A 55,541-nucleotide genomic window follows, 5' to 3' on the forward strand; every position below is an offset into this window, starting at 1 on the left:
AGCTTCTCGGTCTGGTAGACGAGCTGTTCGCCGCTGTTGCGGGTTTCGGCCTCCTCCTTGCGGCGGCGGTCTTCCTCGGCGTGTTGCTCGGCCTCGCGGACCATGCGGTCGATGTCCTGGCGAGGCAGGGAGGAGCCGCCGGTGACGGTCATCTTCTGCTCCTTGCCCGTGCCCAGGTCCTTGGCCGTCACGTGCATGATGCCGTTGGCGTCGATGTCGAAGGAGACCTCGATCTGCGGGACGCCACGCGGGGCCGGCGGCAGGCCGGTCAGCTCGAACATGCCGAGCTTCTTGTTGTACGCCGCGATCTCGCGCTCGCCCTGGTAGACCTGGATCTGCACGGACGGCTGGTTGTCCTGGGCCGTCGTGAAGATCTCGGACCGCTTCGTCGGGATCGTGGTGTTGCGCTCGATGAGCTTGGTCATGATGCCGCCCTTGGTCTCGATGCCGAGGGACAGCGGGGTCACGTCGAGGAGCAGGACGTCCTTGACCTCACCCTTGAGGACACCGGCCTGGAGGGTGGCGCCGATGGCGACGACCTCGTCCGGGTTGACGCCCTTGTGAGGATCCTTGCCGGTCAGCTCCCGGACCAGCTCTGTCACGGCCGGCATGCGGGTGGACCCGCCGACCAGGATGACGTGGTCGATGTCCGAGACCTTGATCTTCGCGTCCTTGACCGCGTTGTGGAACGGGGCCTTGCAGCGCTCTAGCAGGTCCGCGGTCAGCTGCTCGAAGTGCGAGCGCGTGAGCTTCTCGTCCAGGTGCAGCGGGCCCTCGGCGGATGCGGAGACGTACGGCAGGTTGATGTTGGTCTCGGTGGCGGCCGACAGCTCGATCTTCGCCTTCTCGGCGGCCTCGCGCAGACGCTGGAGCGCCATCTTGTCCTTGGACAGGTCGACGCCGTAGGCGTTCTGGAACTGCTTCACCAGGTGGTCGACGATCTTCTGGTCCCAGTCGTCGCCGCCGAGATGGGTGTCGCCGTTGGTGGACTTCACCTCCACCAGCCCCTCGCCGATCTCCAGGAGCGACACGTCGAAGGTGCCGCCGCCCAGGTCGAAGACGAGGATCGTCTGGTCGTTCTCCTTGTCGAGTCCGTACGCCAGCGCCGCGGACGTCGGCTCGTTGATGATCCGCAGCACCTTCAGGCCCGCGATCTCGCCGGCCTCCTTGGTCGCGGTGCGCTGGGAGTCGTTGAAGTACGCCGGAACGGTGATCACGGCGTCCGTGACGTCCTCGCCGAGATACGCCTCCGCGTCGCGCTTCAGCTTCTGCAGGACGCGTGCCGAGATCTCCTGGGCCGTGTACCGCTTGCCGTCGATGTCGGCCCCCTCCGGGAAGCGCCAGTCCGCCTCGCCCATGTGGCGCTTGACGGACCGCGCGGTGCTGCCGACGTTGGTCACGGCCTGCCGCTTGGCGATCTCTCCGACCAGGACCTCTCCGCCCTTGCCGAAGGCCACCACGGAAGGGGTGGTCCTGTTTCCCTCGGTGTTGGTGATGACCGTGGGCTCGCCGCCCTCCAGGACTGCGACGACGGAGTTGGTCGTGCCCAGGTCGATCCCGACTGCGCGTGTCATCGTCCGCTCCTCTCAGACGCCTAACCGTTGTTCCGACTGCCGACTTCACCGGGCGGCCCGAGCAGGGCCGCTGCCGTACCGGTCCGGCGCGACCTCCAGGTGTCCGTCGGTGCGCTGCCGGAGCTCGGTCGCCGGCGGCGGTGTTTCGGCCATGACCGCAACCTCGCATTCTTCCCGGCCGGCTTCGGCAACTGCCGACGCGAGGAGGGTGAGCGGGCCGGTGCAGGGCCGGCCCGCCCTCCGGTTCCCGCCTGCCGGGCGTCCGTCAGGCGTTGATCTCCTTGCGTGCGCCCTCCGCGGCCCTGATCTCGATCTTCCGGGGCTTCGCCTCCTCTGCGACCGGAATGCTCAGCCGCAGCACACCGGCCTCGTACGAGGCCTCGATACGGTCCGCGTCCAGAGTCTCGCCGAGGAACAGCTGGCGGCTGAAGCTGCCGGAGGGGCGCTCCGCGATCAGTACCTCGCCGTTGTCCCCGGAGGCGGTGGTCCGCCGCTCCGCCCGGACGTTCACGACGTCCCGCTCGACGTCCAGGTCGATGGACTCGGGGTCGACACCGGGCAGGTCCAGCTCGACGACGAAGGCATCACCCTCGCGGAAGGCGTCCATGGGCATGGCCATCGGCCGGGCCGTGGTCCCCAGAACCTGCTGGGTCAGCCGGTCCAGTTCACGGAAAGGATCGGTCCGCATGAGCATCTTGGGTCACTCCTCTCCCTCTCGACACAGATGCACATGGCAACACCACCTATATAGCGCGGAGCAAAAAAGTTGACAAGACCCGACGCAGATTAATGGCGTACGGAGCCGGACGTGCTCCTAGGGAACGGCCCGCCGCAGCTGGTCGAGGTAGGTGCGCACCTCCGGGAGCTTGGGGTGGGTGGGGCCGCCGACGCGCTCCAGAGCGGCGATGAGCCGTTCGGTCGCCGCGATGGCCTCGTCGCGGCGCCCGGCCTGGTCGTAGCCGGACATCAGCGAGACCAGCGCGTCCAGGGTGCGCACGTCGTCCGGGCCCAGGCTGTGCTCGCGCGCCGCGAGGGCCGCCTTCAGGTACGGCAGGGCCCGCTCCGGGCGGCCGGCCTCCAGGTGGGCGATCGCCAGGTTGTGGTACGGGTAGGCGATCTTCTCACTGTGGGCTCCGTGGATGTGTTCGAAGCCCTGGACGACCCGTTCGTAGCAGGCGACGGCCGCATCGAGCTCCCCGGCGTCGTGGAGCAGGTGCGCCAGGTTGTCCACCCAGATGTAGGTGCTGAGGTGGTCGGGGCCGTAGAACCGCTCCTTGTCCGCGATGATCTCCCGGCACAGCGCGGTGGCCTCGGGCAGCCTGCCCGCCTTGTGGTAGGCCTTGAACAGCTTCCGCTTGCGGGCTTCCAGCGTCTCCCCGCCCGGCGGCAGCAGGCGCCTGCTGCCGGCCACCGTCTCCTCCAGCTGCGTGATCGCCCGGTCGGCACTGCCGGCTGCGGCGTAGGCGTCCGACAGCTTCTCGCGCCAGGTGAGGGTCCGCTCCTCGTCGCGGTCGGGGCTGAGCTCGCTGCCCTCCAGAGCCCGTTCCAGGTAGGGGACGGCCTCGGCGGGACGCCCCGCCGAAAGGTGCGCGGATCCGACCGCCTCCAGGGTGGTGAGGGTGTCCCGGGCGTAGGGGCCCAGGCTCGCCGACTGGTGGCCCAGGTTCTCCAGCAGCAGCGGAATCGCCCGGTCCTGCATGTAGGTGTCCCCGGGCGGTGCCGCGGCCGACCAAGCACACAGGATGATGGCGTAGTTGTGGCGCAGCCGCAGGACCTCCTCGTGGGCAGGGCCCAGCCGACGCTCAGCCTCCCGCAGTCGGTCGCGCATCCCCATGGTGGTGTCCGCGCCGAGGCTCATCGGTGCGTCGCCGGGATCGGTCAGCCGCAGGTCGAGCGGATCCGGCGGTGTGTCGGGCTCCGGCGAGGTGTGGGGCTCCGGCGGGGCGTCGGGCTCCGGCGGCGGGCTCGGCGGATTTCCGTGGTTCGCCGGGGTGTCCTCGGCTCGCTTCCTGCGGAACATCGCGGTCATTCTCCTCGGTCGATGGCGGTCACCAGGGGGACGCGAGGTCCCGTACGAGCTCCAGCAGTTCCGCGATCGCGGCGGTCGGTGCCCGCCCGCCGTCGAGCCACGCGCTCAGGGCCGCCCGGTCGGCCGCGGTGAGCGAGGCGAGCGGACGCCCGGCGAAGGAGAGCGGGTCGCCCAGGTCGTGCACGGTGGAGCCGTGGACGACGTGACGGCCTCCGGGCGCAGCGGTCAGGAGCGGCGGGGCGCCGCGGCGCGGCCCGGCGAGCGGACGCGGCTCCGGCACGGGGTCGAGGGCCACCACGTCGTGGAAGTACGCCGTCCCCCCGCCCTGGGCGTGCCCGCCGACGACACGCCAGCCCGGGATCGCGAACAGGTGCTCCAGGCGGGGTCCGGGAGCGTTCCAGGCGGTCACCATGGTCTCCTCCGACTCCTGCTGGAACAGGTAGATCCCGCCGGTGGAGGCCGCGGTGACGAACTCGTCGGGTGAGAGGAAGGCCGCTGCCTCCACCGTGCCGTGCTGGTCGGGAAGGCTGCGCCAGCCCTCGGCGGACAGCGGCTCCAGACCGGCGTCGGTGAGGATCAGGCGGCCGCCGCCGGCCAGCAGGAGCCGCTGCCCGGACGGGTCGACGGCATGGACGGTGCAGCGCTCCAGACCCAGGTCGCGCAGGTCGATCCGTTCCAGCTGCCGGCCCACGGCTCCGACCAGGGCCACGGGTTCGCTCCCCAGCAGGGCGACGAACCCGCGGGCGGTGGCGAAGGTCCGGGCGCCCACGAGGTCCGGGCCGCCCGCCAGGTACTCCAGCCCGCCCGGCCGGTACAGGACGAGTTCGGGAGACAGCCACAGCTCCGTGCGCAGCGCGAGGACCGCGTCGGGCCCCAGGCAGGTGACCGTGTCGGTGCCCACCCGGAGGTGGTCGGCCGACCAGATCCGCGAACGGGAGGCGAGGTCGTACACGTCGATGCGGGTCGCGTGCTCGCCGCGGGGGCGTCGCTTGCCCGGCGGCCGGTACGTCTCCCAGGTCATGGCGGTTTCCCCGGGGGCGAAGGAGACGCGGTCCGGTGCCGGCGGGCTGTCCCGGTGGGGCAGGCGCCACGCCGCCCGCGCGGCGGCGGCCCGGGCGGTGCGTTCGGCGGCCTTCGGCCGGTGGCGGCGCGAGGTCAGCCGGGCGGCCAGGCGTCCGCCGGGACCGTCCTCGGGCGGGGCCCAGTGCTCGGGCGCGTGGAGGTGGGCGATCCGGATCGCGTCGGTGACGGGGACCCTGCGCATGAGGTCCCACAGCCCCTCCCGGTCGGCGGTCCGTACCAGTTGCTCGGCTGCCGCGTCGATCTCGGCCGGCGTGCCCCAGGGCAGCCGGTCGGCGCCGCGCCGCTCCCGCAGGTAGAGCAGCGCACGGCCGATGGCGCCGCGTTCGGCTTCGGCGCCTGTGGCGTCGTCCGGGTCGAGGGCGAGGCGCTCCCGGCGCAGGGCGAGGCTCTCCTCGACGATCGCGACGGCCTCGGTGTGCCGCTCCAGCGCGATGAGTTTCTCCGCCGCCTCGTCGAGCCGGGTCACGAGGACGTCCCGGTAGTGGGCAGCGGCCTCGGCGAGCTGGCGGTAGAGGTGGATCGCCTCCAGCAGCGCGCCGACGGACTCGGCGTGCCGCCCGGCGTTCCACAGGTGCTGGCTCTGGATGCTGAGGCTGCCGGCCAGGTCGTCCCCGAAGCGCGCGGGATCGAGGTCCGCCATCTGGCGCGCGGACGCCACCACCGCCCCGGCGCTCTCGGCCGCTTCCTCGTCGCGTCCGGACATCGCCAGCAGGTAGCCGTTCACCATCCCCAGGCGGTCCACGTCCGGGGACATGGACCACCAGAGAAAGGGGTCGCGGTCCAGTACCCGGGAGAAGAGCCGTTCCGCCTCCGCCACGGACGCGTGGGCCTGTTCTTCGGCCCCTGTCGTCCAGAGCGCGAAGGCCAGCCGGGTGTGCGCCTGGGCCAGGGCGCCCAGGACGGCCGGGTCCGCTCCGTCCCCCGGCATCAGCCCGATCGCCTCCCGGAGGAGGCCGACGCGTCGCTCGGCGGGGATCTCCTCCAGGAAGAGGCCGCCGAGGTTGAGGAGGGCGTCGGCGTACTCGGACCGGTGCGCCGGGTCCTGCTCGGCGGCCTCCCGGGTGAGGCGTACGGCCTCTTCCATGTGCTCGCACGCCTCGCCGCGGCGGCCCGCCCTGAGGTGGGCGCCGGCCAGCTCCGAGGGGAGCCGGGCGCGTTCCATGCCGTCCGCGGCGCGTTCGAGGCGGTGGGTGGTGAGCCGTACGGCGAGTTCCCCGGCCCCGCTCTCCACCCGTACGTCGCCCGGCGGCAGCAGGGGCTCGATCGCCTCCAGGACATCGGGGTCCACGGAGTCGAGCATGGCGATCGAGGTCAGTACGGAGCCCCCGCCGCGGACGGCGAGCCCGGGGTCGCGGCGCAGCAGCGGGAAGAGGACGGAGGGGCCGATGTGCGGCCAGCGTTCGGCCGCGGCGATGAGGAAGGTGAGGGCGCGGGGTGTCCAGGCGGGGGCGGCGCCTGCGTCGCGCTGCAGGACGCGGGTGGTCGCGGTGACGGACCACAGGTCGGTCGGGTAGGCGGTGACGGGGCTGCCGGGGAGGGTGAGGGCGAGGTAGTCCTCGGCGAGCCGGTCCGGGAGGAGCGGCTCCAGTACGTGGGCGGCCGCCGGGTCGGTGGGCGGGTAGTGGACGGCGTGGGCGGTCAGGGCCCGGTCGGCCGGGGTGCTCAGCAGGAGCCGGTCCAGGAGGGGGCGGGCGGTATCGCGGCGCATCGGCCCGGTGAGGACGGCGGTGAATACGGTCCGCGCGAGGTCGAGGGCCCGGCGGTCGCCGTCCTCGGTGCCCCCGCCGCCGGGACCGCCCGTGTCGTGCTCGACCGGCCGGCGCCAGTTGTCGTGTTCACGGTCGAGGAGGTACGCGGTCATCCCGGCGAGGCCGGCGGGCGGTTCCCGGCCGCCGGCCCGGGCGTCGACGGCGACGAGGGCGGCCATGTGGACGGCGAGGGTCAGGCCGAAGTCGGGGCGGGCGAGGTCCTCGTAAGGCGGGCGCAGTCCGTCGAGGGCGGCGGGGTCCGGGTAGTGGGCCGCGAAGCTGCGGCGGGCGGCCTCGAACATCCGGCTGCGTTCGCCCTGCCGGGCGGAGAGCGGGTCCAGCGGCTGGTCGGAGAGGTCGGTGGCGCGCCGCTGCCGGGTCAGCTGCGCGCGCAGGGCGGGCCAGGGCCGTACCGAGCGGGCGATGAGGAGGACCCGGGCGGGGAGTTCACCGAGGAGCAGCCCGTTGTGGAACAGCCACCTGAGGTGGGCGTCCGGCCAGCGGTCGGCGTAGTCGACGAGCAGCAGCACCCCGGTGCGGTGGCCGGTGCGCAGGTCCTGGCTGCCCTCGGCGGGCGGGTGGGTGTCGGTGCCGTGCACGGCGTCCACGACGAGCCAGCCGGCGTCGGCGCATTCGGCGGCGAAGCGGGCGGCGAGGCGGGACTTGCCCGCGCCGCCGGGTCCGTGCAGCCAGCGCACGGCCGACCGGGCGGGCTGATCGCGCCACTCCCGCAGCCGGGCCAGCTCCGCTTCGCGGCCGGTGAAGTCCACGATCTCGCTGCGGGCGTCGAGCATGCGGCTGGGCTGTGCGCGCAGCCAGGCGGAGTCCCGGCGCAGGGTGTCGGCGGCGCCGTGCGGGGCGCGCGCGTAGAGCAGGTAGACGGGGGTACCGTCGCCGAAGACGTGGATGTCGGCACCGACCGCGCCGTAGGCGAAGCCGGCGACGGCGCGGACTTCCTGATGGACCTCGTCGGGGAGGTCCACGGTCAGCCGGACCCCTCCGCGCCGTCCTCGGCGGGCGGTGGCACCTGCCCTTCGGCCGCCTGGTGGTAGTGGAGGTTGCCGCCCTGCACGGCGAAGAGGGTGCCGTGGTCCCGTGCGGTGTTCCACTGGGTCCACACCTGCCGCTCGGCCGGCAGGCCGCTGTGCACGCGGGCGACCAGTTCGCGCAATTCGCCCTCGCTCTCGGGGTGTTCCTCCAGGAGCAGGAGGAGTCGCCGGCGCCATACGGGGAGCAGTTCCGCCCGGATCTCGTCCGCTCCGGCCTGCCCGGCGCGCCCGACGAGCTGGGCGTCCTCGTCGAGCTGCGCCCCGATGAGCTCCCCGCGGGCTTCTCCGCCGCGCCCGAAGAGCCGCACGACCCCGCCGCGGGCGCCCTGCCAGACGTCGGTGGCCATGGCTCCGATCAGTGCGGTGGCGCCCGCGCCGGCGAGTGCCGTCAGTGACTCAGCCAACATCCGTCCTCCTGGGTCCGATGCGCCGCGCGGCGCTCGGTTGCCGAACTGCCCTTGCCTGCACCCAGGTTAGCCGGGGCGGGAAGCGCCGTCGGGTGCGCGTCCCAGGACGGGCGACTCGACCGGGCCGGTGGACGTGCCGTCAGTCACGTCAACAGGCCGAGGGCGTGGAGGGCCCGGGCCGGCGCGCGGGTGCTGTCCGGCCCGGGGCAGGGCTGTCGAGGTGCCCGAGCAGGTCGCCGAGAAGGCCTCGTACATGCGTGGCGGGATCCGCTCCCCGTTGCAGGGGCGGCGGGCGGCCGACCACGGCTCGGGAAGCGAAACCGGTGTCCAGATGAGGGAGCCGGGCATCCACCACGGCCACGCGCCGCCTGCGGACCTCTCGCGCCAGGACGCCCAGCCAGCAGGCCAACGCGGCTTTCGACGCGGCGTAGTCCGCGGTCCCGGTCAGCGGGGCGTTGACGATCGCCCCGGTCACGGCTGCGAGGAAGCCTCCGTCGCGGACGACGGGTACAGCGCCTCTGAGTACGGCCATGGGGCACAGGGCGTTGACGGTCATGAGGTGTTCGGCGGCGGCGTTCGGCACGGTGGCGGCGGGCCCGAAGCCCGCGACCCCGGTGGTGACGAGGACGCCGTCGAGACCGCCGAGCGCGGCGAGCGCCCACGGCCCCGAAGCGGTGCAGGTGTCAAGATCGTAGGCGTCGAGCACGCGGGCCGGGCAGCCTGTGGTGGAGGCCAGGTCGGCGAGGCCCCCGCGGTCCCGCCCGGCGAGGGCCAGGCGGACGCCGCGACCGAGGAACTCATGCACGGCGAGCCGGCCCAGTTCGCCCGTCGCCCCCACCACCAGCACCCGTGCCGCCTCGCCGGCCATGGCGGCCTCAGCTCTCCGGCAACTCAGCCGGCGGCCGGCCCCCGGCACCGGCCCGGGGGTAGGCGGCAGCCGGCTCGCGCGCGGCCTGCTCGGGGTGGCGCCGACGCCAGTAGGGGTTGTCGTGAGGCAGTCCGCCGCTGACACGGCCGTACATCCCGAACGTCATGACCAGGAGGCCCATCAGGAAACTGAACATGACGTTGGACAGACCGAAGTCCAGGATGTTGCCGGGCCGGCCGATGAGGAACAAGTGGACGAAGCCACTGGCCACGAAGATCACTCCGACGACGGTGTTGAGCGTCGAGGCGAGGTTTCCCCCGATTGCCGCGCCGGCCATGAGGAGGAGTCCGAAGACCACCGAGATCGTGCTCAGCAGTCCGTTGGTGGACAGGCCGGCGATGCGCTGTCCGTCCGTACTGAACGCGTCGAGGCCGCCGGCGAAGCCGAGGGTGCCGAAGACCAGGAGGATGAGCCCGCACAGGCCGGCGCCGAACCGGTAGACACGGCTGAGGGGGTGGTCCACGGGCAATTCGTCTGTCAGGCGCATGGGTGCTCCAGGAGGATCGCGTCGTCTCGTCCCGAGGAACCCAGCATGACCAGCGCCACCGGAGCGGAAAAGTCGCAATGTTCCTGCACCGATTCGCCCGAAATGCCCCTGGGACCGCTGGTGGCGCTGCCATGGCAAGGCCCCTGGCGGTACGGGGACGCATCCGTGCCCCGCCCGTACGCAGAACACATCGGTGTGGCATGTGCCCAGCACCAGTGGAGGCGGAGATGGACGGGAACGGGGGCCCCGGCGCCGGGGCCGGTGTGACGACCGGGGGGCTCGCGCGGGAGCTCGGCATCTCCCCCACCACGTTGCGTTCCTGGGACCGTCGCTACGGACTGGGACCTGCGACGAGGATCGAGGGACGTCACCGGCGGTGGACGGCCCCGGACGTCGCGATGGTCCAGGAGATGTGCCGTCTGACGGCGGAAGGCGTGCCCCCGGCCGAGGCGGCCCGCGCCGCGAAGGCCAACGCCGCCGAGGTCCGCGCGTCCGGACCGGCCCCGCTCACGACACCCCTCCATCGGGCACCGGTCGAGCCGTCGACCGGTCCGGACGATCCTCCCGGAGGGACCCCGCCGCCAGGGGACCCGCGGCGGCGCGGCCGGGGGCTCGCCCGGGCAGCGGTGCGCATGGACGCCGAGGCCGTGCACAAGCAGATCATGACCTCCATCGAAACGTACGGCCTGATCGCCGCGTGGGACGAGGTGCTGATGCCGACCCTGCGATACGTGGGGCGCAAATGGGAGTCGTCCGAGGACCGGTACGTGGAGGTGGAACACATGCTGTCCTGGCACATCTCGGCGGCCCTCAGATACGCCTACGCGGGCTCGATGACCCGCAGCAGACCGGCGGACTCCCGCCCGGTGCTGCTGGCATGCCTGCCGGGCGAGCAGCACACCCTTCCCCTGGAGGCGCTCACCGCCGCTCTGCGGGATCGCGGCCAACGCGTCCTGATGCTGGGCGGATCGGTACCGGCCGAAGCCCTGGAGGCCTCCGTGCGCCGAGTCGCTCCGGCGGCCGTCGGCCTGTGGTCGCAGTCCCGGAAGACCGCCGACCTTCCGATGGCGCGTCACCTCGCGGCACTGCGCTGGGGGATGCACGGCGCCCGGACGCGCAGCCGTGTTCTGTTGTGCGGTCCGGGGTGGGGGCCGCGTCCGGACCCGCAACTGCTGCGGCCGCACGGGCTGAGGGACGCCGTGAGGATCATGCTCTCCGCCAACCGTCCGGCCGGCGAACCGTTTGCCGAAGGAGAACGGTCGCCGCGGTCCGCGCGGACCGAACCCGCGAGCGCATCCGAACCCGGAACCGGGAGCGAAGAGGTCATTGCATGACATTCCCCGTGCGGCTTCGTGAGCGCGGGGGGATGCGTCTCCCTCTCAGAGGAGTGATCATGATCGTCAAGAAGCTGCACGAGGCCGGGGTCACCAGCGAGCACGCCTACCTGGCCGCCACCGCGTCGATCGGCCTGTCCCTCGCGTCCTGGCTCACCTCCAGCAGGAACGAGAGCCTCGAACGCGCCGACCGGTGGGGAATCTTCGTCGGGGAATGGGCCCCCACGTTCTTCGGCCTGGGTCTCGCTCTGGCGCACTACGAGGAGCGGGACCGGGTCCGCGGCGGCGGGTCGCCCTCTTCGTCAGGGGCGTGATCACTGCGTGAACCGAAGCGGCGGCCCGGCGGCCCGTCCGGACTGCCGGGCGGGCCGCCGGGCGGAGGGCTCAGCGACTCGCCCAGGCCGCCGCCTTCCGCAGTACGGCGGGACGGCCGCGCTCCGGCACCGTCCACAGGGTCTGCCCGCAGAGGCCCCAGCGTTCGAGCAGTGCGTTCGCGGCCTGGAAGCCGGTCGTGGCCGCCCGTTCCATCAGGGCGACAGGAAGGCCGGTGCGCACGGCGTCGCCCGCGACCACCAGACCGGGATCGGAGGTGCGGACGGTGGGGCGGTCGGCGTAGCCGCCCACCGGGAACAGCGGGCAGTCCTCGCGCCATTCGTGACGGACGTCGACCACCGTCGCGGCGCGGGTCTCGGGGTACACGCGGTGCAGCTGTGCGACGAGTTGCCGCTCCTCGGCGGTCCGCTGCGCGCCCGGGTCGACGGCGTAGGCGTGGAGTTCCACGACGGATCCCCCGGCGCGTGCCGCCCAGCGGGCGGCTTCGTCCTCCCACCGGTCCAGCACGCTGATGTTGTCGAGGCCGCCGAAGCCGCTGGTTCCGAGGAACCCGGGCCGGTCGGAGGCGACGGGCCGGTCGAGCCAGAGCCGGGTGACCAGGAAGGGCGGGGCACTGCGCAGCCGCGCCACGCGCTCCCGCCAGGCAGGGTCGCCCAGTTCCTGCGAACGGGCGACCAGGGACCGCAGGCCGGCGGAGTCCAGGGCGAGGACCACGGCGTCGTGTCTGCGCTCTTCGCGCTCTCCGGCCACTTCGAAGCCTCCGCCGTGGGCGGGCGCGACGTGCTCGACCGTGCTCCCGGTCCGCACCTCGGCGCCATGCCGCTCCAGGTATCCGGCCAGCGGACCCCACAGCGCGGCCGGGTAGGGCGAGCGCGGCACATCGAACAGCAGGCCCTCGGCAGAGCCCAGGAAGTAGATGTGGAACATCAGCGCCATCTCGGCCGCCGACAGCCGGCGCGGATCGGCGAAGAAGCTCCGGGAGAAGACTTCGAAGGCCAGGTGGCGGGCCCGTTCCGGGAAGCGGATGGCCTCCAGGAAGTCGTGGGCACTGATGTCGTCGAGCCGGCGGTACACATCCGGCACCCGGACATCGAGGAGGGGCAGGGCCTTGGCCGGGTTCAGGGCGCGCAGATCCCGCAGCCGGAAGGACGGGCTGAGCGCGACGAAGCCGAGCGCACTCCACGGCGGGGTGCGCGGCACGTGCCGGAAGCTGTCGCGCAGCCCGTCCGCGTGCAGCAGCGGATAGTCGGGCAGTCCGTGCAGCCGGGCCAGGGCGGGGTCCGTGCGGCGCAGCAGGCCCCGCAGGTTGTAGTACTGCCGGAAGAAGGCGTGGAAGCCGCGGCTCATCGTGACGGTGCTGCCGTCGCGCAAGCGGGTCGGCCAGCCGCCCGCACGGCCGCCGAGGTAGGGCTCGCGTTCGTACAGCGTCACCCGCACGCCCCGTTCGGCCAGCGCGGTGGATGCGGCGAGGCCGGCGATCCCTCCGCCGATCACCGCTGCCGTGGGGCCGCCCTCTGCGCGGCGGGCTCCCGGGTGGGCGGGCAGGACGCGTGCCCGTCGGTCCCTGCCGCGGCGTGCGGCGGGTTGCCGGCGCACGGGGCCGGTCATCGGGGGTCTTCCGGCCGGGCGGCCACGAAGGTGTGGGCGATGCCCGTCTGCCAGCCCGGCAGGGGCAGGGCTCGGACCTTGTCGAAGCCGGCTCCCCGGAGGCGTGCGGCGAACCGGTCGGCCGGATCGAAGTGGACGACGCTGCGCCACAGATGGCGGTACAGGGGTCCGTCGCCCAGCAGGGTCGCGGCGGGCTGCACGATGCCGCGGCACACGAGCGTCCACACGGCGCGGTCGGTGCGGCGGCCGCTGAGGCTGTACTCGTGCACGGCGAGCCGGCCACCGGGCCGCAGGACCGCGCGGACGGAACCGAGGACGGCGTCGGGATCGGTGAGGTTGCGGAAGAGGTAGGCGGCGAACACGGCGTCGAACGGGCCGTCGACGTGCGCGCCCGCCAGGTGCTCGGCCGGGGCGTGTACGAAGCGCACGCCGCCCGCCCACGGCTTGGCGGCGGCTCGCGCCAGCATGCCCGCCGAGGCGTCCACAGCCGTGATGTCGGCAGCCGGGAGGACGGACCGGAGCGCGGCCGTCGAGGCTCCGGTGCCGCAGCCGAGGTCCAGTACCCGCAGCCCCTCCCCGTGTCGGGGCAGCCCCAGGCGGCGCACGGAACGCCGAAGGTGCGCGTGATAGCCGGGATTCGCGGCCACCAGCGCGTCGTAACTGCGGGACGCATGGTCGAACGCGGCGGCGAGGTCCTCGTCGCGCAACAGGGTCATACGGGTCTCCAGGAGCGGGGGGGCGGGGAACGGAGGGGTCAGGCAAAGGGACGGCGCTGCAGGCGGGGCAGCTCCAGAGCGGTGCGCAGCATGGGTCCCACCGGGGCGTGGCGGCCGACGGCCAGGTCCTCCAGGAGGCTCGTGGGCCCGTCGAGGAAGCGCAGGAGGCGATCCGCCGGGACGCGGCCGAACAGTCGGCAGAAGAGGCCGGGGCCGTCGACCCGGCCGCTGTCCAGGGCTCGCAGGAGTACCGCGTCCATGGTGCGGGCACGCGCCGAGTGGGCTGCGGGGGGCACCGGGCGCCGGCCCTGCCGCAGCGCGGCGGCCACGGCCCGCGTCTGACGCTGGAGTCCGGCGAAGGTGTAGCCGGTGGACGGGCGGGTCGCACCGCCGGCGGCCCCGATCCGGAACACCGACGCCCCGACCCGTCGCGGCATGGGAGCGTCCGTCATCGGGATCAGACCCGTCTCGGTCGCGACGATCTCCAGATCGCCGAGGGACAGGACGTCCTCGACGTAGCGCCGCAGCGCCGCCTCGTAGCCGCTCGCCGTCAGCACCCGTGGTGAGAACTCCGTGTACTCCACGAGGGCTTCGCGCGGGCCGGTGGGCAGGACGTAGCCGAAGGAGAGCCCGTCGCGGGGCTGCGCCGTCCGGAAGTCCATCAGTTCGGCAGTACCGCAGTCGAAGGCGGGCCGGGCCGTGCGGACGAACCAGCCGTGGAAGTGCTGCAGCAAGGTGGTGCGGGCAGCCGGAATGCTGCCCAGGGGCCGCGAGTCGAACACCCAGCGGACCTGCAGGTCCCGGTGGTGGCCGCCGGCAGGGGACATCTGTACGCGTACGCCGCCCAGGACCTCCTCCACGGAGTCCACGGCCGCCTCGATGCGCCGGACATTGGGGCTGCGCGCGAGGTCCCGGGCAACCAGGTCTTCGAAGTCGTCGGAGCGGATCATCTTGTACCGCAGCGGCGCGATGTCCCGCTCGACCGCGGGGCCGGCGGGCGGCCGTACCCGCAGGTGGCGCCATTGGGATCGCACCGCTGCCTCGAAGCGGCCGCGGCCCGGCTCCCAGAAGCACCAGGTGCGCGGGGCGGGGCGCAGCGGGCCGGGCGGGGCGTCGACGAGGAACACCGAGGGGGTCCGGGCCCCCGACGCATGCCCGCTCAAGCGGTGGGCCAGTGACAGCCCGGCTGCTCCCGCTCCGATGACCGCCACGTCCGCCTTCAGCACGGCTGCCGCCTCCAGGTCCCGAATCCGCGTGTCACCTATCAGGACTGCTTTCCCTCCGTAGTGCGGGATCGGATGCGGTCTTTGCTCCGGTCACTCGGCCGGGTGCGTCCGGAAGACGGCATTACTCGACTTTTCGGGCATTCGCTTCGCGCCGCATCCGTACCGCGGGAAGAAGCCGAAGACCCGTTCGCAGCGATCGACACCACCATGGGAGGAACCGGGATGCGCCCGATGCAGGCGAAGGACCACCCCGCGGCCGAGCCGTTGCCCGGCCCCTGTCCGGCGGCTCCCGCGGGTTCCTCACCATGGCCGAGCCTGTCGGTCCGGGCAGCCACCGGGACACCGCCAGGGTCCGAGGGGCCGCACGGTGACGTCCTCCCGGCACCCCGGCCCGGCGCCGTCGACGCGGACGTGCACACCGCGATCGGGAACATGCTGGAGCGGGTGCTGGCCGACCGGCTCACCCGAGCCGGTGCCGTGGACGCGGTGTTCGCCCGTGAACTGGGCGAGCGCGTCGCACGTTTCACCAGGGAGGGCGGCAGACGTCTCCGCTCGCAGCTCGTCTGGTGGTCGATGCGCGCCTGCGGCGGGGAGGACGGGGCGACCGCCGAGGCCGCGTTGCGCATAGGGGCGGCACTCGAGCTGCTCCAGTCCTGCGCCCTGGTCCACGACGACGTGATGGACGGCGCGACGCTGCGGCGCGGCCGGCCGGCCCTGCACGCCGACGTGCGGGATCGGTACAGCAGTGCCGCCTCGCCCGACCGCGCCGCCCGTTTCGGTGAGGCCGCCGCGATCCTGGCCGGGGACCTGGCGCTCGCGTGGGCGGACGACGTGGTGGCGGAAACGGCGCTGGACGCGAGGACGGCGGCCTCGGTGCGCCGGCTGTGGAGCGACATGCGTACCGAGATGGTGGCGGGCCAGTTCCTCGACCTCCGGGGTCAGCTGACCGGGACACGCTCCCAGCTGGAGGCGCTGCGCGCGGCACACCTCAAGAGCGCGCTGTACTCGGTCGAACGGCCCCTCGCGCTGGGCGCGGTCGTCGCGGATGCGGACGGCCGCACGGTACGCGCGCTGAGCTCGACGGGACGCTGCGTGGGCATGGCATTCCAACTGCGCGACGACCTCGACGACCTCTTCGGCGACCCCCTGCAGACCGGCAAGAGCTGTGGCGGGGACATCCGCGAGGGAAAGCCGACCTATCTGGCAGCGCTCGCGACGGCGAGGGCCAGGGCCACGGGCGACCGACGGGCCCTGGCCGTCCTCGAACGAGCCCTCGGTGACGAGAACCTGACCTCCGCCGGGCTCGACGAGGTGCGGGAGGCAATGGTGCGGACGGGCGCCCGGCAGGCCGTCGAGACCAAGATCGCTCAGCTGGCGGACGAGGGACTGCGCCACCTCGACGGCGCGCCGTTCGCCGCGGGGGCGAAGGGCCGCCTGCGCGGGCTGCTCACCGCGGCGACGGTTCCCCGTACCGTGGACGGCCCGCCCGCCCGGGCGGGCCTCGCCGCGCGGGAGGCACGGCGATGACCCGTACGGTGAGCGGCCGCACGGACCACGTGGTGATCGTCGGGGCGGGGCTGGCCGGCCTGTCGGCCGCTCTGCACCTGCTGGGCGCGGGGCGCCGGGTCACCGTCGTCGAACGGGACGCCCTGCCCGGCGGCCGGGCGGGACGCCTCCGCCTGAACGGCTACCGTATCGACACCGGCCCGACCGTGCTGACCATGCCCGACCTTGCCGACGAAGCCTTCGCGGCGGTCGGCGACAGCCTGGCTCAGCGGGTGGAGCTGATCCCCCTGCACCCCGCCTACCGGGCGTCGTTCGCGGACGGCAGCACCCTGGACGTGCACACCGACGGCGACGCGATGGCCGCGGCGGTCGAGCGGTTCGCCGGAGCCGGTGAGGCGGCGGGCTACCGGCGGTTGCGCGCCTGGCTGGAACAGCTCTACCGGGTCCAGATGCGCCGCTTCATCGACGCGAACTTCGACTCCCCCCTCAACCTGCTCACCGGCGACCTCGCCCGGCTGGCGGCGCTCGGCGGATTCGCGCCGCTGGACCGGCGCATCGGCGGCTTCCTGAAGGACGAGCGGCTGCAGCGGGTCTTCTCCTTCCAGGCCCTGTACGCGGGCGTGCCACCGGCCAGGGCCCTCGCCGCCTACGCCGTCATCGCGTACATGGACACGGTCGCCGGCGTGTACTTCCCGCGCGGCGGCATGCACGCCCTGCCTCAGGCCATGGCGGACGCGGCCGCCGACGCGGGCGCCGAGCTCCGGTTCGGCGAGCCGGTGACCCGGCTGGAACGCTCCGGCGAACGGATCACCGCCGTCGTCACCGGGCACGACCGCATCCCCTGCGACGCCGTCATCCTCACGCCGGACCTTCCCGTCGCCTACCGGCTCCTCGGCCGTCGGCCCCGCAGGCCGGTTCGGCTGCGCCACTCCCCCTCCGCGGTCGTGCTGCACGCGGGCACGGAGCGCACCTGGCCCCAACTGGCCCACCACACGATCTCCTTCGGTGCCGCCTGGCGGACCACGTTCGACGAACTCACCCGGCAGGGACGGCTGATGAGCGATCCGTCCCTCCTCATCACCCGGCCCACGGCCACCGACCCGGCTCTCGCCCCGCCCGGGCGCCACCTCCACTACATCCTCGCTCCCTGCCCCAACACGGAGATCGGGCCCGACGGCGCCGCATGGGGCGAGCTCGGCCCCCGCTACCGGGACGACCTGCTGCGCGAGCTGGACCGGCGCGGCCTGGGCGGAATCGAGGCGGCCATCGAGGACGAATCGCTCGTCACCCCGGCGGACTGGCTGGACCAGGGTCACGCCGCGGGCACCCCCTTCTCCGCAGCCCACACGTTCCTGCAGACGGGACCGTTCCGGCCCCGAAATCTCGTCCGGGGCACCCAGAACGCCGTCCTGGCCGGCTGCGGCACCACCCCCGGCGTCGGCGTACCCACCACCATGGTGTCGGGAAAGCTCGCGGCAGCCCGGATCACGGGCGGCGCCCGGCGCCCCTCCCGGCGCACCGAAGGGGCGGCCCGATGACCGGACGCGAACTCGACGCGGCAGGTATCACCGACCCGGTGCTGCGAACGGCGTACCACCGGTGCCGCGAGCTCAACGCGACGCACGGCAAGACGTACTTCCTCGCCACCCGCCTCCTGCCGGCCGAACGCAGGCCGGCCGTGCACGCGCTGTACGGGTTCGCCCGGTGGGCCGACGACATCGTCGACTCGACGGACCCCGGCACGGACGACGGCCTGCGCGGAGCACGGCTGACCGCGCTGCAGCGGCAGCTGGACGAGGGGCTGCGGCAGGGGGGCGACGGTGAGCCGGTGGTGACGGCCCTCGCCGACACCGCACGCCGTTACGCCATCGATCACCGCCACTTCCGGGACTTCATGACCGCGATGCGCTCCGACCTGGTGGTGACGGACTACCCCTCCTACGCCGATCTGCTCGGCTACATGCACGGCTCGGCCGCCGTGATCGGTCTGCAGATGCTGCCGGTGCTGGGCACGGTGGTGCCGCGCGAGGAGGCCGAGCCGCACGCGGCAGCCCTCGGTGTCGCCTTCCAGCTGACCAACTTCCTGCGGGACGTCGGCGAGGACCTCGACCGCGGGCGCGTGTACCTGCCGGCCGACCTGCTGGCCGCGCACGGCGTCGACCGCGAACTGCTGCGCCGCTGCCGGGAAGCGGGCAGGCAGGATCGCCGTGTGCGCGCCGCTCTGCGGGAGTTCGAGGCACTCACCCGCCGCGTCTACCGGGAGGCGCGGCCCGGCCTCGCCATGCTCGATCCGGTCTCCCGGCCCTGCATCCGCACCGCGTACACCCTGTACGGCAACATCCTCGACGCCGTCGCCCGGGACGGCCATGCCGCGCTGCACCGCCGGGCCGTCGTGCCGCGCCGCAGGCGCGCGACGGTCGCGGCGGGCGGTCTGGTCCGGGTGGCGGCGGCCAGGCTGCGCCACCGCGGCCGGCCCCGGCCGGTGCAGACACCGCCGCCCGCACCGCCGCGCTCGACGGCGCCCGCCACACGAGCCGCCTCCGAGGAGGTCGTGTGAACCCCGGACTGAACCCCGAGCTGAACCCCGGGCTGAATCCCGAGCCGCCCCGGCGCCGTGCCCGGCTGCCCTTCGCGCTGCGCCGCAGGCCCGTCCCGTGGGACCGGCAGCGGCCGACCTGGCGCGAGGCCAGGCCGGTTGTCATCGCGGAAGCGCTGAAGCGGGCGCAGGCCCGCCCGTCCGGGAACTGGTACGTCGTGGGGGCGTCCGCCGCTCTGGGGGGCGACCGCCCCCTGGCCCGTGACGTCGCGGGCCGCGAAGTGGTCGTCTGGCGCGGCACGGACGGGCGCCCGCACGCCGGCCCGGGTGTCTGTCCGCACCTCGGGGCACCCCTGGCGGACAGTCCCGTCCGGTGCGGAACCCTGGTGTGCCACTGGCACGGACTCGCCCTCGACGGAAGGCCGTTCGCGGGCTGGGAGCCGCTGCCCGCCTTCGACGACGGCGTGCTCCTCTGGGTACGGCTCGACGAGATCGGCGGAGAGGAGCCGCTGGACGCCCCGGCAGTACCGGCGCGGCCGGACCTCGCCCGCGGGGTGACGGCGGTGTACGAGGGCACGGGGCTCTGCGAGCCCGAGGACATCGTGGCCAACCGTCTGGATCCGTGGCACGGGGCCTGGTTCCACCCCTACTCCTTCGTCGACCTGACGGTCGTCGACTCGCCCCCCGGGGACGACACCGCGGACCGCTTCGCCGTCGACGTCTCCTTCAAGGTGGCCGGACGACTGGTGGTACCGGTGAGGGCGGTCTTCACCGCTCCCGGACCGCGCACCGTCGTCATGCACATCACGGAAGGGGAGGGCGCGGGCTCGGTGGTGGAGACGCACGCGACCCCCCTCGGGCCGGACGGGCGAGGCCGTCCGCGCACGGCCGTGACCGAGGCCGTGGTGGCCGCCTCCGACCGGCCGGGATTCGCGTTCGCCCGCAAGGCCGCCCCGATCCTGCGCCCCGTGATGCGCACCGCGGCGGCCCGGCTGTGGCGGGACGACCTGGCATACGCCGAACGCCGCTGGCACTTGCGCTCGACGGGCAGGTTCCCGGGATGAAACCGGCGACCCCGCTCGCCGGAACCGTCAGCCTTCCCCGGCCGCCGTACGGGCCCGTACCTCCTCCGGGGTGAGGTACTGGTCCGTGTACTCGAAGTCGCGCAGGGTCCCCGGCTTGTACGTCTGGAAGCCGGTCCGGACGAAGTCGTCGCCGGCCACCGCGTTCAGGAGCCAGTTCGTCATGACGCGGGTCTTCGCGGCGCCGGTGCGCAGGGCCGCCCAGTGGTAGCCGCGGGCCACGGCCTGTGCGGGCATGCCGCGCAGGTCGATGCCGAGCGGCCGGGACACCCCGTCGCGCCCGCCGAGGTCCACGACCAGACCGAGGTCCTTGTGGGCGTACCGGCGCAGCGGTGTGCCCCGCAGCGCGGCGACGACGTTGTCGGCGGCGACCCTGCCCTGGCGCTCCGCGTGCTGCGCGGTCGGGGGGCAGACCGCACCGTCCCCGCCGCCGGCGAGGTCGGGTACAGCGGCGGCGTCGCCGAGCGCGAACACGTCGTCAGCTCCCGGTACCCGCAGGTCCGCAGTGACGACGAGCCGCCCGCTCCTGGCCGTCTCGGCGCCCAGCGTGGCGACGAGGGGGCTCGCGACGACGCCGGCCGTCCAGATGAGCGTGCGGCAGGGCAGCACCCGGCCGTCGGTGAGGGTGACGGACTCGGCGTCCGCCTTGGCCACGGAGGTGCCGAGCGAGACCTCGACGCCGCGGCGGCGCAGCACTTCGAGGGCGGCCTCGCCCAGGCGGTCGCCGAGTTCGGGCATCAGTTTCGGGGCCACGTCCACGAGGTGCCAGCTGATCTCGCGCCGTTCCAGGCGGGGGTAGCGGGTGACGGCGTGGGTGGTGAGCCGCTCCAGGGAGGCGGCCGTCTCGGTGCCGGCGTAGCCGCCGCCCACGACGACGAAACCGAGGCGGGAGGCCCGTTCCGGCGAGCCGGGTGCGGCGGCGTCGGCCAGGTCTAGCTGGGCGATCACGTGGTCGCGCAGGTGGGCCGCCTCGGCCAGTGTCTTCATCCCCCGGCCGTGTTCCGCCAGGCCGGGGATGTCGAAGGTGCGCGTCACACTGCCCGGCGCGAGCACCAGGTGGTCGTACGGCTGGTCCACCAATTCTCCGGTGATCTTCCGGATGACGCAGACCTTGGCCCGGGTGTCCACGCCCACGGCCCCACCGGGCACGATCCGGGTGCGGTGGCGGCGGCTGCGGCGCAGCGAGACCGCCACCGACTGGGGGGTGAGCACCCCGGAGGCGACCTGCGGCAGCAGGGGCAGGTAGAGCTGGTAGGAGAAGGGGGTGACCAGCAGGATCTCCGCCTCCCCGGGTGACAGCGTCCGCTCCAGGCGCCGTACGCAAGCGACGCCGGCGAAGCTCGCGCCGACGACCACGATCCTCGGTCGCATCATGATGTCCGTCCCTTCTCCGGTGTACGGGTCCCTGTACGCCTTCCCCCATCGGCCGTCCCTGCACGCGGAAAAGCGGGAGGGACGGCTCCGGAAGTCCTGGACGGCCACCGAACGGCTCCGGATGCGCGGCGTGCCGCAGGGCAGCGCGACGCTCGCTCCGCCCTGCGCGCCCACTGCCCGCGTGCCCCTTCTCCACCCGCGCGCCACCGCGTATGTCGCATACGGCCATGTACGGCCATGTACGGCCACGCACGAGTGACGCCGGGCTGTCGCACGCGTGCCCCGGGCCATGCCGGGTACGCGCGGTCCATGCCCTCTTCCAAGAAAGCCGACACGGCCCCGTGGAACGACAGCACGCTCGCACTCCTTGTGCACGGTTACGCATGGCTGCCCAACCGGATGCGCCGCAGCCCCGACAGCACGGTCCGGACCCGCCTGATGGGACGGCCCGCGATCGCCCTGCGGGGCCCGGACGCGGTCGCGTTCTTCTACGACGAGAAGCACGTCGTACGCACCGCGGCCCTGCCCGACCCCGTCCTGGACACGCTCTTCGGCCAGGGCGCCGTCCACACCCTGGACGGCGAGGCGCACCGGGTACGCAAGGCGATGTTCGTCGCCCTCCTCAAGGACGGCGCCGGAGTCGCCGCACTGAGCGAGCACGTCACCCGCCAGTGGCGCGAAGCGATGGCCGGCCGGCGGCACGACCGCATCCGGCTCTTCGACGAAGCCGCCAGGGTCCTCGCCCTCGCCGTCCGCGACTGGGCGGGCGTCCCGCTCTCCGACGCGGCAGCCGCCGACCTGGCCCGCGACTGCACGTCCATGGTCGACGGGTTCGCCACACCCGGCCCCCGCCACCTGCGCGCACGCCGGGCACGGCGCCGCCAGGAAGACGCTCTCGCCGGCCTGATCACCGATGTACGCCGGGCCCCGGAGGAGGACTCCAAGGGTTCGGCACTGGAGACCGTGGCTTGGCACCGGGACCTGGACGGGACCCTCCTGGAACCGCGTGTCGCCGCGGTCGAGCTGCTGAACATCATCCGGCCCACGGTCGCCATCGCCTGGTTCGCCGCCTTCGCCGCCCACGCACTGCACCGGTGGCCCCAGCACCGCGACCTGCTGCGAGCCGACGTTGCCGGTACCTACGCCGAGGCGTTCGCCCACGAGGTACGGCGCTTCTACCCCTTCGCCCCCTTCGTGGCGGGCCTCGCCGCCCAGGACCTGACCTGGCACGGGGACCCCGTTCCGAAGGACACCCTGGTACTGCTCGACCTGTACGGCCAGAACCACGATCCAGCCCTCTGGGAGGATCCGTACCGGTTCGACCCGCGCCGGTTCACCAGCCCCGAGGGGACGCAGGACCCGCTGGCCAACCTCGTCCCCCAAGGCGGCGGCGACCCGGCGCGCGGCCACCGCTGCCCCGGAGAGGACATCACCGTCAGCGCACTCGCGGCCCTCGCGACGGAACTGGCACGGCTCGACTACGAAGTCCCCGACCAGGACCTCGGCATTCCCCTGTCCCGCATCCCCACGCTCCCTCGAAGCGGCTTCGAACTCCGTCTGAGGTGACCGGGCAGGGCCTGCACCGATCGCTCCGGCAGCTGCCGGGCGGTCGGGCCGGCCCACCGCGGGTGACACGCCGGAGACCCGCCTTCTGCCGGTGGCGGAACACCAGCCCGACCGGGCCCGACGATCACTACAGTCCGGGCCCATGACGGCAGTTACCACGCGCACGATCGCATACCCGGCGGACGGCCTGACGATGATCGGGCACCTCGCGCTCCCGGCCGGTGCCGGCCACCGGCCCGCGGTCCTGGTCGGGCCCGAGGGGGTGGGCCTCAGCGACGTCGAGCGCCGCCGGGCCGACGCGCTCGCCGAGCTGGGATACGTGGCGCTGGCCTTCGACCTCCACGGCGGCCGCTATCTGGACGAGCCCGAAGAGATGCTGGCGCGTTGCGTGCCGCTGCTCGCCGACCCCGGCCGGATGCGGGGCATCGGTCACGCGGCGCTCGACGTGCTCCGTGCCGAGCCGCGGACCGACCGGGACCGGATCGCCGCCATCGGCTACGGCACCGGGGGCGCGATCGCACTGGAACTCGGGCGCGACGGCGTCGACCTGCGTGCGATCGCGACGGTCAACGCACTGACCACGGGCCGACCAGGCGAGACGGCGCGCATTCACTGCCCGGTGTGGGCCGGGGTCGGGTCGCAAGACCCGATCATGCCGCCCGCGCAACGGGACGCGTTCACCGCCGAGATGCAGGCCGCGGGCGTCGACTGGCGCCTCGTGGTCTACGGCGGCGCCTTGCACGCCTTCCATCACCCACCGGTCGACCACAGCGTGCTGCCCGGGGTCGGTCATCACCCTCAGCACGCGCGGCGAGCCTGGCGGGACGTCGTGGACCTGCTCGCCGAGTGCCTGCCCATGACGGAGTGACGCCGGCGGATCCGGCCGGCGCTCCTGGCCGGGCTCCTGTCCAGGCATTCCCGCCGCCCAAGCCACGCCCTAGACTGCGACCGCTCCAGGACCTGGCGATCATCGAGAGGGCGTGCGGGATGAGACGAGTACTGATCAGCGCATTCGCGGCCGTGGCGTTAGTCGTGTCCGGCGGGAGTGTCGCCACCGCTTCCGACGGCGCTCCGCCGCGCACCACGCACGGCCCCTGCCAGTACGCACAGACCCCGGACGAGCCGCCGGCGCGGCCTGTCCCGCTGCCGCCGGACCCGAGGCACACCCCCAGCCGTGGCACGGTCGACGTGGCCGTCCAGACCAGCCAGGGCCCGCTCCCGCTGCGTTTGGACCGGGCCAAGGCGCCGTGCACGGTCCAGAGTTTCCTGCACCTGGCACGGCACGGGTTCTACGACCGAACGGTGTGCCACCGTCTGACGGCGTATCCGACGCTGAAGGTCCTGCAATGCGGCGACCCGACCGGGACCGGTGAGGGCGGGCCCGGGTACAAGTACAAGGACGAGCTGCCGGTGGACCTGCCGCCCGCACCGACCGACCCGACCGGCGCGCGCCGCCTGTACGGGCGCGGCCTGCTGGCGATGGCCAACGCCGGGCCGGACACGAACGGCTCCCAGTTCTTCGTCGTCTACGGCGACTCCGCACTGCGGCCGAACTACACGGTGTTCGGCTCGGTCGGCCCCGACGGCCTGGCAACACTCGACACGACCGCCGCCGGAGGCATCGAGCCGACCCCGGAGAACCCGGCACCGGTCGACGGCACACCCGTACTGCGCACCGAGTTGCTCCGCATCCGGCCGTCCTGCCGGGATTGACGCACCGCGCCGGCCGGCGCCGGAACCGCGGCCGCGCGGCCGGCCTGCGAACGATGCGCGGGTCGCCCCGCCCCGGGGGTGGCGACCCGCGCTCCCGTCACAGGGCTGAACGGACCGCCTGACGGCTGCCCCGCAGACCGACCGCCAGCGTGAGCTCAAGGACCCGGTGCGGCGACGCGAGATCCGGAAACAGCTCCCGCAGCTGCGACATCCGGTACCGGACGGTCTGGGGATGCACGAACAACGCCGCCGCCACCTCGTCCCGCCGGCCCTGGTGCAGCAGCCACTCCCGCAACGTCTCCTCCAGCCGCCGTGCTGTCGCGACAGGCAGGGTCCGCAACGGTGCGAGGGCTCTGGCACGCAGGTCCGCGAACGCGTCCACGTCGGCGCTCAGCACCAGCTCGGGCAGGTGGTCCTCGGTGTCGCGGATATCGGAGGAGAGGGAGCGCGCGCGTGCGGCTCGTGCGTACGAGGCGGACGCGCGGGTCCATGGCCGGGCCGGGCCGACGACGGCGGTACGGTCGGTCAGCTGCCTCAGGAGGTGTGACCGGTCGGCATCGGGGACGAGGAGCACACCGGTGGCGTCCGGCAGATCGTCGAGGACGAGGGTGCTCGGGTCGAGCGCGCGGTAGGCGGGCCGCGCCTGGGCGGCGGGCAGCAGGACCGCGGTCAGTGAGACCGGAGCCTGCCACCCGGCCCGCTGGGCGGAGGCCAGCAGCACGTCCGGGCTCGCGCCCGCGAGGAGGTCGCGGGCCAGGTGTTCCAGGTGGCGCTCGTGGTCCCGGCCCCGGGCGGCCAGTTCGTCGGCGTGGCCCGCGGCGCTCGCGGCGGACAGCTCGTCGATGTAGGCGAAGGTCAGCTCGGCGAACTTGGCGACCTCGGCGGCGGGCAGACCTGCGGGCACGGCCCCCGCTGCCAGGCATCGCCAGGCCACGCGGGCACCGACGCGGTAGGCGCTGAGCAGGGCGTCCATCGAGCGCCCGTCGCGCACCTCGCCGCGGCCCAGCTCGTAGGCCGCGTCACCGCCGTCGCCGCCCGCGGCGTTCCCGCTCGCGAGGTCCAGGTAGTGCCCCAGGGCGGTGCGCACGGCGCGGCGGATGGTGCCGCCCATGCTGCCCGAGAGGGCGTTGGCGTAGGAAGGGACCTCGTCGATGATCGCCTGGACGACCTCGTCGGCGGTGCTCTTCAGCGCGGCCCGAAGCGCGGTGACCGTTGTCTCATCCAGGGCCAGTTCGCTGGCCCTCCGGATCACATGGCTCACTTTTTATTCCCTACGAACAAATCAGCCGACCAGATTCACGTCCTGTGGTCAGGACTTTACGCCTCCAGGCACAGCAAGCTGGAGCCATGACGAGTACAGCCCTCCGCAGCAGGGCGTGGAAACTGCTGGAGATGGTCACGACGCCGCTGCTGCCGTCGGACTACCTCGACCTGGTCAGCCCGCTGCGTGCGGGCGCCGACCTGCGGGGGCGCATCGAGGCCGTGCACCCCGAGACGGGTGACGCCGCGACCATCGTGATCAGGCCGGGACGGGGGTGGCGCGGCCACACGGCCGGTCAGTACGTGCGGATCGGGGTCGATGTCGACGGGGTGCGCCTGTGGCGTGCCTACTCCATCACCTCGCCGACGGACCGCCGGGACGACCGCGTCACGATCACCGTGAAGGCGATCCCGGACGGCAAGGTCAGCAACCACCTGGTCCGCAGGGCGAAACCGGGCACCCTGATCCAGCTCGACCAGGCGGCCGGTGACTTCGTGCTGCCGCAGGCCAAGCCCGCCAAGGTGCTCTACCTGACGGCCGGCAGCGGCATCACGCCCGTGATGGGCATGCTGCGCGACACCGAGTTCGACGACGTCGTCATGGTCCACTGCGCGCCACGGCCGCGGGACGTGATCTTCCGCGACGAACTGCACGAACTGGTCGCGGACAAGAAGCTGCGGCTCACCGAGGTGCACACCGACACGGACGGCATGCTCGACATCGCCCGTCTCGGCGAACTCGTGCCCGACTGGGCCGAGCGCGAGACCTGGGCCTGCGGGCCCGCGGGCCTGCTCGACGCCGCCGAAGAGCACTGGCGCGGACACGGCGTCCCGGAGCGCCTGCACACCGAACGCTTCCGCCCCGGCATCGTCGTCGCCGGTGACGGCGGCGAGGTCACCTTCAGCACCACCGGCAAGACCGTGGACGCGGACGGCGCCACGCCGTTGTTGGACGTCGGCGAGGAGGCCGGCGTACTCATGCCGTCCGGGTGCCGCATGGGGATCTGCTTCGGCTGCGTCACGCCGCTCAGGGCGGGCGCCGTCCGCGACCTGCGCACCGGCGAGATCACCGAGGCCGAGCCGGGCGTCCTCATCCAGACCTGCGTGTCCGCCGCGGCGGGCCCGTGCGACATCGAACGGTAGGAGCACCTTGACCGCCATCGACCCCACCGCCCACCTGACCGCGGAGCAGATCGAGGAGCTCGGCCGCGAGCTGGACGCGATCCGGGATGAGGTGATCGCCGACCGCGGCGAGAAGGACGCCGCCTACATCCGCAAGGTCATCTCGGCGCAGCGCAAGCTGGAGCTGGTCAGCAGGGGCGTGCTGCTGTTCTCGTTCTTCCCGCCCGCGTGGCTGATCGGCACCGCCGGGCTGTCCGTGGCGAAGATCATGGACAACATGGAGATCGGCCACAACGTCCTGCACGGCCAGTGGGACTGGATGCGGGACCCGAAGATCCACTCCACCACCTGGGAGTGGGATCACGTCTCGCCGTCCGACCAGTGGAAGCACTCGCACAACGAGCTGCACCACGCGTACACCAACGTGATCGGCAAGGACAACGACCTCGGCTACGGCATCATGCGCGTCGACGAGGACCAGCGGTGGCACCCGTTCCACCTCGGCCAGCCGCTGTGGAACTTCATCAACGCCTGCTTCTTCGAGTACGGCATCGCAGCGTACGACCTGGAGCTCGGCAAGAACCTGCGGGGGCGCCGCCGCAAGGACCCGGAGTTCCGCGCGCGGGCCAAGGCCGTGGGCCGCAAGATCCGCAAGCAGGTGCTCAAGGACTACGTGATCCACCCGCTGCTGTCGGGCCCGTCGTTCCTCACCACGCTCGCCGCCACGTTCACCGCGAACATGGTCCGCAACATCTGGTCCCACTCGGTGATCATGTGCGGGCACTTCCCCGAGGGCGTGCAGGTCTTCGAGCGCCGGTCGATCAAGGGCGAGACTCGCGGCCAGTGGTACCTGCGCCAGATGATGGGCTCGGCGAACATCAGCGGCAGCAAGGCCATGCACTTCATGACCGGCAACCTGTCGCACCAGATCGAGCACCACCTGTTCCCGGACCTGCCGAGCAACCGGTACGCCGAGGTCGCGGTGAAGGTGCGCGCGCTGTTCGAGAAGTACGAGCTGGAATACGTCACCGGGCCGCTGCCCAAGCAGGTGTTCTCCGCGTGGCGCAAGGTCTGCCGGCTCTCGCTGCCGAACAAGACGCCCAAGGTCAGGACGCCGGACCGCGAGCAGGAGCTCGTCGCGGCCTGATTCCCGGAACCGGTTCGGTTCCCGGCCGGTGGGCAGCCGCGACATCGGCCCCGCGCCGCGGGGCCTCAGGTCCCGTCCGGGTCGCACCCGTACCGCAGGCGCCCCAGCGCCGTCATGGGCCGGTCGTGCGCCGCCACCGGGGCCGGCAGGACCGTGGAGCCGGTCAGGTAGCGGTCCACCGCCGAGGCCGCCGACCGGCCCTCGGCGATGGCCCACACCACCAGCGACTGTCCCCGGCCCGCGTCCCCGGCCACGAACACCCCCGGCGCCCGTCCGGCGGCGGCGAAGTCGGCGTCCCGCGCGAAGTTGCCGCGTCCGTCGTACTCCAGCCCCAGTTGCTCGCGCAGCCCGCCGGCCCGCCGGGGCCCGGAGAAGCCCAGCGCCAGCAGGACCAGTCCGGCCTCGATCACCCTCTCGGTGCCCGCCAGGGGCCGCCGCTCCCCGGCCTCGACGGCGGTCAGCCTCAGCGCCCGCACCCGGCCGCCGGCGTCCCCCTCGAAGCGCAGGGTGGCACTGGAGAACAGCCGAGGGTCGCGGCCCGCGCGGCCGCGTGCCTCCTCGTGGGCGTGGGAGATCCGGTACACCCTCGGGTGCACCGGCCAGGGCTCTCCGTCGGCCCGGTCGGGCCCCGGTTCGGGGTTGATGTCCAGCTGGACCACCGACAGCGCCCCCTGCCGCAGGGCCGTGCCCAGGCAGTCCGAGCCGGTGTCGCCGCCGCCGACGACCACCACGTGGGCGCCGTCGGCCGTCACCGGGGACGCCGGGCGGTCCCCGGCGCACACCCGGTTGGCGCAGGTCAGGTACTCCATCGCCTGGTGGATGCCGCCCAGGGAACGCCCCGGGACGGGGAGCTCCCGGGGCTCCCCGGCGCCGACCGCGACGACCAGGGCGTCGTAGCGGCCGCGCAGCGCGTCGGCCGGTTCGCCGCCGCCCACGTCCGAGTCCGTCACGAAGGAGGTGCCCTCGTCCCGCATCTGCTCGATCCGGCGGTCCAGGTGTTCCTTCTCCATCTTGAACTCGGGGATGCCGTAGCGGAGCAGCCCCCCGAGCCGGTCGGCCCGCTCGTGGACCACGACCCGGTGCCCGGCCCGGGTCAGCTGCTGGGCCGCGGCGAGGCCCGCGGGGCCGGAGCCGATCACCCCCACGGACCTCCCGCCCCGCCGCTCCGGCGGGCGCGGGGTCATCCAGCCGCGCCGCCGGCCCTCGTCCGCGATCGTCTGCTCGACGTTCTTGATGGTCACCGGATCGGCGTTGATCGCCAGGACGCAGGCGTCCTCGCAGGGCGCCGGGCAGAGCCGGCCGGTGAACTCGGGGAAGTTGTTCGTCGCGTGCAGCCGCTCGTAAGCGGCGTGCCAGTCGGAGCGGGCGCAGTAGGCGTTCCACTCGGGTATCAGGTTGCCCAGCGGGCAGCCGGTGTGGCAGAAGGGGACGCCGCAGTCCATGCAGCGGTCGGCCTGCTCGCGGACCAGCGGCAGCAGAGCCTGCCCCGCGTACACCTCGCGCCAGTCCCCGAGCCGCTCCTCGACGGGCCGCGCCGGGACGGCCCTGCGGGGGATCCTGAGGAAGCCGAACGGATCGGTCACGCGCCGCCTCCCTGACCCGGGGCGAAAGGTGAGAGGCGCGGCACGGCGCGCCCGAAGCGCGCCGTACGTCACCTTCCCCCCAGATTACGCCGTCCGGGCGAACCGGCACCCGGCCCGTGCCCCCGGGCGGCGGCCGTGCACCGGATTCGTTCGGAAACCCCCATGATCCTCAGCGCGCCCACGGACCCCACCACTTGGGTGGCAGTGGGTCGGCTGGACTCGAAGTCGGCTGATCGGGATGGAGTCCGAGTCGTCGCAGGACCCCCGCGCGTACCCGGACGACGATCGTGCCGTGCCAGTGCCCGTCGGAACCCACACCGCACATGTGGTCGATGCGGACCTCGTGGTCGGCGAAGGGGTACCAGTCGATTCCCCGGTCACGCAGTCAAACCGACATCAGCCGGCCGGGCCGCGGGCCGCCGGCGGCGTTCTCGAAATAGAAGAGGGTCACCCAGTCTGAGGTGTGTCCGTTCATGACCGCCATCATGCCGCATGACGTGCCCACGCCACTGCTGATGACGCCGCGGGCGCCGCGGGCGCCGCGGGCGCCGCGGGCGCCGTGCGGGACTTTCGCAACCCCCCTAGCCGCCGGCGCGGACCAGGCCCGTCTCGTAGGCGAGGATCACCAGTTGGGCGCGGTCGCGTACGCCGAGTTTGGCGATCGCGCGGGTGACGTGGGTCTTGGCGGTGAGCGGGCTGATGAAGAGCCGGGCGGCGATGTGGTCGTTGGACAGGCCGGTCGCGATCAGTCGGGTCACCTCGAGTTCCCGCGCGGTGAGCACGGCGAGCCGTTCGGCGGTGTCGGTGGGGGCTGCCGGGCGGTGCGCGAACTGCTCGATCACCCGTCGGGTCGCGCTCGGTGAGAGCAGCGCGTCGCCGGCGGCCACCGCCCGGACCGCGTGGCGCAGTTCGTCCGGTTCGATCTCCTTGGTGAGGAAGCCGCTCGCGCCTGCGCGCAGGGCCGCGAAGACGTACTCGTCGGTCTCGAAGGTGGTGAGGACGATGACCCGGCAGCCGGCCAGTTCGGGGTCTTCGACGATCGTCCGGGTGGCGGTGAGTCCGTCCGTACCGGGCATGCGGATGTCCATGAGGACCACGTCGGGGCGGACGGCGCGGGCGGCGCGGACCGCCTCGTCGCCGCTGCCGGCCTCGCCCACGACCTCGATGTCCTCGGCCCGGGCGAGGAGGCTGCTGAATCCGGCCCGTACCAGGGCCTGGTCGTCGGCGAGGAGCACCTTGATCGTCATGGGTGGAAGCCTGGCACGGGGATAGCGGCTCGCACGAGCCATCCGTCGCCCTTGTCCCGCGGTCCGGCGCAGAAGTCTCCGCCGAGCGCCCGGACCCGTTCGGCCATTCCGCGCACCCCGTGCCCGCCGGCTCCCGGTGTCTGCGCGACGGTCCGGCCGTCGTCGACGACGCTCACTTCCAGCCTCCCGTCGACGAGCCGGACGATGACGTCGGCCCGTGACGCCGCCGCGTGGCGGACCGTGTTGGTGAGGGCCTCCTGGACGATCCGGTGGACGGCGAGGGACACCGGTGCGGGGACGGCGGCGAGGTCGCCGGCCGTCTCCAGCCGTATGTCCAGCTCCGCCGTCCGCATCCGGTCGATGAGCGCCGCCACCTCGGGCACGCCGGCCGCCGGGTCTCCCGGGACCTCCCCGGGCGCGCGCAGCACGTGGACGAGCGCCCGGAGGTCCCGTACGGCCTCGGTACGGACCTGCTGGGCGGTGGCGAGCGCGGCCCTCGCCTCTTCCGGCGAGTCGTCCAGGGCCTCGGCCGCGACCCGGAGCTGGATCCCGACGACGGTGAGGGTGTGCCCGACGACGTCGTGCAGTTCGCGGGCGATGTCCAGGCGGGCCTCCGCGATCCGCCGGCCGGCTTCCGAGTCCCGCTCCCGCGCGGCCCGCAGCAGGCGCTCGCCGAGTTCGGCGCGCCAGCGCAGCCTGTTGCGGTAGGCGGTCGCGGCGGCGAGGAGCACCGCCAGCCACAGCGCCTCGGCTCCCAGGGAGACGAGGACCTCGCGCGGGGTGGCGCCCCCGGCCGACGTCTCATAGGTCGTGGCGAAGGCCAGTTCGGCGAGGCCGACGCCGAACGCCCACGGGAGGCCGGGCCGGCCGGGCCGGTCGTCGGCGGCCAGAGTGGCGCAAGCGGCTGAGACCGGCCACACCCAGCCGCCGTCGGTGAGTCCGGAGGTGCGCAGGACGACCACGGCCTGCACGCTCAGCAGCAGTACGGCGAGCGGCCACCGGCGGCGCCCTAGAAGGAGCAGGCCCAGCCACAGGGCGAGCGGCAGGGCTCCCGCGGCGTCCAGTCGGCCGCCGAACAGGGCGGTGCCCGCCAGGACGGCGACGGCGGTGCCCGCCGCGAGGAGCCCGTCGATCAGCCGCGCCGCGCGGGGGTCGGCGGGGGCGGGGACGGGGGGTCGGTCCATGCGCCGATCATGCACGAGGGTCCCGCCCCCGCTCGTCGCGGGGGCGCGTCGCGGCCAGGGCGAGCGCGATCCACCCCAGGTCGGCGGCGAGTACGAGGCGTTCGGCAAGACCGACGAGTGTGGGGGCGCCGCCCAGTCCCAGCGACGGACCGCCGTCCATCACATCGACGAGGAAGACCGCGAGCGCCGCCGTGGCGGCGACCGGGGCAAGAGTGAAGGCGTTCAGCGTCGTGCGCAGGTCGGGCCGCCGGGCCGTGAGCGTCCCGCGCAGCAGCACGGCGGCGGTCGGCAGGGCGGCGAAGGCGAGGAAGGCCGCGGTGCCGTGTACGAGTTCGGAGAGGGAGGGGCGGCTCCACTGGCCGGGCGGGTCAGCAGGGAAGAGGGCCGCGACGAGAATGCCGCCCGTCCACACCACGAGTGCGGCCCGACCCGCCCGCCGGTTGGCGGCGCCCAGCCGGACCGCGAGGACGGCGGAGGCGGCCGCGACGGCCAGCAGGGCCGCCGGGAGCAGCCAGCCGGCCGTGCCGTGGACGTACCGGCTGAGGGTCTCGCTCACCAGGTCGTACCCCGGGTTGAGCATCTCCACCGCGGCCATCGCCAGGGCCCCGGTGCCTGTCAGGATGAGCGGAGCCCGTACTCCCGCCGCCGGTGCCGTGTTCGTCGCCGTCATGCCGTCCTCCTCGGTGTCGTTCCGGTGATCCAGAACCTACGGAGGGGGCGGGGGCGGCCGCGTCGTCCCGATGCGGACATCGGGTCGTACCTCGGATGGCGTCGTCGTCCGGCCGGCTGCACCGTTTGGTGTACGTGCCGGGACAGTCGGGCCGACGTCATGCGCCGCGCCCGGCAGGGCGGGCGGCGGCTCGGCGTGCGCCGGACGGCGGCGATCACCGCCCCCGCTTACCGCTCGCCCCCGCCTACCGCTCGCCGCCGCGGGCCGCCGCCGCGGCCCGGGCATGCGGGTCAGCCGCCCAGGAGTACGGCCAGCAGCCGCTGCGTGGTCGCCGCGGTGTCGGCCGTCCGTCCGGGGCTGCGGGTCATCAGCAGGTGGTGGGTCGTGCCGACGAGCGCGAGCGCGATGGCGTCGGCGTCACTGCTCGCGGGGATCCGGCCCGCCTGGCGTTCCGCCTGCAGGTAGGCGGTGACGGCGTGCTGGATCGCGTCGAACGCCGGCGCGCCGGACCGGAAGCCCTCGCGTGTGTGCGACGCGGCCCCGGGACGGGTCATCGCCAGGCCCACCACCGCGGGAGGCAGGGAGTCCAACAGGGCCCCGACGACCTCCTGGAGGTTCTGCGCGACCGTGGCCTGACCCACTTTGGCCTGCAGGGCCTCGGCCTGGCGGGCGCTGCGCGCGAACCGGTCCAGGACCAGCTCGGCGACGAACTCGTCCAGGCCCGCGAAGTGCGTGTGCAGCACGCCCTTGGCGCAGTCCGCCTCCGCGGTGACCGCGCGGCTGGTCAGGGCCGCGGCGCCGTCGCGGGCCACCACCCGTTCCGCGGCCGCGAACAACCGCTCACGCAAGTCCGGGATCGCCACTCCACGAGGTGACACAACAGCCCCTTCTCCTCGGCCCGTTGCAAGAATGGGCGCTCGCCCATACTGTTTGGGCACTTGCCCATTCTAGGGCCGGGGCGCCCGCTGCGCCCCGGCGGGAGGGAGTTCACCCATGGGGCACTTCGCCAACACCGCGCAGGCCGAGGCGTGGAACGGATACGAGGGCGCGCAGTGGGCCCGCAGCCAGGAGCGCTGGGACGCCGTCAACGACGGCTTCAACCAGCCCCTGCTGGACGCAGCGGCCATCGCGGAGACCGACACGGTCCTGGACGTAGGCTGCGGAGCCGGCCGCACCACCCGCCTCGCCGCCCGGCGCGCCGCGCACGGCCGGGCGCTCGGCCTGGACCTGTCGAATCCGATGCTCGCCAGGGCCCGCGAGAGCGCCGTACGCGAAGGAATCGCGAACGTCGCCTTCGTACAGGGCGACGCCCAGGTCCACCCCCTGGACGCCGGGGCGTTCGACGCGATCATCAGCCGGTACGGCATGACCTTCTTCGCCGACCCGGTCGCCGCGTTCACCCATCTCCGCCGCGCGCTGCGTCCCGCCGGCCGGCTGGCCTTCATCTGCGCGGCCGAGGCCGAGGCCAACGAGTGGCTGGCCGCGCTGGCCTCGCTCAAGGACATCCTGCCGCTCGGCGGCTTCGGGAAGCCCGGCGGCCCCGGCATGTTCTCCCTGACGGACCCCGGCCGCATCCGCGACCTGCTCACCGCGGGCGGGTTCGACCGTGTGGACGTGCAGCGCACCGAGGCGGCGGGGAAGTGGGGCGCCGACGCGGGGGACGCCGCGGCGTTCCTGCTGGACTCCGGCCCCGGGCGCCACCTCCTCGACCAGGTGGCCCCGTCCGCGCAGGACGCGGCACGTCAGGCGCTGACAGCCGCCCTGCAGCGCCATGAAGCGGACGGCGGGGTGTGGCTGCGCAGCAGTTCCTGGCTGGTCACCGCCGTGCGCGGCGGGACGACACGAAACTGAAAGGTCCGGGGGCACGCAAGCTGCTGCCTGCGGTCCGAGAATCGGCCGAGCACACGAAACTGTGGCCGCCTGGCCGGCGGTCCTATCCCCGCCTGCCGGGCCCATTACCCCAGCGGCGTGGCCGCAGGCACCTCGCAGGACGCCGTACGGCGCGGTCGTGTCACTTGGAAGCGGCGCTGGGCACGGCCAGCGGGTCCCGGGGTGCGTCGTCCTTCGCGGCCCGGAGCTGCTCGCCGAGCTCGGTGAGCCGGTTGCGGCCCATGGCCTTGCGGACGTCGGGGAACCAGTCCTGCTCCTCTTCCTCGACGTGGTGGCGCACCTGCTCCATCAGCACGCTCATCTTGGCCTTGAACCGCTCGTCGGACGGATCGATGTCCTTGAGTTCCGAGAGCATCCACACCACCGCGTGATGCTCCTCGACGCTCTCCAGGATGTGATCGGTCGTATCCGGGGCGGCCTCGCGGGCGGCGGGGTAAAAGTACTTCTCCTCGATCCAGGCGTGCACCGTCAGCTCCTCGATCACCGCGTCGGCGATCTCGCGGCGCTCGGCGGTGTCGTCGTCGCCGGTCTTCTCGAAGCGCTTGAAGAGCTTCTCGACCGTCTTGTGGTCCTCGCGCAGCAGCACGATCGCATCCATGGTCAGTCCTCCGGCTCAGGTGTGGATCCGGCTGTTGGTTCCGTCATGGGCGTCGGCGTGTTCGTCGTCGAACCAGTGGTCCCCGACGGCCAGATAGCGGAAGGAGTGCTCTGCCTGGTTGGGCAGCGTGACCGTTGCGGCCCGGGTGCCGTCACCGCGTGAGGTGAGGGGGTGGGCGGAGGGGTTCCAGTGGTTGAAGTCCCCCACCACGCTGACCGGCCCGCCCGGTGTGTCCTCGGGCAGGACGAAGGTGACCTGGGTGCGGCCCTTGAGCTGCTTGCGTTCGAGCACGGAGACTCCCGGCGGGAAGGGGCGGGACAGAGGGGCCCCCGCACCCTGACACGGGCATGCCCTCGTCCCTCCCGTACACGCCGCCGGCAGCCGGCCCGTCACCCTCCCGGCCCCCGGGCACCCCCACCAGGTCAGCGCGACAGCCGGCCTCAGCGGGCCAGCGCGACCAGCCGCCGGTACTCCAGCTGGTCCGCCCGCCTGGCCGTGAGATGGACCCGCACGTCCGGCAGGTCCTCCTTCAGGGCGGTGTAGCCGGCCGTGTAGGCCTCTTCCTGTGCACTGGCACCCGCCGGCATCCACAGGATCAGCAGGTGTTCGTGCCTGCGCGCGCCTTCCGGGGTGGCGAAGGCCAGTTCGTGGAGGACAAGGCGGGTCTGATCCGCGGGCAGGGCAGCGATCAGCTCGTCGTGGGTCAGGTTTCCCTCCACCTCGACCACGAGTACACCGGGGGTGTCCGCGAAGCGGAGGATCACGGTGTTGATCTCCCGCGTCTGCTGCAGGTGATGGAGGGCATCACGGCAGCCATCCGAAAGGAGGATCGGGCAGCTCACCATGGCCTCGCTTCACTCGTCGCCCCAGCTCCGCTCATACGTGCTGGGCCTTCCGTTCCGGGGTGGTCCAACGCCTCGGGCAGCAGTCCGAGCATGTCCAGCAGCAGCGCCAGATCTTCCGCATCAAGGGCGCGCGCCGCAACGGCACGGGCGGCCGCCACACCGTTTGCCGCCACTGCGGAACACGCCAGAAGCGCCGACTCATCACAGCCAAAGGGATCCTTCACCCGCCGATCCCACCATCCCCGCCCGCCCTGCGCAGCCGCGCTTGCTCCACCTGCCCCAGCGCCGCCCGGCTGCCACCGGCGCCGCCAGGCCCCGCCCCGGCCCGGTACCCCGGCGAGCACACCGCGCCTTGCAGCACCACCGGGGCAGGTGTGAAGGGTCAGGACGTGGGCAGGCGCTCCGGTCCGGGGAGGGCCAGGGCGTCGGCTCGCCGCCTTGGCGCAACGCGAGGCCTCGCCGGCGAGAGGGCATCGTCATGGGATCTCATCGCCCACACCAGCACGATCGCAGCGGGCGCGCCGCCGACCGGCGCGCGAGTGCGGCGGCCGCGCGCTGGCGGCACGACGGCAGCGAGCCCCGATGGGCCCGCAGCGATCTCAAGCTCCGCCGTCTGCTTTCCCTGCTCTTCGCTCCGGTCTTCCTGCTGACCGGCGTCGTCATGCTGCTCGCCGCGTCCGAAGCGACTTCCGACAGCAGCCCGCCGCGGGGCATGTACACCGCTCTCGCCATCGGCTGCTTCCTGCTCGCCCTGACCGCTCTGGTGGACCTGTACGTCATCAGGCGCAGGCGGCGCGAGCAGCAACGCTGGCACCGCACCTCCTGACGCGACGCGGCACGCGCCCGAAGTGGGGATGCGGGCGTCGGGGTGGGGGGCGCGGGTAGGGGGGCGCGGCGTGGATACCGGACGCCGCGCCGTGAATGTGTAGCGTCCGGAACCATCAGGTCTTCTTACGAGGGCATGGTCGATGGCCGGGAGGCTGAGTGGCGGGCAACCAGATCGGGCTGGCGGATGTCCTGGCGGCGGCCGAGAAGGCCGCGCCGGTGGATTCTCTGGATGTGGTGGCCCGGAACCTCCGGGACCGGTTCGACGCGCGGTACGTGTCGTTCCTGTTCGTCGACATCGTCGAGGGCCGCCTTCTGCGGGTCCACGACACGGCGGCGACCTACCGCGAACACCGCGCCGCACAGGTTCCCCTCTCCGGCCGGAGCGCCTACGACGAGGTCCTGCGCGCTCAGCGGCTGGTGCTGGCGCCGGACGGCGGGCGAGGACAGCGTGTCCTGGCCCCCGTGACCAACCGCGGCGACGCGATCGGAATCCTGGAGCTGTTCCTCGACGCCGTCACGCCGGAGGTGCTGGAACAGGTCGAGGAGGCCGCGCACGCGCTGGCCTACATCATCGTCACCGACCGGCGCTTCACCGACCTCTACCACTGGGGCAACCGCACCACCCAGGTCAGCCTGTCAGCCGAGATCCAGCACCAGCTCCTGCCCGCCGCCTCCTGCTGCGAAGCACCCCAGTTCACCGTCGCCTGCGCCCTCGTGCCGGCCGCCGACATCGCCGGCGACACCTACGACTACAGCCTCGACAGCGACACCCTGCACCTGTCCATCACCGACGCGATGGGCCACGACACCAACGCCTCCCTCATGGCCACCCTCCTGGTCAACGCCTCCCGCGGCGCCCGCCGCGCCGGCGAGGACCTCGCCGAACAGGCCCGCCAGACCCACCAGGCCCTCCTCGACCACGGCCACCACACCATCGCCACCGGCCAACTCCTGCGCATCGCCCTGGACGGCACCCGCGCTCAGCTCGTCAACGCCGGCCACCCCTGGCCGTACCGCGTACGAGGCGGCACCGTCGACGAACTGCCACTGAAGGTCAACCTGCCCTTCGGCATCACCAGCCAGGGCCCCTACCAGATCCAGGACCTTGACCTGCGCCCCGGAGACCGACTGCTGCTGCACACCGACGGCATGCAGGAACGCGACGCCGAATCCGTCGATCTCCCCGCGCTGCTGCGCGCGACCGTGACCGAGCATCCGCGCGAGGTCGTGCGCGCCCTGATCGGGGCCGTCTCCGACGCATACAAGGGCCTGCCGCCGAAAGACGACGCGACCGTGCTGTGCCTGGACTGGTACGGCCCCAGCGGGCCCTGATCGGCAGCCCGGCCCTTCGCCGACCGGCGTACGGCCCCGGCCCCGCCCCCGCCCCCGCCCCCGCCCCCGCCGTGCGGTGTAGCGTCGAAGGCCAGGCTCGCCCGACTATCCACGGGGACGACGCGCCATGACCAGCACGTTCGGGGGGCAGCAGGGTGCAGACGGTGCGCCGGCTGTCCGGGTGTCGGTGCTGTCGATGTTGTGGAGGCGGCAGGCGTTCGTTCACTGGCCCTTCCGCCCTGACGACGTACAGGCCCTGCTTCCGCCCGGACTCGAGGTCGATCTCTTCGAGGGGCGGGCATGGGTGAGTCTGACGCCGTTCGAAATGACGTCGGTGCGCGCCTGCGGGGTGCCGATGGTTCCGGACACCTTTCCCGAAACCAACCTGCGGACCTACGTACGGCGCCGGGGCGGGCCGCCCGGCATCTGGTTCTTCTCCCTGGACGTTCCCCAGCCGCTGCTGCTCGCCGCGCGCCTGTTCGGCGTGCCCTACTGCCTCGCCGAACTCACCATCGCCCCCGGCAGCGGCGAGTGTCGCTACACCGGCCGCCGGAGATCCCGAGGTCCGGCCTACGACATCGTGGTGCGTCCCTCGGACAGGGCGGCCACCCGCCCCCTCGACAGCTGGCTCACCAACCGGTTCCACTCGTATTCCACACGCTGGGGGCTCCTGTGGCGCACCCCTGTCCGGCACGAGCCATGGCGGCTGGTTCACGCGACGGCGGTCTCGGCCACGCAGTCGCTCACCCGAGCAGCCGGGCTCCCCGACCTCGACGAGGAGCCCCTGGCCCACACCTCGCCCGGCGTCGGGCCTGTCCTGCTGGGCCCCGCCCGCCCCGCCTGAGCCGACGACAACGCGCTCCGGTGGGCGTCCTACTCGTCCGGGTCCCAGGCCCTGAGCTGCTCGAAGACACCTCGGTCGCCGTCGATCCCCAGCGAGTCGACCGGGATACGGTCGTAGATGGCGAGGACCAGCTCGTTGGCCGTGCCCCGAACGGAGAAGTAGGCGGTGGCCGCGTCCGGGTCCTGGCCGTCAGCGGTGTCGGGCCCGGGGAGGCAGGTGCTCCGCGCGCCGTCGGCGGAGAGCGAGAGGCGCCAGGAGCGGCCCTCGGCGGCGTGGAAGTCGATGGCAGCGGGCTTGTGCGGCCAGGCACTCGTCGTGGCGACGCAGGTGGACAGGAACTCCTCGACACCGTCGAGCGCCACCTCGTCCGGCAGCGGCTGCGGGGCACCTGCGGTGATCTGGGCGTCGTACGTGTGCACCGCCATCTGCTGGAGCTGGTGCCGGGCCACGGCACCGGCGGTGTGCGGCGACTGCAGCGTCTCCCACCACGCCCAGCAACCGCGATCCGGGCCGGCCTGCCGCAGTGCGTCCAGCAGTTGGTCCGTGGACTCCGCCAGCCAGGCCAGCAGGGCCTCTCGTTCCCGGGGCGCAGCCGGGGCGCCCTCCGCTGCGGACTTGGCCGCAGCGGGCCCTGCGGCGACGGTGGCGGCCCAGTCACGGCGCCCCTCGCCGATGTGCTGCGCCAGATCGAACAGGGTCCAGTCGGGGCAGGTCGGCACCTGTACGTCGAGGCTGGGGGCGGAGGCGACCGCGGCGCGGAAGGCAGTCGACCGTTCGTCGATCAGCCGCAGCAGAGCGGGGAACTCGAGTTTCATGATCACCCTGAATACCTATCACTGCGCTCCGGCAACCGGACAGTGATTTTTCGCAGCCTCCGTCGCGGGGGGACCCTCGGCCGGAGAGGGACCGGCGGCACCGACACCCGTCGGACGGCCGAGCAGCGACTCCACCTGTTCCACCACCTCGTCCACCGTGATCCGCAGGAGCCGGGCGTCGGGCCGCCGGCCGTGGGCGTCCCCCGGCCGCAGCGGATCCTCGCCGGCTCCGGGCCGCCACAGCACCCGGTGACGGGCCCCCGGGGGCGGTCCCCACAGGCCCGGTGCGACCGGGCCGAACAGAACGACGGACGGGGTTCCGAGGGCAGTGGCCAGGTGGGCCAGCCCCGTGTCCCCGACGACGACGCAACGTGCGTCGGCCACCAGGGCGCCCAGCTGATGGAACGGGACGTCCTGCGCTCCGCCCAGCACCGCTTCCGGCGGGAGGCCGGCGTGAGCGGTCAGCCGACGACCCAGCCGTCGCTCCCCCGCCCCCGCCGTGACGACCACGCGGTGCCCCGCGCGGTCCAGGGCCCGCGCCACGGCCGCGAACCGCTCCACGGGCCATCGGCGGGCACCCGCGTCGGCGCCGGGATGGATGACGACGGCTCCGGGAGCGGGCGACGGGCACGCGGGGCGGGGGATGCCGAGGTCGGCGGGGTCGGCTTCGATCCCGTACCAGCGCAGCAGTCGGCACCAGCGGTCGCGTTCGTGCTCGTCCGGTCGCCATTCGGGCCCGGCGATGCCCGGTGTCCGCGCGTGCCGGAAGGCCAGGAGCCGTCCCGGCCGCAGACGCTGGAGGAGCAGGTGACTGGGGGGCCCGTTGCCGTGCAGGTCCACGGCGACATCGGGGGGCGGGCCCGTCCAGCCGAGCCCGGTGGGCACCGCCCGGCCGGGGGCGACGGTGGGCAGCAGCCGGTCGACCAGGCCCGTCGCCCCGACGGCGGCCGCCAGACGGCCGGGGGCGGCCAGGACGATCTCGCCCTCCGGGACGCTCCGGCGCAGCGCCCGCAGACACGGCACCGCCGTCAGCAGGTCACCGAGCCCCAGCGCCCGCAGCACCAGCACCCGGGGCCCGCGGGGCGTGGACGTCGGCGTGGTCCCGCCGGAGTCGGTTTGCGGGCTCACGGCCAGGACGGTTCCCTGCGCGGAACCACGACCAGTTCCCCCAGGACGCTTCCGCTCGGCACGGAAAGGGCGTACAGCACGGTGTCGGCGACGATCTCCGGGCTCTGGAGCATCGAGACGTCGGCGTCGGGGAACCGCTCCATGATGAAGGCGGTCTCCATGCCGCCCGCGATGACCCCGGTCACCCCGATGCCCTCGCAGTCGCGCTGGGCCTCCTTGAAGAGGGTGTGGGTGAAGGCACGGAGTCCCGATTTGCTCGCCGCGTAGGGGCCGGCTTCCGTCCAGGTCCGGTTGGCGGCGGTGGAGAGGATGTTCACGATGTGCCCGCCGCCCTGGCCCACCATGCGGCGGTACGCCTCCAGGCACAGGTACATCGGCCCGAGCAGGTTGGTGCTCACGACGCGGGTGACCTCGTCCGCGGTGAGGTGCTCGGCCGATTTCGAGACGTCCACGGCGGCGTTGTTGACGAGGATGTCCACTCGCTGACCGGCCTCGTCCACGTCCCGGAAGACGTCGGCGACCGCGCCGGGGTCACAGACGTCGAGGAGCACGGGACGGGCGCGCAGGCCCTGGGCGGTGAGCTCCTCGCACCGCTCCTTCGCCAGGTCCTGTCGTACGTCCGCCAGCAGGACCGAGGCTCCGGCCATGGCCAGGCGGCGGCAGACGGCCGCCCCCAGGCCCCGGCCTCCGCCGGTGACCAGCGCCTGTTTGCCGCTCAGGTCCGTGTACGCCGCGCCGCTCATCCGCCTGCCTTCCGTCGGTGGTGCTCCGGCCGGTCCGGGAATCCTGCCGCCCGGTGGGCCGCTTCACAGTCACTGTCGCCATGGGTGGTGCCGTACGGCGCGCCGGGTTAGACCACAAGGCGGCACGCGGTGCGGCGCGCACTACGCGGGAGGGGGTGCCCGGACGCACGGCGGCGGGGGGGTGTGAGCAAGCCCACGGGCCGGCCTGGAGGCCGGGCAGGGCAAGGGCTGCGGGCCGGTGCGCCGGCTCGCGGACGAGCCCGTCACGGTGAGGAGCCCGCGCCGTCTGCCAGCATGGTCCGGGACCGTTTCCCGTCCGCCGAGCGCCGGTGCGCGGCGGCGGTGTGATCGCCGGTCCCGCCCGTTCTGCCCTTCTTCCGTGCTCCAGGGTCCTTCGCCTGTGTCTCGCTCCATGCCCTCCGCCATGCCCTCCACCGTGCCCGCCGCCGCGTCCCGCGCCGCCTCCAGGTCGCCGTGGCGGTCCCTCCGCTACCGCAGCATGCGCTGGTGGGCCGTCGCCAACTTCGTGTCCAACGCCGGTACGTGGATGCAGCTGACGGTCCAGAACCTGCTCGTGCTGCAGATCACCGGCTCGGCCGCCGCGACCGGTCTGTCCCTGTCGGTGCAGGCCGCGCCCGGGCTGCTGTTCGGCCTCCTGGGCGGTACCGCCGTCGACCGCTGGCCCCGCAGGCTGACCGCCGCCGTGGGCCAGGCACTGCTGGGGGCGGTGGCCCTGGTGACCGCCGTCCTGGTGGCGACGGGCCGGCTCGACCTGCCGGTGCTGCTGGTCCTGGCTGCCCTGACCGGGCTGATCGCCACCGTCGACGGGCCCGCGTGCGCGCTGCTGGGCAACGACCTCGTCCGTACGGAGGACGTCCCTTCCGCGATCGGGGTGGGGTCGCTCGTCCACAGCGCCGGCCGGCTCGTGGGCGCCGCGCTCGCCGGTGTCGCCGTGGGTCTCCTCGGCACGTCGGCGGCGTACGCGGCGAACGGTCTTTCGTTCCTCTTCGTCGCCTGCGTGATCCCCTTCCTCAGGGCGGCGCGCACGTCGGGGCCCCAGGCGCCGGGTGCCGAGCCGGTCCCGCCGTCCGAGCGGACGGCGGAAGCGGCCCTGACCGCCCGGGAGGGCCTGGCGTTCTTCATGCGGCGTCCCCGCCTGGTCGCGCTCGCCGGCCTCAACGGCATCAGCGCCCTGTTCGGCCGCAACTACTCACTGACGCTCGTGGTGCTGGTCACCGGGCCACTCGCCGGGAACGCGGAGTCCTTCAGCAAGGTCTCCACCGTCCTCGCCGTCGGCGGCATCATCGGCGCCGTCCTCGGCGCCCGGCTGCGCAAGCCGGGTGTGCGGCTGGTGGGTGCCCTGACGGTCGCCGGCGCGCTGCTCCAGGTACTGGCCGGCCTGTCCCCCTCGCTCGCGCTGCTGCTGGTCCTGGTCCTGCCGATGGCCGTGGCGGAGTCCGTTTCCGACACCGCCCAGTCCACGGTCCTGCAGACCGATCCGCCGGCCCGGATGCGGGGCCGGGTCCTCGGAGCCTGGTCCAGCATCCGCACCGTCTGGGGGCTGGCGGCGCCGCCCGCGCTGGGACTGATGATGGAGCTGGCGGGCGTACGTGCCGCTCTCGTCGGCGGCGGACTGATCGTGACCGGGGCGGTGGCGGCCGGCTACTTCGTGCGAGGCCGCGGGTCGCGCCGGATCACGCCGGCGCGGGTGGCGGATGCCGCCGTGCCCGCCCGCGCCGCCCTGGAGGCCGTGGCCTGAGCCTCCCGAGAGGCGAAGGCCGGCTCTTCACGGACGGCCGGGGCGCTGCTCCGTCGGCGGCGGGCGGCCCGCGCACGCGGCGGCCGCTCGCGCCGTGTCCGCGCATCGCGGCCCGCTTCCCGGGCAGTCGCCGGGCATGACTCCGACACCCGACCGCACCCTGTCCTACTGGATGCAGACGGCAGGCATGCCGTCCTTCGATCCGCTGACCACCGACGCCGAGGTGGACGCGGCCGTCATCGGCGGCGGTATCGCAGGCCTCAGCACGGCCCGAGAACTCGCGCGAGCCGGTCTGAGCGTCGTACTGCTGGAGGCCGGACGCCTGGCCTCAGGGGTGACGGGCCACACCACCGGCAAGATCACCGCCCTGCACGGCACTGTCTACGCCACGCTGAGGAGCCGGCACGGGGACGACGCGGCCCGCCTCTACGCGGCGTCGCAGAGCGCGGCCCTGGACCACATCGTCGAGACGGCCCGGAGCCTCGGTGTCGACTGCGACCTGGAACGCCGGCCCGCCCTGACCTATTGCGAAGAACCGGACGGAGTCGAAGCCCTGCGCGCCGAGGCCGAGGCCGCCCGGGCTGCGGGTCTCGACGCCTCCTTCGTGACCGGGACCGGCCTGCCCTACCCGGTGGCGGGCGCCGTCCGGGTCGAGGACCAGGCCCAGTTCCACCCGCTGGCGTACCTGCGGGGGGTCGTGCGGGACCTGGTCGCCCGTGGGGGCCGCGTCCACGAGAACACGCGGGTCACCGGCGTGGACGGGGGCGATCCGTGCCGTATCGCGACCTCCTCCGGCCGCACCGTCCGTGCCCGCCACGTGGTCGTGGCCACCCACCATCCGGTGTTCGACCACGCCGTACTCGCGACCCGGCTCACCCAGCACCGCGATCTGGTGATCGCGGGTCCCCTGCCCTCCGACCGGGATCCGCAGGGGATGTACATCACCACGGAGGGCGGGAAGCGGTCCGTCCGCACGACGCCTCTGGGCGACGGCGGTCGGCTTCTGATCGTCACGGGAGAGGCCTTCACCCCCGGCACCGGCGAGGACACGGAAGCCGGATACGCCCGTCTCCGGTCGTGGGCGCAGGAGCGTTTCCCCGGTTTCGAGGTGAGCCACCGGTGGGCGGCGCAGGACAACAGCGCCACCGACGGCCTCCCCCTCGTCGGCCGGATGCGCGGCGGCGGCGAGAACGTCTACGTCGCCACCGGTTTCGCCGGGTGGGGCATGACCGGCGGGGTCCTGGCCGGACGGCTGATCGCCTCCCTCGTCACGGAAGCCGGGGAACCGTGGGCGGCGCTGTACGACCCGGGCCGCTCGGGTGCCGTCCTCGGCCAGCCGTCCGCGTTCCTGAAGGCGCAGTGGGAGACCGCCAAGCACTTCGTCAAGGACCGTCTGGAGACGCTGGGGGACGGTACGAACGGTCCGGTCGGGGCGCTGAGGCCGGGTGAGGGCACTGTCGTCCGGGCGGAGGGCGGGCCCTGCGCCGTGCACCGTGACGACCGGGGGGACCTGCACACCGTGGCAGCCGTCTGCACCCACATGGGCTGCCTGGTCGCCTTCAACAACGCCGAGCGCACCTGGGAGTGCCCGTGCCACGGCTCCCGCTTCGGCGTCGACGGCGAGGTGCTCCAGGGCCCGGCACTGCGCCCGCTGGAGCGGCGCGATCCCACCGACCTCTGACCCCGCACCGGCCGACCGCGCCGGGCTCAAGGAGCCTGGCGTGCGTCCGCGGCGGCGCGCGCCGCGCGGTCGGCGAGGCGGGTGGTGGAGCGGCCGTCGAGGTACGGCAGGACGATGGTCTGGCCGCCCCAGCGGCGCACCACCGCGGCCTCGGGCAGGGCGTCGGCCGAGTAGTCGCCGCCCTTCACCCACACATCGGGCCGCAGCGCACCCAGCAGGGTCTGCGGGGTGTCCTCCTCGAAGGCCACGACCGCGTCGACACTGCCCAGCGCGGCCAGCACCTTGATGCGGTCCTCCAACGGGGTGAGCGGGCGGCCCGGCCCTTTCAGCCGCCGCAGCGAGGCGTCCGAGTTCACGCAGACCACGAGGCAGTCGCCGATGCGCCGTGCGCTGTCGAGCAGACCCACGTGGCCGGCGTGCAGCAGGTCGAAGCAGCCGCCGGTGGCCACCACTGTGCCGCCTGCGGCGCGCACGCTTTCGGCGAGCGCGAAGGCGTCTGCTACGACCGGGGGCACGGGGCGGCTCCGCCCTCCGCCACGCCACAGGTCCGGGTCGCCCGCGCCGCCTCCGGCGACGAACGCGGCGGCACCGGCCACCGCCTGCCGTACCGCTTCCTCGGGCAGCGCCCCTTGGGCGAAGGCGACGGCCGCGAGGGCCGCGAAGCAGTCCCCGGCGCCGCACGGGTCGCCCGTCGCCGGGTACGGCACCGGCACGAGCATCGGTGCCGGGGACTCGGGACGGGTCAGCAGTGCGCCGCGGTCGCCCAGGGTCACGACGACCGAGGCGGCGTTCCAGCGTTCCGCGAGATCGGCTCCACGGCGGGCGTGTTCGGCCAGCGAGTGCCCGTCGCCGGGGATGAGGGCGGCGGCCTCGGCCGCGTTCGGGGTCGCCAGCCGCACTCCGCGCACCGGCGGACCGCCGCGCGGGTGCGGGTCCCACACCACGGGCGTGTGCCGGGCCGCGTCCGCCAGCAGCGGTCGTACCGCGTCGGCGGTGCCCCTGCCGTAGTCGGCGACCAGGACGGCGGGCGCCCCGGCGAGTACGTCGCGGACACCCGGGGGGACCGGACCGACCGTGCCGCCGCCCCGGTCGATCCGGACCAGGGGCCTGTTGTCGGCCAGGACCCGGGTCTTGACGGGGAGCGTTCCCTCCAGCGGCAGTTCCACGAGCCGGACGCGCCCGCGCAGCGCCTCGCGGACCGTGTCGCTGGCTTCGTCCGTGCCGAGGGCGGTCACCAGTACCACGTCACAGCCCGCCCGGGCGGCAACGGCTGCGGCCAGTCCGGCGCCTCCGGGCCGGGCGAGCTCGGCGGTCGCGTCGACGACGGGTACGGGGGCATCCGGCGCCAACCGGTCGACCACGCCCCGGATGTCCCGGTCGAGCAGGACGTCACCGACGACGACCAGCGGTCCGGGGCCCGTCACGGCGTCCTCCCGATCCCGAGGACGGACACCGCGGGCCGGGCCGTCTTCCCGGCGGCGCTCGGGGTGCCGGCGGTCGTGGCGGTCGTGCCGGTCGCGGCGGTGAGCGCCGCGTCGAAGGATTCGCAGAGCAGGTGCACCGCCACCAGGTGCGTCTCCTGCACGGTCGCGGTCGTGGGCGCGTCGATGCACAGGGCCTGGTGGGCGGCCTCCGCGAGCGGGTTCGGGGAGGCGCCGGTCAACGCCCAGACCTCCACGCCGGCCGCGCGGGCCGTCATCGCGGCGGAGAGCAGGTTGGTGCTGCGTCCGGAGGTGGACAGCAGGAGCAGGACGTCACCGTCGCGGCCGTGCGCGGCGACCTGGCGGGCGTAGACGTGCTCGAAGCCGTAGTCGTTGCCGATGGCCGTCATGCTGGACGTCTCGGCGTGCAGGGCGATGGCCGAGTAGGCCGCGCGCTCCTCGCGGTAGCGGCCCACCAGTTCGGCGGTCAGGTGCTGGGCCTGTGCCGCGCTCCCGCCGTTCCCCGCGGCGAGCAGTCGTCCGCCGGCGGGCAGTACCGCGGCGAGCCGGTCGCCCCAGTGGGCGAGCTGGTCGAGGCCCTGCGCGCGCAGGCGCTGCACCGCGTTCTGGAGCGACTGGCAGTGTCGGTGTGCCGCCGCGTGTGCGGGTTCCTGGTTCATGGCGTCGGGCCGGCCGCTCTGGGGAGCGGACCGCGCCCCACCTCCTTCGTGTTTCGGCACTGCGTGGGCCGGGCCGCGGGTCGGGAGGGACCGGGCGGGCGGCGGAGGGCGTTCGTGACGGTGCGGGGCCCCTTCGGCGGGCTCATGTGGCCCCGGCGGCGGTGAGGCGCAGGGCGAGCGCCGAGCGGTAGGACCGTTCGGTGCCGGCGGCGACGTGTTCCCAGCCGTACCGGCTGGTCACGCGGAGCCGCCCGGCCGCGCCGTACGCCTGGCGCAGACCCGGATCGGCCAGCAGCCCGGCCACGGCGTCCGCCAGGGCGCCGGGATCGCCGGGCGGTACCAGCCGTCCGGTCTCCCGGTCGGCCACGGTGTCGAGCTGACCTCCGACGGCGCTGGCCACGACGGGCCGGCCGCACGCCATGGCCTCGAGCGGCACGATGCCGAACGGCTCGTAGTCCGCTGGGCACAGGACGACGTCGGCACTGCGCAACAGGGCGGGTACGTCGGTGCAGGGGACCGCGCCGAGGAAGCGCACGCGGTCGGCGACCCCGGCGGTCCGGGCGAGCTCGCGCAGGCGGAGTACTTCGGGGTCACGGTCGAGGAGGTCGGGCTCGGGGCCGCCCGCGATCACGAGCTCCGCCCCGGGCAGGTGCGCGAGCGCGGCGACGGAGACGGCGGCGCCCTTGCGCGGTACCAGCCGGCCGACCTGGAGCAGCCGGTGGCGGAAGGCCGTCCCGCGTCCGGCGGCCGTGCCGTCCGGGCGGAACCTCTCGGTGTCCACTCCGCACGGGACCACGTCGGCCTTGTCGGCGGGAACGCCCATCAGTTCGAGCTCGGCGACCTCGTCCCGGCAGGTGGCCACCACGCGGTCGCAGCCCAGGCCGATCTCCCGTTCCAGGCCGATGCGTGACGGCGGGCTCGTGTCGGCGCCGCCCTGGTGCCTCTTCTTGACCGTTCCGAGGGCGTGGTACGTGTGGAGCATCGGCAGCCGCAGCTCGCGCGTGGCGGTGAGGGAGGCGAGCCCCGACATCCAGAAGTGCGAATGGACCAGGTCCGGGCCCCGTCCGTGCTGCCACTGCAGGAGGAGGTAGTAGGCGAACTCCCGCATGTGCGGCAGCAGCTCGTCCTTCGGCAGGTGTTCGGCCGGTCCGGCCGGGACGTGGTGCACCATGACGCCGGGGCGCAGCACCGTGCGTTCGGGCAGGTCCCGGGCGTCGCGGCGGGTGTAGACGGTCACGCGGTGGCCGCGGTCGGCGAGGGCCCCGGCCAGGCAGGCCACGTGCACGTTCTGTCCTCCGGCGTCGACTCCGCCCAGGGTCGCGAGCGGGCTCGCGTGCTCGGAGACCAGCGCGAGGGACAGCGGGCGCCGGGCGCGGTGGGGCGGGCCGGTCGACCGCAGACGGGCCGAGGTCATGACCGTACCTCCGTCAGCAGGCGCTCCCAGTCGGCCAGGAAGCGTTTGAGGCCGTGGCGTTCGAGGGCGGCTTGGCGGGCGCGGTCGCCGTCTTCGGCGGCGGCCGCCGGTTCGTCGAGGTAGTGGCGGGCCGCGCGGGCCAGGACGTCGGGCCGGGTGGACAGGACGCCGGTGCCGGGCGGGACCGCTTCCACGGCCTCCGTGGTCGCCAGCGCCACGACCGGCATGCCCAGGTGCATGGCCTCCAGCAGGGACAGCCCGAGGGACGTCCAGCGCACGGGATGGAGGTAGAGCCGGCGCTCCGCCATGGCCGCGTGCAGGTCCCGCTGGGGCAGTTCGTACGAGCGGCACCGGTCGGGGGGCAGCCCCAGGTGCCCGGCGAGTCCTTCGGTCCGCATGCCGAAGACGTCGAGCGGCGCGGACCGGGCCAGGGCCGGCAGCAGGTCGGTGCCCGTGTGGCGGTGCCGGCGTGCGGGCTCGTTGACGACGACGGCGGCGCGGGGCAGCGCGCCGGTGTAGAGGTGTCCCGGGTCGACGATCCCGTGCTCGATGACTTCGGTGCGCGTCGTGCCGTTGTCCCAGAACAGCCGGTTGAAATGCGTGACGTGCACCAGCGTCAGGTCGGTGCGGCCGGCGCACGGGTGGCGGGTGTTGGGCACGTCGCCGTCCGGTGCGTTGTGTTCCAGGTACACCGCGGGCACGTCACGGCCCGGGCGGCGCCCGAGCCAGCGTTCGGCGAGTTCCGCCTCGTGGGGCCGTTGCAGTACGACGACGTCCACCGGTGTCTGCGCCAGTTCGGCGGGAGTGACCTCGCGGACCGAGTCCGGCCAGGCGAAGGTCCGCGCGCGCCCCAGGCCGTCGGGTCCGCGGTCCGGCGTGACGGGGACGAGATAGGTGTGGGGTCCCTGGACGAACGCGGTGGTCCACGATCCGTGGACGTGCCACAGCAGGATGTTCATGCGCTTGCTCCTCGGTGTCTCACGTCGGTGCCCACCGTGGGGGCCGGGTTCCCGTTCGAGGGCGCGGCCCCGATGAGCCCGGCCACGGCGGCCAGCACCTCGTCGTCGCCGATGCCGTCGATGCACGGGTGCCCCGCCACCGGGCAGTCGCGGGCCCGGCTGGCGGCGCAGGCCTCCCTCTGGTCGCCGAGCAGGGCGTGGGGCACGTGGTACGGACGCCACCGCTCGGCCGGGACGACGGGAGCGAAGGCGCAGACCACCGGGGTGCCCACGGCGCAGGCGAGGTGCATCGGACCGGTGTTGCCGGTCACGACGACCCCGGCGCGCGCCAGGACGCCCGCCAGCTCGTGCAGGTCGGCCGTGGCGCCGCCCAGGTCGAGGCCGTGGCGGCCCGCGACCTCGGCGGTCAGTTCCTTCTCCGCCCGGCTGCCCGTGACGACCACCCGGTGCCCCGCGCCGTGCAGGGCCGCCGCGGCACGGGCCGCCCTGGCCGCACTCCACCTGCGAGAGGCCACCGCGGCCCCCGGATGCAGCACCACGTACGGTTCGGGGCCCGTGAGCCGGGTCGAGTCGGGGAACGGGGTGATCGCCAGTGAACCGTCGTCCCCCAGGGGGAGGCGGTAGCCGAAGGCACGGACGAGGTCGAGGGCGGCTTCGGCCTCGTGCCTGCCGCGCTGCCTCCGGTGCCTGAGGTCGAGCAGGGAGCCGGGGTACTCCTCGCAGTCCGCGGCGACGCGTTCGACGCCGGCGAGGGCCAGCAGCAGGGCGGCCGGCAGCGGGCTCTGGTGGTAGGACACCAGGATCACGCCCCGGTCGAAGCGACGGGCGGCCAGGGCGTCCACCAGCAGTCCGCATTCCTCGCGGGAGGTGCGGTTCGGTTCCAGGCCCACCCACGGGGCGGCGTAGACGAGCACCTCGTCCACGCCCGGCAGCAGCCGGGCCGCCGGGAGGCCCTGGGGGCCGCACAGCAGAGTGGTGTGGGACGACCCGGCCGCCACCGCGCGCACCGCGGGGCCGGCCAGCAGGACGTCACCGGCACTGTCGAGGCGTACGACCAGGCTGCGCGGGGCGCTCACCGTGCGGGTCCGCTCGCGCGTACGGGCCGGTCGGACGCCAGGATGAGGCGGACGGCCCCGAGGAGGTCGGGTGCCGTCTCCCGGGCGGCGGCGACCTCTTCGGGGCGCGTCACGGGCGTCGGTACGAGGACGCCCCGCGCTCCGGCTGCCTCGGCCGCCCGCACGTCGGCGCCGATGTCGCCGACGACGACGGTGCGTCCCGGGTCTGCGCCGAGCCGTTCGCAGGCGGCCAGCACCAGGCCGGGCGCGGGCTTGCGGCAGCCACAGCGCGAGTCGGGGCGGTGCGGACACACGGCCCACACGTCGAACGGCCCGAACAGGGCGTCGATGCCCAGGCGTACGGCGTCCACCTGGCCCGGAGTCAGCAGCCCTCGGCCGACGCCGGACTGGTTGCTGACGACACCGACGGGGATGCCCCGGTCGCGCAGGGCCGATATCGCGGCGCGGGCGGACGGCATGGGGGTCACGCGGCCGGGGTCTCCGTTGTAGGGGACGTCGACGACGAGGGTGCCGTCGCGGTCGAAGAGGACCGCTTCCGGCAGCCTGCCGTCGGGGCCGCGGGGAGGCGAGGCCGCGCAGGGGCCGTCCCAGACCCAGGGCCCGTCCGAGGGCCAGGGCCCGTCCGAGGGCCGCGCCCCGGCACGGGGGCGTCCGGTGGGCGGGGGCTTCATGTCCGCACCCGTTCGCGCGGCGTCTGCTCCGGATCCGCGGCATCCCCCAGCGGCGGGCGCGCCGGTCCGAGGGGGCGGGCGTTCCGGTGCGCCGCCCAGCCCCTGAGCCAGTGCCAGGTGGCGACGGGCGGGATCAGCGCGCTGGTCACCAGCATGGTGGTGGTCTCCGTACGGGTCCTCGGCCCGGGCGCGATCCGCGCCACGGCGAACTCCGCGGTGCCGGCCAGCCAGCCGGCCGCGCATACGGCTGCGGCACCGGCCCTGCCGGACAGGGCGCAGCCGACGGCGGCGACGGCCGCGGCGGTGACGGCGACGTGGCGGCGCAGCCGGCCGCGCGGAGCGGCGGCCCGCTCCCACCAGCCGGAGCCGTGCAGCCGGTTCATCAGCACGTCGTCGGCGTTGCCGGCCTGTACGCGCACGGACACCCAGCGGTCGGCGGGCCGTACCGGGTGCGTGGTGCGGCGGGTGCCGGGGGCCAGGGTCCAGCCGCCGTCGAGAAGTCTGAGGGCCAGGTCCGCGTCTTCCCGGAAGGCGCGTGGGAAGCGTTCGTCGAACCCGTCGGCGGCCTCCAGGGCCTCGCGCCGGAAGGCCATGTCGGCGGTGATCCAGCGGGCGGTCGAGAGGCCGGCGGTATTGCGCTCCCAGTCCGTGGGGCGCCGCTCCGAGGGCAACGGCACGTCGATGCGGGCGGTGACGGCGGCCGTGTGGCGGGACGCCGTGGCCAGGTCCCGCGCCAGGTCGCGGCCCCAGGTGGGGCCGGGCACCACGTCGTCGTCCAGGAAGACGATCCACGGCACCCGGCCGGCCGCCCGGGCACCGAGGTTGCGGGCGGCTGCGGGCCCCCGGCCGCCGCCGGCCACGACGGTGGTCACCGGGAGCAGGGCCGGCGGCACTCCCAGGGCGGCGGGTTCCGGGGCGGTGTCCGGCCGGTCATGGACCAGGACGACCGCGGCCGGGCCGCCGCCGTGATCCGTGGCGGCAGCGAGGGCTTCCAGGCAGACGCCCAGACTGGGTCTGCCGAGGGTGGGCACCACCACGGCGTACCTCTCGGTTTCCGGCTGGTGCGTCATGGCGTCACGCTTCCTCTCCGTCGCGGAACAGCGCGCCGCGCCGGACGGCGTACGGCCCGATGGCGAGCAGGTCCACGGGGGACGAGCCGAAGCACTCCAGGGCGTCCCGGGGGTCGTCCACCATGGGCCGGCCGGCGGTGTTCAGGCTGGTGTTGACGACCACCGGCAGGCCCGTACGGCGTTCGAACTCGGTGAGCATGCGTGCGACCAGCGGCTCCCGCTCCGCGTCGACGGTCTGGATGCGGGCCGTGCCGTCGACGTGCACGACCGCCGGGATCCGCTCCAGCCACTCGGGGGCCACGTCGTGGACGAAGAGCATGTACGGGCTGGGCATGGGGCCGTCGAAGATCTCGGATGCCCGCTCGGCGAGCACCATGGGGGCCACGGGCCGGAACTGCTCCCGGCCCTTGACGTCGTTGAGGCGTTCCAGGTTCCCGGCGTGGCCGGGATGCGCCAGCAGGGAGCGGTGGCCCAGGGCGCGCGGTCCGTACTCGGACCGGCCCTGGAACCAGGCGACGATGGCGTTTTCGGCGAGCGCCTCGGCTACGGCGACGGCGATGTCCGGCGGCCGCTCGAAGGGCACACCGGCCGTCTTCAGCCAGGCGCCGATCTCCGCGTCGGACCAGTCGCGCCCCAGGTCGGCGCCGGCCATCGGCTCCGGGTCGTCCCCCGTTCCGGCGGCGAGGAGCAGCGCCGCGCCGAGGGCCGTTCCGGCGTCACCGGCCGCGGGTTGCACCCAGACGCGGGAGAAGGGGCCCTCGCGGGCGATGCGGGAGTTGGCGACGCAGTTGAGGGCGACGCCCCCGGCCAGGGTGAGGACGTCGTGGCGGGTGCGGCCGTGGAGCCAGCGCGCGAGGTCGAGGAGCGTTTCCTCCAGTACGGCCTGCGCGCTCGCCGCGACATCGGCGTGGGCGGCGGTCCACGGCTCGTCGGCGCCGCGCGGCGGGCACAGCTCGTGCCAGGGGACACCGGTCGCGTGGAAGCCGCCGTCGCCGGTCGGGTACACGTACTGCCGGAGTTCGGCCAGCATGCGCGGGGTGCCGTGGGAGGCGAGAGCCATCACCTTGAACTCGTCGCAGGACCTCAGGAAACCGAGGTGGGCGGTGAGTTCCTCGTACACCAGGCCCAGCGAGTGCGGGAGGTCCTGCGCGTACAGCGGTTCCAGTCGGCTGCCGGTCCGCTGCGCCGCCAGGTGCGAGGCCCGCTCGCCCCGGCCGTCGAGGACCAGTACGGCGCTGCTGTCCGCGCCGTCGGCGGCGAAGGCGCTCGAAGCGGCGTGCGCCATGTGGTGCGGTACGAAACGGACGAGGGCGGGGTCGAGGCCGGGAAGCGACGCGGCCAGGAAGCCGGGTGCCTGGCGGGCGTACGTCTGCCGCACGTGGTCCCACGGGTCGTCCAGGCCCATGGCGTCGGCGGGAAGGGCGAGGGCGGGATCGTAGGAGTAGGCGACGGCGTCCAGGTCCTGCGGGCGCAGTCCGGCGTGGCGCAGGCACCACGCCGCCGCCTGCTCGGGCAGCTCCCACGCGGAGAACGGGACGGGCCGCTTGCCGTGCTTGCGCCGCGAGAACCGTTCTTCCTCCGCGGCGGCGACGGTGCGTCCGTCGATGACGAGTGCGGCGGCGGGGTCGTGAAAGATCGCGTTGATGCCGAGAATGCGCATGGCGGAGCAGGCCTTTCGGCTGTGGGACGCGCGGGCCGTCGGCGCCTGGGCGCGGTCGTGACGGCAACCTGCCCGCCCCCGGGGTCAGTTGTCCGGATGGGCCCGGAACCAGGCGATGGTGCGGCGCAGTCCCTCCTCGGCCGTCACGAGCGGTTCCCACTGCAGCTTGTCGCGGGCCAGCGTGATGTCGGGGCACCGCACGGCGGGGTCGTCAGTGGGACGCTCCACGAAGCCGATCTCCGAGGTGGAACCGGTCAGTTCGACGATCCAGCGGGCCAGGTCCAGCATGGTGAGCTCGGCGGGGTTGCCGAGGTTGAGGGGGCCCGGCATGGTGTGCGCGGCCGCCGCGAGGATCCCCGAGACGGTGTCGTCGACGTAGCAGAGCGACCGCGTCTGCCGACCGTCGCCCGTGACCGTCAGTGGCTTGCCGGCCAGGGCCTGGCGGATGAAGGTCGGTACGGCACGGCCGTCGTAGCCCCGCATGCGGGGGCCGTAGGTGTTGAACAGCCGCACGACACAGGTGTCGGTGCCGAGCGCCGAGCCGTGCGCCACGGTGAAGGCCTCCCCGAAACGCTTCGCCTCGTCGTAGACGCTGCGCGGGCCCACCGGGTTGACGTGGCCCCAGTACCGCTCGTTCTGAGGGTGCTCCTGCGGATCGCCGTACACCTCGGAGGTGGAGGCGAGCAGGAAGCGGGCTCCGTTGCGGTGTGCCAGTTCCAGCGCGTTGCGAGTGCCGAGGCTGCCCGCTTCCAGCGTGTGCAGGGGCAGCCGGAGATAGTCGGCGGGAGAGGCGGGCGAGGCAAGGTGGAATACCAGGTCCACGGGCCGGCCCACCGAGAAGGGCCTGGACACGTTCGCTTCCACGAGGGTGAATCCGGGCCGGCCGGTCAGGTGGCCGACGTTCTCGGGCCGTCCCGTGCTGAAGTCGTCGATGCAGGTGACGGCGGTGCCCGCCTCGATCAGGGCGGAGCACAGGTGCGAGCCGACGAAGCCCGCGCCTCCGGTGACGACCGCGTGCTCCCAGTTCCGTGACGCGACAGAGCCCATCGAGATCTCCTCTTCGAGCGAGCGGAAGCGGCGTCGTCCGCGATTCGAACAGCCCGCAGGGTCACCTCACGGTGCCCGAGTCCGCGGCCCACCGCCCACGGAGCGGGCATATGGGTGAGAGCCCTGCGTCACCGCGGCGCTCCGCGATGCCTCGCGTGAGGGCGCCAGGAGGGACACCGGGTCCGTCCCGTGGCGGGCTGAACTCCCCCTGCGAGGAGGGGCCGAAGAGGAGGCCGAGGCGGGGAACGGGGAGGGCCAGAGTCCAAGCCCCTCGCCCGGTGCTTCTCGCCACGACACCGGGGTCCACGCCCACTGTCCGATCTCCCTGGCGGGGACCGCCACCAACAGGCGGCTCCGGGGAAACGGCCTTCCCGAGGGGCGCCCCTCAAGCGGCTCAACGCGCCTGACGCCTTGCGTCTGCGCGGGTGGCCACGGCGTCGGCCGGCAGACGGGTGCGGGTGTCGGGTGTCGGGTGTCGGGCGCACCGACGACTGGTCCCACGCCCGGCGGGGCACTGAGACCAGTCGCCCTGGGTCCCTATTCCGGCATCCCGGCATCACCGGTCTTC

Annotated in this window: 50 protein-coding genes (2 of these 50 cut by a window edge); 17 read left to right on the forward strand and 33 right to left on the reverse strand. The window is 73.7% G+C overall.

The features are described 5' to 3' along the window. The 7 genes from dnaK to ACZ6Y1_RS19520 all read right to left on the reverse strand — a co-directional run. A protein-coding gene (dnaK, locus tag ACZ6Y1_RS19490; RefSeq protein ID WP_469630828.1) for a molecular chaperone DnaK crosses the window boundary here: on the reverse strand, positions 1–1,574 show its 5' portion. The gene continues 304 nt to the left of window position 1, outside the view; only the first 1,574 of its 1,878 coding nucleotides appear in the window; the start codon lies at positions 1,572–1,574; its stop codon lies off the left edge, out of view. A 265-nt stretch (positions 1,575–1,839) separates the two neighbouring features. Further along, on the reverse strand, positions 1,840–2,268 hold the full coding sequence (locus ACZ6Y1_RS19495; protein WP_469630833.1) for an Hsp20/alpha crystallin family protein: 429 nt from the start codon (positions 2,266–2,268) through the stop codon (positions 1,840–1,842). Between the two features lie 120 nt (positions 2,269–2,388). Further along, positions 2,389–3,594, reverse strand: coding sequence for a tetratricopeptide repeat protein (locus tag ACZ6Y1_RS19500; RefSeq protein ID WP_469630836.1), 1,206 nt, complete (start codon positions 3,592–3,594; stop codon positions 2,389–2,391). 28 nt (positions 3,595–3,622) lie between these two features. Then, entirely contained in the window at positions 3,623–7,417 is a 3,795-nt protein-coding gene (locus ACZ6Y1_RS19505) for a hypothetical protein (protein WP_469630839.1), read from the reverse strand. Positions 7,418–7,419: 2 nt separating this feature from the next. Beyond that, positions 7,420–7,890 (reverse strand): hypothetical protein, encoded by a 471-nt coding sequence (locus ACZ6Y1_RS19510; protein WP_469630842.1) that lies wholly within the window; start codon positions 7,888–7,890, stop codon positions 7,420–7,422. Positions 7,891–8,038: 148 nt separating this feature from the next. After that, complete coding sequence (locus ACZ6Y1_RS19515) at positions 8,039–8,758, reverse strand: SDR family NAD(P)-dependent oxidoreductase (protein WP_469630844.1); 720 nt, start codon at positions 8,756–8,758, stop codon at positions 8,039–8,041. 7 nt (positions 8,759–8,765) lie between these two features. Beyond that, positions 8,766–9,305, reverse strand: a complete 540-nt coding sequence (locus tag ACZ6Y1_RS19520; protein WP_469630847.1) for a DUF4383 domain-containing protein — start codon at positions 9,303–9,305, stop codon at positions 8,766–8,768. A 227-nt stretch (positions 9,306–9,532) separates the two neighbouring features. Here ACZ6Y1_RS19520 and ACZ6Y1_RS19525 point away from each other — a divergent pair, with 227 nt between their 5' ends. Continuing rightward, positions 9,533–10,639, forward strand: a complete 1,107-nt coding sequence (locus ACZ6Y1_RS19525; protein WP_469630849.1) for a MerR family transcriptional regulator — start codon at positions 9,533–9,535, stop codon at positions 10,637–10,639. 59 nt (positions 10,640–10,698) lie between these two features. Beyond that, positions 10,699–10,953 carry a hypothetical protein gene (locus tag ACZ6Y1_RS19530; protein WP_469630853.1) on the forward strand — a complete coding sequence of 85 codons (255 nt, stop codon included), beginning with the start codon at positions 10,699–10,701 and terminating at the stop codon, positions 10,951–10,953. 70 nt (positions 10,954–11,023) lie between these two features. Here ACZ6Y1_RS19530 and ACZ6Y1_RS19535 read toward each other — a convergent pair whose 3' ends face one another. Genes ACZ6Y1_RS19535 through ACZ6Y1_RS19545 form a run of 3 tightly spaced genes read right to left on the reverse strand, consistent with a single transcriptional unit; the run spans position 11,024 to position 14,522 of the window. Beyond that, complete coding sequence (locus ACZ6Y1_RS19535; RefSeq protein WP_469630856.1) at positions 11,024–12,580, reverse strand: hydroxysqualene dehydroxylase; 1,557 nt, start codon at positions 12,578–12,580, stop codon at positions 11,024–11,026. Further along, on the reverse strand, positions 12,577–13,296 hold the full coding sequence (locus tag ACZ6Y1_RS19540; protein ID WP_469630859.1) for a class I SAM-dependent methyltransferase: 720 nt from the start codon (positions 13,294–13,296) through the stop codon (positions 12,577–12,579). Before ACZ6Y1_RS19540 ends, ACZ6Y1_RS19535 begins: the two co-directional genes overlap by 4 nt. A 38-nt stretch (positions 13,297–13,334) precedes the next feature. After that, positions 13,335–14,522, reverse strand: a complete 1,188-nt coding sequence (locus ACZ6Y1_RS19545) for a lycopene cyclase family protein (RefSeq protein ID WP_469630863.1) — start codon at positions 14,520–14,522, stop codon at positions 13,335–13,337. Between the two features lie 222 nt (positions 14,523–14,744). Between ACZ6Y1_RS19545 and ACZ6Y1_RS19550 the strand changes: the two genes are divergently transcribed. From ACZ6Y1_RS19550 to ACZ6Y1_RS19565, 4 genes are read left to right on the forward strand one after another with little or no spacing between them, the layout of a single operon-like run. Continuing rightward, positions 14,745–16,049 carry a polyprenyl synthetase family protein gene (locus ACZ6Y1_RS19550; protein WP_469630866.1) on the forward strand — a complete coding sequence of 435 codons (1,305 nt, stop codon included), beginning with the start codon at positions 14,745–14,747 and terminating at the stop codon, positions 16,047–16,049. Beyond that, positions 16,046–17,566: a phytoene desaturase family protein gene (gene crtI, locus ACZ6Y1_RS19555; RefSeq protein ID WP_469630869.1), complete on the forward strand. Its 1,521-nt coding sequence runs from the start codon at positions 16,046–16,048 to the stop codon at positions 17,564–17,566. The genes ACZ6Y1_RS19550 and crtI overlap by 4 nt, the downstream gene beginning before the upstream one ends. Next, the gene (locus tag ACZ6Y1_RS19560; protein ID WP_469630872.1) at positions 17,563–18,585 is read left to right on the forward strand and encodes a phytoene/squalene synthase family protein; all 1,023 of its coding nucleotides are present in this window, start codon (positions 17,563–17,565) and stop codon (positions 18,583–18,585) included. Before crtI ends, ACZ6Y1_RS19560 begins: the two co-directional genes overlap by 4 nt. Continuing rightward, the gene (locus ACZ6Y1_RS19565; protein WP_469630875.1) at positions 18,582–19,628 is read left to right on the forward strand and encodes a DUF5914 domain-containing protein; all 1,047 of its coding nucleotides are present in this window, start codon (positions 18,582–18,584) and stop codon (positions 19,626–19,628) included. Before ACZ6Y1_RS19560 ends, ACZ6Y1_RS19565 begins: the two co-directional genes overlap by 4 nt. A gap of 27 nt (positions 19,629–19,655) precedes the next feature. On the opposite strand, the gene ACZ6Y1_RS19570 is transcribed toward ACZ6Y1_RS19565, so the two are convergent. After that, positions 19,656–21,020, reverse strand: coding sequence for an NAD(P)/FAD-dependent oxidoreductase (locus ACZ6Y1_RS19570; RefSeq protein ID WP_469630878.1), 1,365 nt, complete (start codon positions 21,018–21,020; stop codon positions 19,656–19,658). 309 nt (positions 21,021–21,329) lie between these two features. Between ACZ6Y1_RS19570 and ACZ6Y1_RS19575 the strand changes: the two genes are divergently transcribed. From ACZ6Y1_RS19575 to ACZ6Y1_RS19585, 3 genes are all read left to right on the forward strand, one after another. Then, positions 21,330–22,586: a cytochrome P450 gene (locus ACZ6Y1_RS19575; protein WP_469630881.1), complete on the forward strand. Its 1,257-nt coding sequence runs from the start codon at positions 21,330–21,332 to the stop codon at positions 22,584–22,586. Positions 22,587–22,728: 142 nt separating this feature from the next. Continuing rightward, positions 22,729–23,454 (forward strand): dienelactone hydrolase family protein, encoded by a 726-nt coding sequence (locus ACZ6Y1_RS19580; RefSeq protein WP_469630885.1) that lies wholly within the window; start codon positions 22,729–22,731, stop codon positions 23,452–23,454. 119 nt (positions 23,455–23,573) lie between these two features. Continuing rightward, on the forward strand, positions 23,574–24,299 hold the full coding sequence (locus ACZ6Y1_RS19585) for a peptidylprolyl isomerase (RefSeq protein WP_469630888.1): 726 nt from the start codon (positions 23,574–23,576) through the stop codon (positions 24,297–24,299). Between the two features lie 97 nt (positions 24,300–24,396). On the opposite strand, the gene ACZ6Y1_RS19590 is transcribed toward ACZ6Y1_RS19585, so the two are convergent. Beyond that, entirely contained in the window at positions 24,397–25,560 is a 1,164-nt protein-coding gene (locus ACZ6Y1_RS19590; protein ID WP_469630891.1) for a PucR-like N-terminal domain-containing protein, read from the reverse strand. Between the two features lie 86 nt (positions 25,561–25,646). On the opposite strand from ACZ6Y1_RS19590, the gene ACZ6Y1_RS19595 reads away from it, so the two are divergent. Beyond that, entirely contained in the window at positions 25,647–26,702 is a 1,056-nt protein-coding gene (locus ACZ6Y1_RS19595; RefSeq protein ID WP_469630894.1) for a ferredoxin reductase, read from the forward strand. 7 nt (positions 26,703–26,709) lie between these two features. Then, on the forward strand, positions 26,710–27,828 hold the full coding sequence (locus ACZ6Y1_RS19600) for a fatty acid desaturase family protein (protein ID WP_469630897.1): 1,119 nt from the start codon (positions 26,710–26,712) through the stop codon (positions 27,826–27,828). A 65-nt stretch (positions 27,829–27,893) separates the two neighbouring features. Here the strand turns inward: ACZ6Y1_RS19600 and ACZ6Y1_RS19605 are convergent, their stop codons facing one another. From ACZ6Y1_RS19605 to ACZ6Y1_RS19625, 5 genes are all read right to left on the reverse strand, one after another. Then, a complete protein-coding gene (locus tag ACZ6Y1_RS19605; RefSeq protein WP_469630899.1) occupies positions 27,894–29,411 on the reverse strand; it encodes a glutamate synthase subunit beta in 1,518 nt (505 codons plus the stop codon). A 581-nt stretch (positions 29,412–29,992) separates the two neighbouring features. Next, a complete protein-coding gene (locus tag ACZ6Y1_RS19610) occupies positions 29,993–30,658 on the reverse strand; it encodes a response regulator transcription factor (RefSeq protein WP_469630902.1) in 666 nt (221 codons plus the stop codon). Beyond that, the gene (locus tag ACZ6Y1_RS19615; protein ID WP_469630905.1) at positions 30,655–31,842 is read right to left on the reverse strand and encodes a sensor histidine kinase; all 1,188 of its coding nucleotides are present in this window, start codon (positions 31,840–31,842) and stop codon (positions 30,655–30,657) included. The genes ACZ6Y1_RS19610 and ACZ6Y1_RS19615 overlap by 4 nt, the downstream gene beginning before the upstream one ends. 7 nt (positions 31,843–31,849) lie before the next feature. Then, positions 31,850–32,512, reverse strand: coding sequence for a DUF998 domain-containing protein (locus tag ACZ6Y1_RS19620; protein ID WP_469630908.1), 663 nt, complete (start codon positions 32,510–32,512; stop codon positions 31,850–31,852). A 290-nt stretch (positions 32,513–32,802) separates the two neighbouring features. Beyond that, on the reverse strand, positions 32,803–33,390 hold the full coding sequence (locus ACZ6Y1_RS19625; RefSeq protein ID WP_469630911.1) for a TetR family transcriptional regulator: 588 nt from the start codon (positions 33,388–33,390) through the stop codon (positions 32,803–32,805). Between the two features lie 115 nt (positions 33,391–33,505). Between ACZ6Y1_RS19625 and ACZ6Y1_RS19630 the strand changes: the two genes are divergently transcribed. Beyond that, positions 33,506–34,363, forward strand: coding sequence for a class I SAM-dependent methyltransferase (locus tag ACZ6Y1_RS19630; protein WP_469630914.1), 858 nt, complete (start codon positions 33,506–33,508; stop codon positions 34,361–34,363). A gap of 160 nt (positions 34,364–34,523) precedes the next feature. Here the strand turns inward: ACZ6Y1_RS19630 and ACZ6Y1_RS19635 are convergent, their stop codons facing one another. The 3 genes from ACZ6Y1_RS19635 to ACZ6Y1_RS19645 form a co-directional block, all read right to left on the reverse strand. Beyond that, positions 34,524–35,000 carry a hemerythrin domain-containing protein gene (locus ACZ6Y1_RS19635; protein WP_469630919.1) on the reverse strand — a complete coding sequence of 159 codons (477 nt, stop codon included), beginning with the start codon at positions 34,998–35,000 and terminating at the stop codon, positions 34,524–34,526. Between the two features lie 15 nt (positions 35,001–35,015). Then, entirely contained in the window at positions 35,016–35,291 is a 276-nt protein-coding gene (locus tag ACZ6Y1_RS19640) for an isoamylase early set domain-containing protein (RefSeq protein ID WP_469630922.1), read from the reverse strand. A gap of 149 nt (positions 35,292–35,440) precedes the next feature. Then, complete coding sequence (locus tag ACZ6Y1_RS19645; RefSeq protein ID WP_469630924.1) at positions 35,441–35,845, reverse strand: cofilin family protein; 405 nt, start codon at positions 35,843–35,845, stop codon at positions 35,441–35,443. 478 nt (positions 35,846–36,323) lie between these two features. Here ACZ6Y1_RS19645 and ACZ6Y1_RS19650 point away from each other — a divergent pair, with 478 nt between their 5' ends. From ACZ6Y1_RS19650 to ACZ6Y1_RS19660, 3 genes are all read left to right on the forward strand, one after another. After that, entirely contained in the window at positions 36,324–36,671 is a 348-nt protein-coding gene (locus ACZ6Y1_RS19650; protein ID WP_469630927.1) for a DUF6343 family protein, read from the forward strand. A 158-nt stretch (positions 36,672–36,829) separates the two neighbouring features. Beyond that, positions 36,830–38,005: a PP2C family protein-serine/threonine phosphatase gene (locus ACZ6Y1_RS19655; RefSeq protein ID WP_469630932.1), complete on the forward strand. Its 1,176-nt coding sequence runs from the start codon at positions 36,830–36,832 to the stop codon at positions 38,003–38,005. A 196-nt stretch (positions 38,006–38,201) separates the two neighbouring features. Further along, a complete protein-coding gene (locus ACZ6Y1_RS19660; protein WP_469631442.1) occupies positions 38,202–38,849 on the forward strand; it encodes a YqjF family protein in 648 nt (215 codons plus the stop codon). Between the two features lie 29 nt (positions 38,850–38,878). Here ACZ6Y1_RS19660 and ACZ6Y1_RS19665 read toward each other — a convergent pair whose 3' ends face one another. Genes ACZ6Y1_RS19665 through ACZ6Y1_RS19675 form a run of 3 tightly spaced genes read right to left on the reverse strand, consistent with a single transcriptional unit; the run spans position 38,879 to position 41,535 of the window. Further along, positions 38,879–39,664 carry a maleylpyruvate isomerase family mycothiol-dependent enzyme gene (locus tag ACZ6Y1_RS19665; RefSeq protein WP_469630934.1) on the reverse strand — a complete coding sequence of 262 codons (786 nt, stop codon included), beginning with the start codon at positions 39,662–39,664 and terminating at the stop codon, positions 38,879–38,881. Positions 39,665–39,682: 18 nt separating this feature from the next. Further along, positions 39,683–40,792 carry a glycosyltransferase family 9 protein gene (locus ACZ6Y1_RS19670; protein ID WP_469630938.1) on the reverse strand — a complete coding sequence of 370 codons (1,110 nt, stop codon included), beginning with the start codon at positions 40,790–40,792 and terminating at the stop codon, positions 39,683–39,685. Next, positions 40,789–41,535, reverse strand: a complete 747-nt coding sequence (locus tag ACZ6Y1_RS19675; RefSeq protein WP_469630941.1) for an SDR family oxidoreductase — start codon at positions 41,533–41,535, stop codon at positions 40,789–40,791. The genes ACZ6Y1_RS19670 and ACZ6Y1_RS19675 overlap by 4 nt, the downstream gene beginning before the upstream one ends. 499 nt (positions 41,536–42,034) lie before the next feature. Between ACZ6Y1_RS19675 and ACZ6Y1_RS19680 the strand changes: the two genes are divergently transcribed. Both ACZ6Y1_RS19680 and ACZ6Y1_RS19685 read left to right on the forward strand, forming a co-directional pair. Continuing rightward, positions 42,035–43,294: an MFS transporter gene (locus tag ACZ6Y1_RS19680; RefSeq protein ID WP_469631445.1), complete on the forward strand. Its 1,260-nt coding sequence runs from the start codon at positions 42,035–42,037 to the stop codon at positions 43,292–43,294. A 136-nt stretch (positions 43,295–43,430) separates the two neighbouring features. Then, positions 43,431–44,975, forward strand: coding sequence for an FAD-dependent oxidoreductase (locus ACZ6Y1_RS19685; RefSeq protein WP_469630944.1), 1,545 nt, complete (start codon positions 43,431–43,433; stop codon positions 44,973–44,975). Between the two features lie 26 nt (positions 44,976–45,001). On the opposite strand, the gene rfaE2 is transcribed toward ACZ6Y1_RS19685, so the two are convergent. The 10 genes from rfaE2 to ACZ6Y1_RS19735 all read right to left on the reverse strand — a co-directional run. After that, positions 45,002–46,399 (reverse strand): D-glycero-beta-D-manno-heptose 1-phosphate adenylyltransferase, encoded by a 1,398-nt coding sequence (gene rfaE2 / locus ACZ6Y1_RS19690; protein ID WP_469630948.1) that lies wholly within the window; start codon positions 46,397–46,399, stop codon positions 45,002–45,004. Next, positions 46,396–47,076, reverse strand: coding sequence for a D-sedoheptulose-7-phosphate isomerase (locus ACZ6Y1_RS19695; protein WP_469630951.1), 681 nt, complete (start codon positions 47,074–47,076; stop codon positions 46,396–46,398). Before ACZ6Y1_RS19695 ends, rfaE2 begins: the two co-directional genes overlap by 4 nt. A 142-nt stretch (positions 47,077–47,218) precedes the next feature. After that, positions 47,219–48,490, reverse strand: coding sequence for a glycosyltransferase (locus ACZ6Y1_RS19700; protein WP_469630954.1), 1,272 nt, complete (start codon positions 48,488–48,490; stop codon positions 47,219–47,221). After that, entirely contained in the window at positions 48,487–49,449 is a 963-nt protein-coding gene (locus tag ACZ6Y1_RS19705) for a glycosyltransferase (RefSeq protein WP_469630957.1), read from the reverse strand. Before ACZ6Y1_RS19705 ends, ACZ6Y1_RS19700 begins: the two co-directional genes overlap by 4 nt. Beyond that, complete coding sequence (locus tag ACZ6Y1_RS19710) at positions 49,446–50,525, reverse strand: glycosyltransferase family 9 protein (RefSeq protein WP_469630960.1); 1,080 nt, start codon at positions 50,523–50,525, stop codon at positions 49,446–49,448. The genes ACZ6Y1_RS19705 and ACZ6Y1_RS19710 overlap by 4 nt, the downstream gene beginning before the upstream one ends. After that, entirely contained in the window at positions 50,522–51,196 is a 675-nt protein-coding gene (locus ACZ6Y1_RS19715; protein WP_469630963.1) for a D-glycero-alpha-D-manno-heptose-1,7-bisphosphate 7-phosphatase, read from the reverse strand. The genes ACZ6Y1_RS19710 and ACZ6Y1_RS19715 overlap by 4 nt, the downstream gene beginning before the upstream one ends. Beyond that, entirely contained in the window at positions 51,193–52,266 is a 1,074-nt protein-coding gene (locus ACZ6Y1_RS19720) for a glycosyltransferase family 2 protein (protein ID WP_469630965.1), read from the reverse strand. The genes ACZ6Y1_RS19715 and ACZ6Y1_RS19720 overlap by 4 nt, the downstream gene beginning before the upstream one ends. Positions 52,267–52,270: 4 nt before the next feature. Continuing rightward, on the reverse strand, positions 52,271–53,926 hold the full coding sequence (locus ACZ6Y1_RS19725) for a carbamoyltransferase family protein (RefSeq protein WP_469630968.1): 1,656 nt from the start codon (positions 53,924–53,926) through the stop codon (positions 52,271–52,273). Positions 53,927–54,010: 84 nt separating this feature from the next. Beyond that, a complete protein-coding gene (locus ACZ6Y1_RS19730; RefSeq protein ID WP_469630971.1) occupies positions 54,011–54,973 on the reverse strand; it encodes an NAD-dependent epimerase/dehydratase family protein in 963 nt (320 codons plus the stop codon). Between the two features lie 537 nt (positions 54,974–55,510). Further along, positions 55,511–55,541 carry the final stretch of a hypothetical protein gene (locus ACZ6Y1_RS19735; protein ID WP_469630974.1) on the reverse strand. It continues 176 nt past the right edge of the window, so 31 of the gene's 207 nt are visible here — the last part of the coding sequence; the start codon falls outside the window, past its right edge; the stop codon is at positions 55,511–55,513.

The organism is Streptomyces sp. NPDC053432, assembly GCF_055585365.1.

Excerpts from the sequence above, each read along its gene's own strand:
- ACZ6Y1_RS19530 (WP_469630853.1), top strand. The coding sequence starts at position 10,699 with ATGATCGTCAAGAAGCTGCACGAGGCCGGGGTCACCAGCGAGCACGCC.
- ACZ6Y1_RS19675 (WP_469630941.1), bottom strand. The coding sequence starts at position 41,535 with ATGAGCGGCGCGGCGTACACGGACCTGAGCGGCAAACAGGCGCTGGTC.
- ACZ6Y1_RS19700 (WP_469630954.1), bottom strand. The coding sequence starts at position 48,490 with ATGACCTCGGCCCGTCTGCGGTCGACCGGCCCGCCCCACCGCGCCCGG.
- ACZ6Y1_RS19725 (WP_469630968.1), bottom strand. The coding sequence starts at position 53,926 with ATGCGCATTCTCGGCATCAACGCGATCTTTCACGACCCCGCCGCCGCA.
- ACZ6Y1_RS19695 (WP_469630951.1), bottom strand. The coding sequence starts at position 47,076 with ATGAACCAGGAACCCGCACACGCGGCGGCACACCGACACTGCCAGTCG.
- ACZ6Y1_RS19595 (WP_469630894.1), top strand. The coding sequence starts at position 25,647 with ATGACGAGTACAGCCCTCCGCAGCAGGGCGTGGAAACTGCTGGAGATG.
- ACZ6Y1_RS19575 (WP_469630881.1), top strand. The coding sequence starts at position 21,330 with ATGCCCTCTTCCAAGAAAGCCGACACGGCCCCGTGGAACGACAGCACG.
- ACZ6Y1_RS19620 (WP_469630908.1), bottom strand. The coding sequence starts at position 32,512 with ATGACGGCGACGAACACGGCACCGGCGGCGGGAGTACGGGCTCCGCTC.
- ACZ6Y1_RS19525 (WP_469630849.1), top strand. The coding sequence starts at position 9,533 with ATGGACGGGAACGGGGGCCCCGGCGCCGGGGCCGGTGTGACGACCGGG.
- ACZ6Y1_RS19685 (WP_469630944.1), top strand. The coding sequence starts at position 43,431 with ATGACTCCGACACCCGACCGCACCCTGTCCTACTGGATGCAGACGGCA.
- ACZ6Y1_RS19495 (WP_469630833.1), bottom strand. The coding sequence starts at position 2,268 with ATGCTCATGCGGACCGATCCTTTCCGTGAACTGGACCGGCTGACCCAG.
- ACZ6Y1_RS19535 (WP_469630856.1), bottom strand. The coding sequence starts at position 12,580 with ATGACCGGCCCCGTGCGCCGGCAACCCGCCGCACGCCGCGGCAGGGAC.
- ACZ6Y1_RS19660 (WP_469631442.1), top strand. The coding sequence starts at position 38,202 with ATGTTGTGGAGGCGGCAGGCGTTCGTTCACTGGCCCTTCCGCCCTGAC.
- ACZ6Y1_RS19705 (WP_469630957.1), bottom strand. The coding sequence starts at position 49,449 with ATGAACATCCTGCTGTGGCACGTCCACGGATCGTGGACCACCGCGTTC.
- ACZ6Y1_RS19610 (WP_469630902.1), bottom strand. The coding sequence starts at position 30,658 with ATGACGATCAAGGTGCTCCTCGCCGACGACCAGGCCCTGGTACGGGCC.
- ACZ6Y1_RS19630 (WP_469630914.1), top strand. The coding sequence starts at position 33,506 with ATGGGGCACTTCGCCAACACCGCGCAGGCCGAGGCGTGGAACGGATAC.
- ACZ6Y1_RS19500 (WP_469630836.1), bottom strand. The coding sequence starts at position 3,594 with ATGTTCCGCAGGAAGCGAGCCGAGGACACCCCGGCGAACCACGGAAAT.
- ACZ6Y1_RS19580 (WP_469630885.1), top strand. The coding sequence starts at position 22,729 with ATGACGGCAGTTACCACGCGCACGATCGCATACCCGGCGGACGGCCTG.
- ACZ6Y1_RS19720 (WP_469630965.1), bottom strand. The coding sequence starts at position 52,266 with ATGACGCACCAGCCGGAAACCGAGAGGTACGCCGTGGTGGTGCCCACC.
- ACZ6Y1_RS19515 (WP_469630844.1), bottom strand. The coding sequence starts at position 8,758 with ATGGCCGGCGAGGCGGCACGGGTGCTGGTGGTGGGGGCGACGGGCGAA.
- ACZ6Y1_RS19715 (WP_469630963.1), bottom strand. The coding sequence starts at position 51,196 with ATGAAGCCCCCGCCCACCGGACGCCCCCGTGCCGGGGCGCGGCCCTCG.
- ACZ6Y1_RS19560 (WP_469630872.1), top strand. The coding sequence starts at position 17,563 with ATGACCGGACGCGAACTCGACGCGGCAGGTATCACCGACCCGGTGCTG.
- ACZ6Y1_RS19635 (WP_469630919.1), bottom strand. The coding sequence starts at position 35,000 with ATGGATGCGATCGTGCTGCTGCGCGAGGACCACAAGACGGTCGAGAAG.
- ACZ6Y1_RS19585 (WP_469630888.1), top strand. The coding sequence starts at position 23,574 with ATGAGACGAGTACTGATCAGCGCATTCGCGGCCGTGGCGTTAGTCGTG.
- ACZ6Y1_RS19510 (WP_469630842.1), bottom strand. The coding sequence starts at position 7,890 with ATGTTGGCTGAGTCACTGACGGCACTCGCCGGCGCGGGCGCCACCGCA.
- ACZ6Y1_RS19650 (WP_469630927.1), top strand. The coding sequence starts at position 36,324 with ATGGGATCTCATCGCCCACACCAGCACGATCGCAGCGGGCGCGCCGCC.
- ACZ6Y1_RS19615 (WP_469630905.1), bottom strand. The coding sequence starts at position 31,842 with ATGGACCGACCCCCCGTCCCCGCCCCCGCCGACCCCCGCGCGGCGCGG.
- ACZ6Y1_RS19550 (WP_469630866.1), top strand. The coding sequence starts at position 14,745 with ATGCGCCCGATGCAGGCGAAGGACCACCCCGCGGCCGAGCCGTTGCCC.
- ACZ6Y1_RS19570 (WP_469630878.1), bottom strand. The coding sequence starts at position 21,020 with ATGATGCGACCGAGGATCGTGGTCGTCGGCGCGAGCTTCGCCGGCGTC.
- ACZ6Y1_RS19520 (WP_469630847.1), bottom strand. The coding sequence starts at position 9,305 with ATGCGCCTGACAGACGAATTGCCCGTGGACCACCCCCTCAGCCGTGTC.
- ACZ6Y1_RS19540 (WP_469630859.1), bottom strand. The coding sequence starts at position 13,296 with ATGACCCTGTTGCGCGACGAGGACCTCGCCGCCGCGTTCGACCATGCG.
- ACZ6Y1_RS19680 (WP_469631445.1), top strand. The coding sequence starts at position 42,035 with ATGCGCTGGTGGGCCGTCGCCAACTTCGTGTCCAACGCCGGTACGTGG.
- ACZ6Y1_RS19665 (WP_469630934.1), bottom strand. The coding sequence starts at position 39,664 with ATGAAACTCGAGTTCCCCGCTCTGCTGCGGCTGATCGACGAACGGTCG.
- ACZ6Y1_RS19730 (WP_469630971.1), bottom strand. The coding sequence starts at position 54,973 with ATGGGCTCTGTCGCGTCACGGAACTGGGAGCACGCGGTCGTCACCGGA.
- crtI (WP_469630869.1), top strand. The coding sequence starts at position 16,046 with ATGACCCGTACGGTGAGCGGCCGCACGGACCACGTGGTGATCGTCGGG.
- ACZ6Y1_RS19645 (WP_469630924.1), bottom strand. The coding sequence starts at position 35,845 with ATGGTGAGCTGCCCGATCCTCCTTTCGGATGGCTGCCGTGATGCCCTC.